Annotated in this window: 51 protein-coding genes and 1 pseudogene; 30 read left to right on the forward strand and 22 right to left on the reverse strand. The window is 63.5% G+C overall.

Translation table 11 applies throughout. The annotated features are described in order from the left end of the window. The 3 genes and pseudogenes from EOA13_RS14520 to EOA13_RS14530 form a co-directional block, all read left to right on the forward strand. Positions 1-193, forward strand: a 193-nt coding sequence (locus EOA13_RS14520) for an IS3 family transposase (protein ID WP_164780078.1), incomplete at its 5' end; no start/stop codon positions are given. Between the two features lie 271 nt (positions 194-464). Next, positions 465-1,435, forward strand: a pseudogene (locus EOA13_RS14525) (AraC family transcriptional regulator). 171 nt (positions 1,436-1,606) lie between these two features. Next, complete coding sequence (locus EOA13_RS14530) at positions 1,607-2,038, forward strand: DUF4437 domain-containing protein (RefSeq protein WP_127293503.1); 432 nt, start codon at positions 1,607-1,609, stop codon at positions 2,036-2,038. Between the two features lie 13 nt (positions 2,039-2,051). Here EOA13_RS14530 and EOA13_RS14535 read toward each other — a convergent pair whose 3' ends face one another. From EOA13_RS14535 to EOA13_RS14565, 7 genes are all read right to left on the reverse strand, one after another. Beyond that, positions 2,052-3,155 carry an ABC transporter ATP-binding protein gene (locus EOA13_RS14535; protein WP_023812450.1) on the reverse strand — a complete coding sequence of 368 codons (1,104 nt, stop codon included), beginning with the start codon at positions 3,153-3,155 and terminating at the stop codon, positions 2,052-2,054. Continuing rightward, positions 3,155-4,258 (reverse strand): ABC transporter ATP-binding protein, encoded by a 1,104-nt coding sequence (locus tag EOA13_RS14540; RefSeq protein ID WP_023812449.1) that lies wholly within the window; start codon positions 4,256-4,258, stop codon positions 3,155-3,157. Before EOA13_RS14540 ends, EOA13_RS14535 begins: the two co-directional genes overlap by 1 nt. Continuing rightward, entirely contained in the window at positions 4,255-4,476 is a 222-nt protein-coding gene (locus EOA13_RS14545) for a hypothetical protein (RefSeq protein WP_127293505.1), read from the reverse strand. The genes EOA13_RS14540 and EOA13_RS14545 overlap by 4 nt, the downstream gene beginning before the upstream one ends. Beyond that, entirely contained in the window at positions 4,473-5,432 is a 960-nt protein-coding gene (locus tag EOA13_RS14550; RefSeq protein ID WP_013529496.1) for a carbohydrate ABC transporter permease, read from the reverse strand. Before EOA13_RS14550 ends, EOA13_RS14545 begins: the two co-directional genes overlap by 4 nt. A 1-nt stretch (position 5,433) precedes the next feature. Next, complete coding sequence (locus tag EOA13_RS14555; RefSeq protein ID WP_013529495.1) at positions 5,434-6,339, reverse strand: sugar ABC transporter permease; 906 nt, start codon at positions 6,337-6,339, stop codon at positions 5,434-5,436. 65 nt (positions 6,340-6,404) lie between these two features. Next, complete coding sequence (locus EOA13_RS14560) at positions 6,405-7,721, reverse strand: extracellular solute-binding protein (RefSeq protein WP_127293507.1); 1,317 nt, start codon at positions 7,719-7,721, stop codon at positions 6,405-6,407. Positions 7,722-8,073: 352 nt separating this feature from the next. Next, a complete protein-coding gene (locus tag EOA13_RS14565) occupies positions 8,074-8,775 on the reverse strand; it encodes a TetR/AcrR family transcriptional regulator (RefSeq protein WP_127293509.1) in 702 nt (233 codons plus the stop codon). Positions 8,776-8,886: 111 nt separating this feature from the next. Here EOA13_RS14565 and EOA13_RS14570 point away from each other — a divergent pair, with 111 nt between their 5' ends. The 3 genes from EOA13_RS14570 to EOA13_RS14580 are packed head-to-tail and all read left to right on the forward strand — an operon-like array spanning position 8,887 to position 11,381. Then, complete coding sequence (locus EOA13_RS14570; RefSeq protein ID WP_127293511.1) at positions 8,887-10,083, forward strand: Tm-1-like ATP-binding domain-containing protein; 1,197 nt, start codon at positions 8,887-8,889, stop codon at positions 10,081-10,083. A 12-nt stretch (positions 10,084-10,095) separates the two neighbouring features. Then, on the forward strand, positions 10,096-10,959 hold the full coding sequence (locus tag EOA13_RS14575; protein ID WP_127293513.1) for a phosphoenolpyruvate hydrolase family protein: 864 nt from the start codon (positions 10,096-10,098) through the stop codon (positions 10,957-10,959). A gap of 5 nt (positions 10,960-10,964) precedes the next feature. Then, positions 10,965-11,381, forward strand: a complete 417-nt coding sequence (locus tag EOA13_RS14580; RefSeq protein ID WP_127293515.1) for a cupin domain-containing protein — start codon at positions 10,965-10,967, stop codon at positions 11,379-11,381. Positions 11,382-11,590: 209 nt separating this feature from the next. On the opposite strand, the gene EOA13_RS14585 is transcribed toward EOA13_RS14580, so the two are convergent. Continuing rightward, entirely contained in the window at positions 11,591-12,781 is a 1,191-nt protein-coding gene (locus tag EOA13_RS14585) for a Xaa-Pro peptidase family protein (RefSeq protein WP_127293517.1), read from the reverse strand. A 369-nt stretch (positions 12,782-13,150) separates the two neighbouring features. On the opposite strand from EOA13_RS14585, the gene EOA13_RS14590 reads away from it, so the two are divergent. From EOA13_RS14590 to EOA13_RS14615, 5 genes are all read left to right on the forward strand, one after another. Next, positions 13,151-14,761 (forward strand): ABC transporter substrate-binding protein, encoded by a 1,611-nt coding sequence (locus tag EOA13_RS14590; protein ID WP_127293519.1) that lies wholly within the window; start codon positions 13,151-13,153, stop codon positions 14,759-14,761. A 255-nt stretch (positions 14,762-15,016) separates the two neighbouring features. Beyond that, positions 15,017-16,003: an ABC transporter permease gene (locus EOA13_RS14600; RefSeq protein ID WP_127293521.1), complete on the forward strand. Its 987-nt coding sequence runs from the start codon at positions 15,017-15,019 to the stop codon at positions 16,001-16,003. After that, positions 16,000-16,830 (forward strand): ABC transporter permease, encoded by an 831-nt coding sequence (locus EOA13_RS14605; protein ID WP_127293523.1) that lies wholly within the window; start codon positions 16,000-16,002, stop codon positions 16,828-16,830. Before EOA13_RS14600 ends, EOA13_RS14605 begins: the two co-directional genes overlap by 4 nt. Then, positions 16,827-17,831, forward strand: a complete 1,005-nt coding sequence (locus EOA13_RS14610; protein ID WP_164780079.1) for an ABC transporter ATP-binding protein — start codon at positions 16,827-16,829, stop codon at positions 17,829-17,831. The genes EOA13_RS14605 and EOA13_RS14610 overlap by 4 nt, the downstream gene beginning before the upstream one ends. After that, positions 17,828-18,604 carry an ATP-binding cassette domain-containing protein gene (locus EOA13_RS14615; protein WP_127293525.1) on the forward strand — a complete coding sequence of 259 codons (777 nt, stop codon included), beginning with the start codon at positions 17,828-17,830 and terminating at the stop codon, positions 18,602-18,604. Before EOA13_RS14610 ends, EOA13_RS14615 begins: the two co-directional genes overlap by 4 nt. A gap of 171 nt (positions 18,605-18,775) precedes the next feature. Here EOA13_RS14615 and EOA13_RS14620 read toward each other — a convergent pair whose 3' ends face one another. Next, positions 18,776-19,387 carry an NAD(P)-dependent oxidoreductase gene (locus tag EOA13_RS14620; RefSeq protein ID WP_127293527.1) on the reverse strand — a complete coding sequence of 204 codons (612 nt, stop codon included), beginning with the start codon at positions 19,385-19,387 and terminating at the stop codon, positions 18,776-18,778. Between the two features lie 44 nt (positions 19,388-19,431). Beyond that, positions 19,432-20,070 (reverse strand): DsbA family protein, encoded by a 639-nt coding sequence (locus EOA13_RS14625; RefSeq protein WP_127293529.1) that lies wholly within the window; start codon positions 20,068-20,070, stop codon positions 19,432-19,434. Positions 20,071-20,200: 130 nt separating this feature from the next. Between EOA13_RS14625 and EOA13_RS14630 the strand changes: the two genes are divergently transcribed. Further along, complete coding sequence (locus EOA13_RS14630) at positions 20,201-21,118, forward strand: LysR family transcriptional regulator (protein WP_127293531.1); 918 nt, start codon at positions 20,201-20,203, stop codon at positions 21,116-21,118. Between the two features lie 12 nt (positions 21,119-21,130). Here the strand turns inward: EOA13_RS14630 and EOA13_RS14635 are convergent, their stop codons facing one another. The 10 genes from EOA13_RS14635 to EOA13_RS14680 all read right to left on the reverse strand — a co-directional run bounded on the left by EOA13_RS14635 (position 21,131) and on the right by EOA13_RS14680 (position 34,397). Further along, a complete protein-coding gene (locus tag EOA13_RS14635; protein WP_127293533.1) occupies positions 21,131-22,747 on the reverse strand; it encodes a GMC family oxidoreductase in 1,617 nt (538 codons plus the stop codon). Next, positions 22,744-24,258 carry an FGGY-family carbohydrate kinase gene (locus EOA13_RS14640; protein ID WP_127293535.1) on the reverse strand — a complete coding sequence of 505 codons (1,515 nt, stop codon included), beginning with the start codon at positions 24,256-24,258 and terminating at the stop codon, positions 22,744-22,746. Before EOA13_RS14640 ends, EOA13_RS14635 begins: the two co-directional genes overlap by 4 nt. 22 nt (positions 24,259-24,280) lie before the next feature. Beyond that, positions 24,281-25,099 (reverse strand): aldolase, encoded by an 819-nt coding sequence (locus EOA13_RS14645; protein WP_206535283.1) that lies wholly within the window; start codon positions 25,097-25,099, stop codon positions 24,281-24,283. A gap of 14 nt (positions 25,100-25,113) precedes the next feature. Further along, positions 25,114-26,811, reverse strand: a complete 1,698-nt coding sequence (locus tag EOA13_RS14650) for a glycerol-3-phosphate dehydrogenase/oxidase (protein ID WP_127293539.1) — start codon at positions 26,809-26,811, stop codon at positions 25,114-25,116. A gap of 19 nt (positions 26,812-26,830) precedes the next feature. Then, positions 26,831-27,826: an aldo/keto reductase gene (locus EOA13_RS14655; RefSeq protein WP_127293541.1), complete on the reverse strand. Its 996-nt coding sequence runs from the start codon at positions 27,824-27,826 to the stop codon at positions 26,831-26,833. Further along, positions 27,823-28,803, reverse strand: a complete 981-nt coding sequence (locus tag EOA13_RS14660; RefSeq protein ID WP_127293543.1) for a sugar-binding transcriptional regulator — start codon at positions 28,801-28,803, stop codon at positions 27,823-27,825. The genes EOA13_RS14655 and EOA13_RS14660 overlap by 4 nt, the downstream gene beginning before the upstream one ends. Positions 28,804-28,828: 25 nt before the next feature. Next, positions 28,829-29,752 (reverse strand): ABC transporter permease, encoded by a 924-nt coding sequence (locus EOA13_RS14665; protein ID WP_236383556.1) that lies wholly within the window; start codon positions 29,750-29,752, stop codon positions 28,829-28,831. A 76-nt stretch (positions 29,753-29,828) separates the two neighbouring features. Then, positions 29,829-31,364 carry a sugar ABC transporter ATP-binding protein gene (locus tag EOA13_RS14670; RefSeq protein WP_127293545.1) on the reverse strand — a complete coding sequence of 512 codons (1,536 nt, stop codon included), beginning with the start codon at positions 31,362-31,364 and terminating at the stop codon, positions 29,829-29,831. A 96-nt stretch (positions 31,365-31,460) separates the two neighbouring features. Continuing rightward, entirely contained in the window at positions 31,461-32,492 is a 1,032-nt protein-coding gene (locus EOA13_RS14675) for a substrate-binding domain-containing protein (RefSeq protein WP_127293547.1), read from the reverse strand. A gap of 303 nt (positions 32,493-32,795) precedes the next feature. After that, the gene (locus tag EOA13_RS14680) at positions 32,796-34,397 is read right to left on the reverse strand and encodes an FAD-dependent oxidoreductase (protein WP_206535281.1); all 1,602 of its coding nucleotides are present in this window, start codon (positions 34,395-34,397) and stop codon (positions 32,796-32,798) included. A 150-nt stretch (positions 34,398-34,547) separates the two neighbouring features. Between EOA13_RS14680 and EOA13_RS14685 the strand changes: the two genes are divergently transcribed. From EOA13_RS14685 to EOA13_RS14700, 4 genes are read left to right on the forward strand one after another with little or no spacing between them, the layout of a single operon-like run. After that, a complete protein-coding gene (locus EOA13_RS14685; protein WP_127293551.1) occupies positions 34,548-35,084 on the forward strand; it encodes a cupin domain-containing protein in 537 nt (178 codons plus the stop codon). Positions 35,085-35,094: 10 nt separating this feature from the next. After that, a complete protein-coding gene (locus EOA13_RS14690) occupies positions 35,095-35,871 on the forward strand; it encodes an aspartate dehydrogenase (RefSeq protein WP_127293553.1) in 777 nt (258 codons plus the stop codon). Then, positions 35,871-36,683, forward strand: coding sequence for an alpha/beta fold hydrolase (locus EOA13_RS14695; RefSeq protein WP_127293555.1), 813 nt, complete (start codon positions 35,871-35,873; stop codon positions 36,681-36,683). Before EOA13_RS14690 ends, EOA13_RS14695 begins: the two co-directional genes overlap by 1 nt. Further along, a complete protein-coding gene (locus EOA13_RS14700) occupies positions 36,680-38,419 on the forward strand; it encodes a cobalamin-dependent protein (protein ID WP_127293557.1) in 1,740 nt (579 codons plus the stop codon). Before EOA13_RS14695 ends, EOA13_RS14700 begins: the two co-directional genes overlap by 4 nt. 38 nt (positions 38,420-38,457) lie before the next feature. Here EOA13_RS14700 and EOA13_RS14705 read toward each other — a convergent pair whose 3' ends face one another. After that, the gene (locus EOA13_RS14705; RefSeq protein WP_127293559.1) at positions 38,458-39,204 is read right to left on the reverse strand and encodes an SDR family oxidoreductase; all 747 of its coding nucleotides are present in this window, start codon (positions 39,202-39,204) and stop codon (positions 38,458-38,460) included. A 103-nt stretch (positions 39,205-39,307) separates the two neighbouring features. On the opposite strand from EOA13_RS14705, the gene EOA13_RS14710 reads away from it, so the two are divergent. The 7 genes from EOA13_RS14710 (at position 39,308) to EOA13_RS14740 (ending at position 45,602) form a co-directional block, all read left to right on the forward strand. Further along, entirely contained in the window at positions 39,308-40,279 is a 972-nt protein-coding gene (locus EOA13_RS14710) for a thiamine pyrophosphate-dependent dehydrogenase E1 component subunit alpha (protein WP_164780080.1), read from the forward strand. Between the two features lies 1 nt (position 40,280). Beyond that, entirely contained in the window at positions 40,281-41,255 is a 975-nt protein-coding gene (locus EOA13_RS14715; RefSeq protein WP_127293563.1) for an alpha-ketoacid dehydrogenase subunit beta, read from the forward strand. 11 nt (positions 41,256-41,266) lie between these two features. After that, a complete protein-coding gene (locus tag EOA13_RS14720; protein WP_127293565.1) occupies positions 41,267-42,583 on the forward strand; it encodes an acetoin dehydrogenase dihydrolipoyllysine-residue acetyltransferase subunit in 1,317 nt (438 codons plus the stop codon). 65 nt (positions 42,584-42,648) lie between these two features. Further along, a complete protein-coding gene (locus tag EOA13_RS14725; RefSeq protein ID WP_127293567.1) occupies positions 42,649-42,972 on the forward strand; it encodes an NIPSNAP family protein in 324 nt (107 codons plus the stop codon). Position 42,973: 1 nt separating this feature from the next. Next, entirely contained in the window at positions 42,974-43,843 is an 870-nt protein-coding gene (locus EOA13_RS14730) for a hypothetical protein (RefSeq protein WP_127293569.1), read from the forward strand. Then, positions 43,843-44,766, forward strand: coding sequence for a 3-hydroxyacyl-CoA dehydrogenase NAD-binding domain-containing protein (locus tag EOA13_RS14735; protein ID WP_127293571.1), 924 nt, complete (start codon positions 43,843-43,845; stop codon positions 44,764-44,766). Before EOA13_RS14730 ends, EOA13_RS14735 begins: the two co-directional genes overlap by 1 nt. Before the next feature lie 86 nt (positions 44,767-44,852). Beyond that, entirely contained in the window at positions 44,853-45,602 is a 750-nt protein-coding gene (locus tag EOA13_RS14740) for an SDR family oxidoreductase (RefSeq protein ID WP_127293573.1), read from the forward strand. Between the two features lie 17 nt (positions 45,603-45,619). Here EOA13_RS14740 and EOA13_RS14745 read toward each other — a convergent pair whose 3' ends face one another. Beyond that, on the reverse strand, positions 45,620-46,372 hold the full coding sequence (locus EOA13_RS14745; protein ID WP_127293575.1) for an NAD(P)-binding domain-containing protein: 753 nt from the start codon (positions 46,370-46,372) through the stop codon (positions 45,620-45,622). 109 nt (positions 46,373-46,481) lie between these two features. Between EOA13_RS14745 and EOA13_RS14750 the strand changes: the two genes are divergently transcribed. From EOA13_RS14750 to EOA13_RS14780, 7 genes are all read left to right on the forward strand, one after another. Beyond that, positions 46,482-47,255 carry a GntR family transcriptional regulator gene (locus EOA13_RS14750; protein ID WP_164780081.1) on the forward strand — a complete coding sequence of 258 codons (774 nt, stop codon included), beginning with the start codon at positions 46,482-46,484 and terminating at the stop codon, positions 47,253-47,255. A gap of 140 nt (positions 47,256-47,395) precedes the next feature. Beyond that, a complete protein-coding gene (locus EOA13_RS14755) occupies positions 47,396-48,508 on the forward strand; it encodes a branched-chain amino acid ABC transporter substrate-binding protein (protein WP_127293579.1) in 1,113 nt (370 codons plus the stop codon). A gap of 120 nt (positions 48,509-48,628) precedes the next feature. After that, the gene (locus EOA13_RS14760; protein WP_245490377.1) at positions 48,629-49,579 is read left to right on the forward strand and encodes a branched-chain amino acid ABC transporter permease; all 951 of its coding nucleotides are present in this window, start codon (positions 48,629-48,631) and stop codon (positions 49,577-49,579) included. After that, positions 49,579-50,574, forward strand: a complete 996-nt coding sequence (locus tag EOA13_RS14765) for a branched-chain amino acid ABC transporter permease (RefSeq protein WP_127293581.1) — start codon at positions 49,579-49,581, stop codon at positions 50,572-50,574. Before EOA13_RS14760 ends, EOA13_RS14765 begins: the two co-directional genes overlap by 1 nt. Then, positions 50,571-51,401 (forward strand): ABC transporter ATP-binding protein, encoded by an 831-nt coding sequence (locus EOA13_RS14770; RefSeq protein ID WP_127293583.1) that lies wholly within the window; start codon positions 50,571-50,573, stop codon positions 51,399-51,401. Before EOA13_RS14765 ends, EOA13_RS14770 begins: the two co-directional genes overlap by 4 nt. Beyond that, entirely contained in the window at positions 51,325-52,074 is a 750-nt protein-coding gene (locus EOA13_RS14775) for an ABC transporter ATP-binding protein (RefSeq protein WP_127293585.1), read from the forward strand. Before EOA13_RS14770 ends, EOA13_RS14775 begins: the two co-directional genes overlap by 77 nt. Next, positions 52,067-53,356 carry an FAD-dependent oxidoreductase gene (locus EOA13_RS14780; protein WP_127293587.1) on the forward strand — a complete coding sequence of 430 codons (1,290 nt, stop codon included), beginning with the start codon at positions 52,067-52,069 and terminating at the stop codon, positions 53,354-53,356. The genes EOA13_RS14775 and EOA13_RS14780 overlap by 8 nt, the downstream gene beginning before the upstream one ends. The last annotated feature ends 193 nt before the right edge of the window (positions 53,357-53,549 follow it).

A 53,549-nucleotide genomic window follows, 5' to 3' on the forward strand; every position in this document is an offset into this window, starting at 1 on the left:
ACCTATCGAGAGCTTCTTCGCAACACTCAAATCCGAGCTCTTCTACCCCAATACCTTCGAGAACGTTCAGAGCCTCAAGGCCAGCATCGAGGATTACATCCACTACTACAATCATGATCGCATCAAACTGAAACTGAAAGGGCTGAGCCCTGTGCAATACAGAACCCAGCCCTTAAATCTGCCGGCACCTTAAACTGTCCAACTTTAAGGGGTCAGTTCACACAGGCGGGTTTTTCGTTTGATGCTCCGTCAGCCTACGCCCCGGAGAAAGCACCGAAGAACCCGTTGACCCGAGTTCGTTGCCCTGAGCCGACGCATGGAGGCCGTGACGGACTGGCGATTCCAGGCTAAAGCAATTCCAAGAAAAGTGTGAAGCGGTTTTTCCGGCGGGAATTGCGTCAAAACAAAGACATAGAGCGGTTCAACGTTTCCGTTAAGCGATGAACTGCTCTAGAAAAATCCGCATGGTTTTCACCTCGCCCAAGACTGCCTTGCCGGCCTCGGACGGTCCGCTAGCCGACATCTTGCGCGGATTGCGGCTTGATGGCGTCGACTATGGCCGCTGCGAACTTTCAGACCCATGGGCCGTGTTGTTTCCTGCCCAGAAGGCAGCAAGGTTTCACTTTATCGGCCGCCGCCAATGCTGGCTGTTTTCGCCAGCCGGGGAATGGATTGAGCTGACACCCGGCGAGGCATTGCTCTTGCCGCGCGGTGCCGAGCATGTCGTTGCCAGCGCGCCTGGCATTCCGGCCGTGCCGATCGAAAGCTACACTGTCGAGCCTTTGCAGGACAATGTCTTCAATGTCTCCAACGGCGGCCACGGCCCGAAAACCTTGCTGTTTTGCGGCAGCATGCACTTCAACCTGGACGGGTCGCACCCCTTGCTGGGCATGATGCCGGACATGATGCGCGCCAAGGAATTGATGGCTGGCGAGCCAGGTATTCCGCATCTGCTGGAAGCCATGGCCGCCGAAATCACCATGAACCGGGCCGGCTCTGGCGGCATGCTGGCGCGACTGGCCGACGTGCTGGCTGCAAGCATCATCCGTTCCTGGGTAGAAAACAGTGGCGGCGACACCAAAGGCTGGATCGCGGCGATCAAGGATCCCGACATCGGCCGCGTACTTGCCGCCATTCATCTGCAACCCGACAGGAACTGGACCGTCGAAGCGCTCGCGCGCGAAGTGGGCGCCTCGCGATCGCCTTCGCCGAACGCTTCACGGCCATCGTTGGCGAAACACCGGCGAGATATGTCGCCCGGATACGCATGCACCAGGCGCGGCAATGGCTGATCGACGATCGGATGCGGGTATCAGTGGTCGCCGCCAGACTGGGTTACGATTCCGAAGCGTCGTTCAGCCGGGCGTTCAAGCGCATCATAGGCATCGCGCCCAGCCACCTGCGCACTGTCGACGGCACCTCCGGAAACCGCTGAGGCGATCCCGGATCCGCGGCCGTGGATTGCCGGGTCTGGATGAATTGCCCGGTCTGGATGAATTGCCAAGCCTTCCGGACGCAATGCCATTGCCGGGCCACCCGCATGCAATAGCTTGCCAGAACCAAGCAGCCAGAGGCCGGCGTCCAGTCGGTCCGAAGAGGAGAACCAATGCCAAATCATCCGAAGGTCATCGCACTCGCCGTCATGCTTGCGGTTCCCGGGCGCGCCTTTGCCCTCGAGGACAGCTACCTGCCGGCCGACAAGATCCCCTATGTGGCGGAAGTACCCGACCAGCCGCATCGTCTTGGCCCATTGTGGGGCGAGCGGGCCAAGGGCCCGGCAGGCACGTTGCTGAAGGTTCCCGGCAACTGGCGTGCACCGGTCCATGCGCACACCGCGGATTATCGCGCGGTGGTCATAAAGGGGCTGTGGGCGCACTGGCAGATGGATGGCGGCGAGGCGACCAAGGTCGAACTGCCTCCTGGATCCTATTGGACCCAGAAGGCCGATGAGATGCATGACGACGCCTGCGTCTCCGACACGGAATGCGTGATCCTGCTGATCAACGACACGCCCTACGAAACCTACTTCCAGAAATAGGCTGGGATGCAGCCTATGAGGCGTGTCGCAAGCTGACGCCGCTGCCCTTGTCGAACAGCACCACCTTGTCGGGGTTCCAGGCAAAGCGCACCGCCTGCTCGATGGCGACGTCAGTCCTGGCCGGCACGGTGGCACGCAGTGTCGCGTCGCCGACGCGCAGCGTCAGGATCTTTTCGACGCCGTGGTTCTCGACGTCGTGGACACGCGCCTCGACCGGCGCGCCGCTCTCGAGATAGACGTCCTCGGGACGAATGCCGAAGACGAGTGGGCGACCGTCGGTCGCCGCACCCGCCTTTAGCCCCCCAAAAGTCTTGGCTCCCCCTGAAAATGGCAGTTCGAAATTCAACGGAGCCATCACCGCGCGGCCGTTCACAAGCTTGCCGTCGATGAGGTTCATCGGCGGCGAGCCGACGAAGCTCGCCACATAGGTGTCGCGCGGGTTGTTGTAGATCTCGTGCGGCGTACCGGTCTGGACGATGCGGCCATGGTTGAGCACGCCCACCTTGTCGCCCATCGACATCGCCTCGATCTGGTCGTGGGTGACGAACAGGAAGGTGGCGCCGAGCTGCATCTGCAGGTTCTTCAGTTCAGTCCGCAGCGCCTCGCGCAGCTTAGCGTCGAGCGCCGACAGCGGCTCGTCCATCAGGAACACACGCGGCTTGCGCACGATGGCGCGACCGATCGAGACGCGCTGCATCTCGCCACCGGACAGCCGATCCGTCTTGCGGTCGAGCAGATGCTCGATCCGCAGCGTACGGGCGGCACGGTCGACGCGATCCTTGATCTCGGCGTCGGGCAGCCGGCGAATTTTCGGCTTCAGCGGGAATTCGAGATTTTCGCGCACCGTGTAACGCGGATAGAGCGAATACTGCTGCAGCACCAGCGCCACGTCACGCTCGGCCGCACCCCAGTCGGCGACATCGACGCCGTCGATGAAGACCTGGCCTTCGCTGGGCTTTTCCAGACCGGCGATAAGCCGCAGCGTCGTCGTCTTGCCGGCGCCCGTCTCGCCCAGCAGCACGAAGAACTCGCCATCGGCAATATCGAGATCGAGCCCGGTGAGCGCAGTGTGGTTGCCGAAGGTCTTCGAGATGTTCTTGAGCTGGATATGGGCCATCAGAGTCTCACCTCAAGCGACTTGCCGCTTGCCTTGTCGAAGAAATGCGCCTGGGTCGGGTCGATCCTGGCGAAGACCCTTTCACCGGGTCCGGCAACGAAGCCGCTCTTGGTGCGGGCCCGCAGCAACTCGGTTCCGACCTTGAGATCGACGATGTCGAAGGAGCCGAGCGGCTCGACGATATGCGTGTCGACAGGCACGAAGCCCTCGGTCGCCTCGCGCCGAATGAGCACGCCCTCCGGTCGGATGCCCAGCGCGAGCTGCCGCCCGGCATGGCCGTTGAGCTTCGACAGCAATGCCTGCGGAAATTCGAAGCCGGAAGCCGCGCCGCCGACCGTTACCGAGACCGCGGATCCGGTCTCGGCGACCGCGGCATCGGTGACATTCATCACCGGGCTGCCGACGAATTGCGCCACGAACAGATTTGCCGGCTGCGAATACACCTCGTCCGGCGTGCCGACCTGCTGCAAGACGCCTGCGTGCATGATGACGATGCGGTCGGCCAGGCTCATGGCCTCGATCTGGTCGTGCGTGACATAGATGGTGGTCGAGCCCTGCTTGATGTGCAGCCGCTTGATTTCCGCGCGCATCTCCTCGCGCAGCTTGGCGTCGAGCGCGCCGATCGGCTCGTCCATCAGCATGGCCTTCGGCCGCCGCACCAGCGCCCGGCCGATGGCAACGCGCTGCATGTCGCCACCCGAGAGCGCCGACGGCTTCTTGTCCAGCAGATCGGTGATCTGCAGCGTCTTGGCGACGGAGCGAACCTCGCTATCGATCTCCGTCTTGCTCTTGCGCGTGGCACGCAAGGGAAAGGCGATGTTCTCGTAGACGCTCATATGCGGATAGAGCGAGAACGACTGGAACACCATGGCGATGTCGCGGTCGGCGGCCTTCAAATGCTGTACCGGCTTGCCGTCGATGAAGATGTCGCCCTCGTCGATGGTTTCCAGCCCGGCGATGGCGCGCAGCGTTGTCGTCTTGCCGCAGCCCGACTGGCCGAGCAGCACGATGAACTCGTTGTCGGCGATCTTGAGGTTCAGGTCCTTGATGACCTGAACGGCGCCGAAGAATTTCTGGACGCCGCGAAGCTCGATCTGGGTCAATGCTGTGCTCCCGGATTGCGCACCTGGCCGGTGCCGGCCTTTTCCTCGGGCGCGATCTTGGAGGTTACGTTGAAGCCGACGAGTCCGATCAGGATGATGGTCAGGCCATAGGTATGCAGCAGCATGCTCCAGGGCTGGCAGAGCGCGATGATGCCGAGCACCATCAGGATCTGCGATCCGGGCTCGAGGTATTTCTGGTTGATGGCGCGAAAACTCATTTGCGGATCGCTCCGAAGGACATGCCGCGCAACAGATGGTTGCGAAGCAGGAAGGTGAAGATTGCGACCGGCAGCAGGAACAGGAAGGTTCCGGAGGCGATCACCGTCCAGTCCGGCAGGCCCGAACCGACCTGGCTCGGGATGAAGGGAGGCGCGGTCTGGGCGCGGCGGTTGGTCATGATCAACGCAAAGGCGTATTCGTTCCACGCGGTGATGAAACAGAACACGGCGGTGGCGGCGATGCCCGTGGCGGCCTCCGGCAGCACGATCTTGAAGAACGCCTCCATGCGCGTGTAGCCGTCGACAAGCGCTGCCTCCTCATACTCCTTCGGGATCTCGTCCATGAAACCCTTCATCAGCCACACGGAGAAAGACAGGTTGAAGGCGGTGTAGAGAATGATCAGGCCCAGATGCGTGTCGTTGAGCCCGACTGCCCGGTACATCAGGAACATCGGAATGGCGACCACCACCGCCGGCAACATGCGCGTCGACAGGATGAAGAAGAGCAGGTCCGCCTCCCCTTTCACCTTGAAGCGCGAGAAGCCATAGGCGGTGAATGTCCCCATGCCGACCGCCAACACCGTCGAGGTGATGGCGATGATAAGCGAGTTCAGGAAGCGGCTCGGATATCCCGACCATTGCACCTGGCCCTTGCCGTCGCGCACGATCTTCTCGCCGCCGTCGAACACGACGCGCTCCCACCACGGGGCGGCGGCATATTCTTCGGCCGACGGCGGGCTGCGCAACTGTGAGCGCTTTGTGAAAAGTTTGACGAAAGGCGAGATGGTCGGCTCGAACATCACGGTCGGCGGGATCGTCGTGGCCAGGTTGCGTGGCTTGAACGAGGTCGCCACGATCCAGTAGATCGGCGCCAGGAAGATGATCGTCACCAAAAGGACGGCGACAATAGCGACCTTGTTGAGCGCCCGTTCACCCGAAGTCTGGACGGCCGCCATCTCAGCGCTCCTTAACTTTGTTGAGGTATTTCACATAGATGTTGGTGATCGCCAGCACCATGATCAGCACGATATAGGCAAGCGCGCAGGAGCGCCCTGTCTGCCATTCCTGGAAAGCCATCTTGTAGAGACGGATGGAAATCACCTCGGTGCTCGGCTGCGTCGACAGCACATAGGCAAGATCGAAAGTCTTGAAGGCTTCCATGGTGCGGAAGATGACCGCGATCATCAGGATCGGCGCGACCAGCGGCAGCGTGATGCGGAAGAAGGTATAGAACGGCCCGGCGCGGTCGATCGCGGCAGCTTCATAAAGATGCTTCGGCACCGCCGAAAGCCCGGCGAGCGACAACAGCATGACGAAGGGCGACCACATCCAGATGTCTGTGAACGCGACCGCGTAGAGCGCCATCTTCGGATCGCCGAGCCATTGGAATTTGCCGAGGTCGAGCACGTAGTTGATGACACCCCAGGACGGATCGTAGAGCAGTTTCCAGAACAGGCCGACCACCGCCATCGAAAGCATCATCGGCAAGAGCAGCAATGTCGTGATCAGGCCCTTGAGCGGAATGGTACGATTGAGCAGCATCGCCGTTCCGAAGCCGACGACAACCTGACCGACAACCGAGACGATGACGTATTTCGCGGTCACCGCGAAATTGTTCCAGATATAAGGGTCGCTGAGGAGCTCGCGATAGTTCTTCAGTCCGACGAAATTGGCCGGCGCATTGGTCGATGCGCGGAAGTCGGTGAAGGAATAGCCGAGCGAGTAGATCAACGGAAAGATGTTGAAGACGATCAGGAACACGATCGTCGGGATGATGAAAAGGTTGCGTATCGAAATGTCGCTGAGGCCGCGAGAGGCGGCTCTGGAGGAGGTATTCAGCGGTGTGATCATTGTGGTCGCCAAGACCTGCTCCCATTCCTGAAAAAGAAAACGGAGGAGGCACAGGCCTCCTCCGCACTACATGTCGGTTATTGGCCGCGGCCGTATTTCTTGAACGTGGCGTCCCAATCCTTCGCCAGCGCATCCAGCATTTCCTTGGCCGTACCATCGCCATTTACGATGTACGGATAAACACGCTGGTTGAGCTGCTGCAGCAGTTCCGCATATTCCGGCACCGCCCAGAAGTCCTTGACCTTGAACATCGTGTCGTAGAAGGCCTTGTTGTAGGGCGTGGCGTTCTGGAACTCGGCCGATTCCAGCACGGCCTTGTTGCAGGTGTAGCCGCCGAGGGCTGCCCACTTCTTCTGCGTATCGTCCTGGATGAACCACTTCAGGAATTTCATCGCCTCTTCCTTGTTGTTGGAATAGGAGACGACGGAAATGCCCTGGCCGCCGAGCGCGGCGAACTGCTCACCACCTGGACCTGCCGGGTTGGCGAAGAAGCCGGTGTTCTTGGCATGCGGGTTCGACGCCTCGTTGATCAACGAGGGGAAGAAGGCGAAGTAGTTCATGCTCATCGCCGCCAGGCCTTCGGTGATGGCCTGGTTGTTCTCGACGAAAAAGGCGTTGGTCCAGCCCGGCGGCGTGAAGCCGAACAGCTTGCGGTAGTTTTCTGCCGCGGCTACCGCCTTGTCCGAGTTGATGATGCCGTCGACCTTGTAAGTGCCGAAGTCGCCGAGCTCACCGCCATACGAGAACAGCGCGTTCTCGAAGCCCATCGCCAGGCCGTCATACTGGTTCTGGGTGTAGATGGCGATGCCGTAGCGGTTCTGGTCGGGCCTATTGAAGAACTCCGCGATGTCGGTCATTTCCTTGAAGGTCTTGGGAACGGCAAGTTCGTAGCCATACTTGGCCTTGAACGCTTCCATTTCCTTCGGGTCCTCGAACCAGTCCTTGCGGTAGGCCCAGCCCACGGCGTCGCCCTCGGCGGGGATAGACCAGTATTTGCCGCTGTTGCCGGGATATTCGGAGTAGAACTTGACCGTCGCCGGAGCCATCTTGTCGAGAACCTGGTTCTCTTTGACGAAGTCGGTGAGGTCGACATAGTGACCGCCCTCGGAGGCGGCACCAAGCCATTGCGAGTCGCCGACGACCAAGTCATAGGCGCTGCCCTTGGCGTTGAACTCGGTGAAGGCCTTGGTCTGGAAATCGGCCCACGGGGTGGTTTCCACCGTGATCTTGACGCCGGTTTGCTTCTCGTACTCGTTGCCGAGCTCCTGCAGATAGTTTGCGGGATCCCATTCAGCCCAGAAGATGGTGAGTGATTTTTCCTGCGCGTAAACGGACGTTCCGCAGGCAAGCGTTAAGCCGATACCAGCAAGTACGCTGGTCACTAACTTGCGCATAATGATTTCCTCCCTTGTGCGCGTTCTACCTTATCGTGCGAGCCGGCGACGTGGCCGGCCCTGGTAGTCCCTCCCGTGATCGCACCTTTCCGGTTTGGAGCCTCCTCGCCCCGCCGGAAAATGGATCGCAGCCCTCACTTTCGATCCGCATTTCTGATCCAATCTGGTATTACCAATTTTGCATGCACGTCAAGCCCTTTCTTGGCAGCTTGACATGGCCATTGCCATCGGATTCCCGCTTTATCTGCCTGTTTTACCAAGATTTTCCTACTCAGTGATATGATTGGGTATTGTCCGATACCCCACCCAACGGCTAAGATCGGTAGTGTGCATGCCAATCTGGTCGAACCAGTTAGGCTCTATTCATGACTGCCTTCGGATTGAGGCTGCCTCCTTCATCGACCGATTCCGCGACTGCCGCACGCACCAGCGCCCCAGCCGCCCACTGTGCGACCGCCCTCGTCCGGCGGCTGTCCAGCCCCCAGATATCCTTGAGCACGATCAGCACCTCGACGCCGAAGATAAGCGACAGCGCCTGCGCCAGCCGCTTGAAGTCGCGCGGCGGCAAACGGCCCTTGAGCGGCGCGATCGCATCTTTCAGCAAGTCGATGCGATGGCCGCGCGTAAAGGCGGGCTCACCGCCCAGCGTGCCGGCCTGACGCCGCGCCCATTGATCGAGCGACAGCTTCAGTGCTGCCTTGAACGTGGCTTCGAAGGCCTCGATGCGCGGCATGGCCGTATCGAACAGCTCGGCGACCCGGCGCTCGGCATCGGCGGAGGTCGATTGCCAGGTGAGGATTGGCCCCAGCCCCTCGTCGACGACGGCCTGCACCAGTGCCGACTGGCTCGGGAAGTAACGATAGGCGGTGGCGCGGGAAACCTCGGCCGCCTCGGCGACCTCGCTGACCGAGGGCGTGACGCCCGCCTGCATCAGCCTTGTTGCCGTCTCCAGCATCAGCCGTTTGGTCCGCGCGCGCGGCCCACGTTCGGGCACTGGACCGGTTGCCCGTTCAGCGTCGTCGATCGCAGCGGATTGTTGACGTGAGACATTCATGCCAATACGATACGCGCGTCTCAAAATTTTGCAATGGCGTCCGCATCGTCGAGTGGCCCGGGCAATGAGCGATGGAGGCGGCATCGCGCCTGCCAGGATTGGGGGAGCGCAATGAAGCGTATCTATGTGGTGGGTACCGCGGACACCAAGGGCGAGGAACTCGCCTTCCTGGCCGATGCGATCGCTGCTGCGGGCGCTGTCGTCTGTCGTGTCGATGTCGGAACGCGCGATGCAACCATCCCCGTCGATATCAGCGCGAGGGAAATCGCCGACCGTCATCCCGGCGGCCGTGACGCCGTGCTCGGCGGCAATGATCGTGGCGCCGCGGTCGCCGCGATGGGCATCGCCTTCGCCCGCTTTGCCCAATCGCGCAACGACATCGCAGCCATGATCGGCATCGGCGGCGGTGGCGGCACATCGATCGTCACGTCGGGCATGCGCGCCCTGCCGCTCGGCCTGCCCAAGATCATGGTCTCGACGCTCGCCTCCGGCGATACCGCACCCTATGTCGATGTCTCCGACATCATCATGATGCCCGCGGTGACCGACATGGCGGGATTGAACCGGCTCTCCCGTGTCGTGCTGCACAATGCCGCCCAGGCGATATCGGGCATGGCGGCGAGGCCGGCGCGACCGCCCGATGGCCGGCCGTCGATCGGCCTCACCATGTTCGGCGTCACCACGCCTTGCGTGACGGCCATCGCCGATCAGCTTCGTTCGACCTATGACTGCATGGTATTCCACGCCACCGGCACTGGCGGCCGCAGCATGGAAAAGCTGGCCGACAGCGGCTTGCTGTCCGGCGTCGTCGACATCACCACGACCGAAGTCTGCGACCTGCTGTTCGGCGGTGTGCTGCCGGCGACTGATGATCGTTTCGGCGCCATCGCTCGCACGGGGCTGCCCTATGTCGGCTCCGTCGGCGCGCTCGACATGGTGAACTTCTGGGCGCCTTCGACCATCCCGGAGCACTATCGCGATCGGCTGTTCTACGAACACAATCCCAATGTCACGCTGATGCGCACCACGGCAGACGAATGCCGTGCGATCGGCGAGTGGATCGGCACCAGGCTCGCCCGCTGCGGGGGGCCGGTGCGTTTTCTCATCCCGGAAAAAGGCGTCTCGGCGCTCGACATCGAAGGCGGCGCCTTCTTCGACCCGGAAGCCGACGCCGTTCTGTTCGATGCCATCGAGCGCACCATCAAGCCCAACAGCAAGCGCCGCGTGACGCGCCTGCCGCTGCACATCAACGATCCCGAATTCGCAAAGGCTGCAACATCAGCCTTCCTCGACATCGCCAGACAGTGAGAGATCTCAAAGATGCCCGCCATACCGCGCAAGGACATATTGAAGAAATTCAGGGGAATGATCGACAAGGGCGTGCCGATCGTCGGTGGCGGCGCCGGCACCGGCCTGTCGGCGAAGGCCGAGGAGGCTGGCGGCATCGACCTCATCATCATCTACAATTCCGGCCGCTACCGCATGGCCGGGCGCGGCTCGGCCGCCGGCCTGCTCGCCTATGGCAATGCCAACGAGATCGTCAAGGAAATGGCCTATGAGGTGCTGCCGGTGGTCAGACACACGCCGGTGCTTGCCGGCGTCAACGGCACCGACCCGTTCGTCATCATGCCGCTGCTATTGGCCGAGTTGAAGACCATGGGCTTTTCCGGCGTGCAGAACTTTCCCACCATCGGTCTGTTCGACGGAAGCATGCGGCAAAGCTTCGAGGAAACCGGCATGGGCTTTGGCCTCGAGGTCGACATGATCGCCGAGGCGCACAAGCTCGATCTCTTGACCACGCCCTATGTCTTCAACCCCGACGAGGCCCGCGCCATGATAAAAGCCGGCGCCGACATCGTCGTCGCCCATATGGGTGTGACGACAGGCGGCTCGATCGGCGCCACGTCAGCCAAGTCGCTCGACGACTGCGTTCAGGAGATCGACGCCATCGCCAATGCCGCGCGCTCGGTGCGCAAGGATGTCATCCTGCTTTGCCATGGCGGCCCGATTTCGATGCCCGACGACGCCCGTTACATCCTCTCCCATGCCAAGGGCCTGCACGGCTTCTATGGCGCCAGCTCGATGGAACGGCTGCCGGCGGAAGCTGCGATCGCCAGACAGACCGCTGATTTCAAATCGGTGACACTTGGTGGCCAGAAGACCACGAAGAAAAAGAAGGGATGAGAGAGATGACCGACAAGAGCAAAATGTTTGTCTACCCGAAGGACGTCAGCGCCTTCGGCTTCGACTGGGGAAAATTGGCGCTGACGGTGGCGCCCGAAGTGAATGGCGCAACCCGCTTTTCCGGCGGCGTCGTCGACCTGCCTTCCGGCAAGGGCCACACGCGCCACAACCATCCGGGCGCGGAAGAAATCATCTTCGTCATCTCCGGTCATGGCGAGCAGATGGTCGAGGACGAAAAGGGCAATCCGGTGGTGGCAAAAGTCGGCCCCGGCTGCACCATCTATGTGCCGGAAAGCCGCTTTCATTCGACGCTCAACACCGGCGATGGGCCGATGCAGCTGTTCGTCGTCTATTCGCCGGCCGGGCCTGAACTGGTTTTGCGCGAGCTGCCGGATTTCAGGCTGATTCCGGCGGGGCAGTGATGAACTCGTTCTAGGGTAGCGCTGCCCCTCATTGTCCTGCCGGACATTTCTCCCCGTATAGTGACGGGGAGAAAGACGCAGTCATCGGCGCTTTCGCTAGTTTTCAACGCCGCAAATAGGTGCCGAGGGCGCGGCTGCCCTCTTCTCCCCGTCACTATACGGGGAGAAGGTGCCGGCAGGCGGATGAGGGGCAGCGCCAGCCTTGGGTTCTATAAAATCCCGCCCCTGTTCCATCCCCTGCCACGATCACCGAACATCACATAGCCGGTGTCGGTGACCGCCAGCGTGTCCTCCAGCTTGATGAAGCCGCGCGTCGGGTGGAGCATGGTTGTCTCCACCGAAAGCACCATGTTCTTCTCCAGCGGCTTGGCCGCATAGGTGCCTTCATAGGTCACCGGGTGGTTGGTCATCAGGAACGGCGCCTCATGCGTGATCAACCCCATGCCATGGGCGAAGAAATCCGTGTAGGCCGCGACCTTCGAAGCCTTCAGCACGCCCTCGGCATGCGAAATCATGTCGCCGCCCAGCGTGCCCGCTTTGACCTTGGAGAAGGCCGCCTGCTGCACCGTCTCGACCTCGGCCAGCAAATCTCTAAGTTCGGCATCCGGTTCGCCGAGGATGCCCATCCGGCAAAGGTCGCCGATATAGCCGTGATAATTGCCGCCGGAATCGATCGACAGCACCTCGCCTTGCTTCCACGCCTGCGGTGAAGCGGCGCGGTTGTGGCTGGAGCCCAGCGTCAGCAGGCAATATTCGAAATGAATGCCGCGATTGGTTTCCTCGCGCCGCAGCTGTTCGATGATCTCGCCCTTGGTCGTGCCTTCGCGCGCCCAGGCAATGGTCGCCAGCATGGAATCGGTGATCAGTTCGGAGGCCGTGCGCAGCTTCTCCAGTTCGGCATCGGTCTTGATGGCGCGCATGCGCTCCAGCATATCGGTAGCATCGATCAGTCTGGCGTCCGGCAACGCCTTGCGGATCAGCGTATAGGCGTCCGACGGCAGGAAGCTGGGCTCGATGCCGATGCGGGCGCCGGCCTTGCCGATCTTCTGCAGATGTTCGACGGCGAGATTGGCAGCATCGAGCGTGCCCCAGCAGGCGGCGTGCAGCGTCGGCGTCCAGAACGGGTTGTTCTGATGCTCGCCGCCCTCCATGCGGTTGCCGATATAGGCGGCATGGTCCGGCCCGCCCTTTTCGTACACGACGATCGGCAGATACCGGCTGTGGCCGATCGCATCCATGGCGGCGAAGAAGATGAACTTGTAACCGCCCAGAAGATATTGCGTGTTGTGCTTGGAGGTGGCGAGCAGCACATCGATGCCGGCCTCCTCCATCAGCCGGTCGACCCTTGCCTGGTCGAACGGGATGTTGCCGACCGCATTCTTGCCCGGAGCAATGTTCATTTCTCTCTCCCTGAATAGCCGGATCGCCGCTGTTCCACTCCGATCCCTTGGCAGTGGTCAAATTTGCACCATTTTGCCCATTCTGGTCCAGCCAGAAAGAGATAAAATGTCGCCTCTCTACGTCTCTGTGTTGTCATTCGTCACACATTCAATCAATCTGGTCCTACCAGAATGATCAAATTGAGCCACGCCCTCCAAACTGGTCCAGCGGACGAAAATTTCAAAGCCAAGCGAGGATGCGCCAATTCCGTCTCTGGCGAAACCCTCGGCAAGGCTCATAATCGCCGCCGCAAGGGATGCTGGCGGGCTTGCCGGCGTCCGAGGGGTATTGGCGCACCCGACGGGTCGCGGAGAGGACGGAGTTCGATCATGTCAGGTTTCACGATTTCCAGACGCACGATGCTTGCCGGTTCGGCAATGCTGCTGGCCTCTACCGCAATGCCGACATCAGGCTGGGCTCAGACACCGAAGAAGGGCGGGCGGCTGGTGCTTGCCGCCGATTCCGAACCACGCAACCTCAACCCGGCGATCGTCGCCTCCAACGGCGTCTTCTTCATCTCCAGCAAGATCGTCGAAACGCTGGCCGAAGCCTCCTTCGAGGGCAAGGACGGGCTCGCACCACGGCTGGCGCTGAGCTGGGAAGGTGCCGCCGACGGGCTCTCAGTGACGTTCAAACTGCGCGACGGCGTCAAATGGCATGACGGCAAGCCGTTCACCTCGGCCGACGTCGCCTTTTCGGCGCTGCAGATCTGGAAGCCGCTGCAGAATCTCGGCCGCACCGTGTTCAAGGATCTGGCCAGCGTCGACACCCCGGACGATCTCACCGCCGTCTTCAAATTCGCCAAGCCGACGCCGTTCCAGCTGATCCGCAACGCGCTGCCGGCGCTGAGCAGCGTGGTGCCGAAGCACATCTATGAGGTCGGGAAGATCGAGGACAACCCGGCCAACAACGCGCCCGTCGGCACCGGGCCGTTCAAATTCGGCGAGTACAAGGCCGGCCAATATTACCGGCTGACCAGGAACACCGACTACTGGGGCAAGGACGAGCCCTATCTCGACGAGATCATCTATCAGGTGCTGCCGGATCGCACGTCGGCTGCAAGCGCGCTGGAGGCCGAAGAGATCCAGCTGGCGGCCTTTTCCGCCGTGCCGTTGGCCGACCTCGACCGCATCTCGAAAGTGCCGGGCCTGAAGGTGATCTCCAAGGGCTATGAGGGATTGACCTATCAGCTCGTCGTCGAGATCAACCATCGCCGCAAGGAGCTGGCCGATGTGAAAGTGCGGCAGGCGATCGCGCATGCCATCGACAAGGATTTCGTCGTCAAGACGGTGTTCCTCGGCTATGCCGCGACAGCCACCGGTCCGGTGCCGAAGAACGATGCACAATTCTACACCGCCGATGTGCCGACCTATGCCTTCGACGTTGCCAAGGCCAACGCGCTGCTCGACGAGGCTGGCTACAAGAAAGGCGCCGACGGCGACCGCTTTTCGCTGAAGCTTTTGCCGGCGCCCTATTTCAATGAGACCAAGCAGTTCGGCGACTATCTGCGCCAGGCGCTCGCCGCCATCGGCATCGACGCAGAGCTCGTCAACAACGACTCGGCCGCGCACATCAAGGCGGTCTACACCGACCACGCCTTCGACCTCGCGGTCGGCCCGCCGGTGTTCCGCGGCGACCCGGCGATCTCGACCACCATCCTGGTGCAGAGCGGCATTCCGGACGGCGTGCCGTTCTCCAACCAGGGCGGCTACAAGAACGACGTGCTCGATGCGCTCATCGCCAAGGCATCGGAGACGCTCGACACCACTGCCCGCACCGACCTCTACAAGGAATTCCAGAAGGAGGTGGCCACCGACCTGCCACTGATCAACGTCGCCGAATGGAGTTTTATCAGCGTCGCGCGCGACACTGTCGGCAACATCGCCAACAACCCGCGCTGGGCAGTGTCGAACTGGGCGGACACGTATTTGGAATCGTGACAGAATTGCGCGGATGAAAGTTCGCGGAATGATCTTGGAGGCTGCGTTCTACGAGGCCCCCCTCTGTCCTGCCGGACATCTCCCCCTCAAGGGGGGAGATTGGCTGGCCGCAACGTCGGCTGATTTGCCGGCAACGTCGAAGATTGGCGGCTCCGAAAATGACAGCCAATCTCCCCCCTTGAGGGGGAGATGTCCGGCAGGACAGAGGGGGGCGCCTAGGCGCAATCCTGGCCAGCGTATCGCTCCGACGCCCCCATGACCCGCGCCCTCGCCCTGCTTCGCCATCGCCTGGTCGGCAGTATCTTCGTGCTGCTGATCGTCGTCATCGGCACCTTCCTGCTGCTCGAAGCAGCTCCCGGCGACGCGGTCGACGCCTATATCGTCTCGACCGGCGGCGACGCCGGCATGATTGAGCTGTTGCGCCATCGCTGGGGTCTCGACCAGTCGGAGCTGACGCGGCTCGCCAACTATCTCTGGGCGCTGTTGCATCTCGATCTCGGGCAGTCGGTGACCTTCTCCCGGCCGATCCGCGATGTGATCCTCGAACGCCTGCCCAACACGCTGCTTTTGATGGTCAGCGCCACCGCGCTTTCCTTCGGGCTCGGCTCGGCACTCGGTATCTATGCCGGTGCGCGGCCAGGCAGTTTCCGCGATCGCTTCCTGTCGATCGGCTCACTGGCGCTCTATGCCGTGCCGGGTTTCTGGCTCGGACTGGTGCTGATCGTCGTCTTTGCCGTCGACCTGCGCTGGCTGCCGATCGGCGGCATCGAAACCCTGGCCTCGGACAAGACCGGCCTTGATCGCGCCGCCGACATCGCTGTCCATCTTATCCTGCCCGTTTCCGCCCTCGGCTTCATCTATCTGGCGCTCTATCTGCGCATGATGCGCGCCGGCATGGCCGAGGTCTGGCGGCAGGATTTCGTCCTGGCCGCACGCGCCAAAGGGTTGTCACGCCGTCGCATCGTGCTCGCCCACGTCGCCCGCAATGCGCTGCTGCCGCTGGTCACCATGCTCGGCCTGCAGTCGGCGCAGATGCTCGGCGGCAGCGTCGTCATCGAGAGCGTCTTTTCCGTACCCGGCCTCGGCCGGCTGGCGCAGGAGGCAGTCGCCTCCCGCGATACGCCGCTTCTGCTCGGCATTATCCTCACCAGCGCCCTCCTGGTCATCGTCATCAATTTGCTCGTCGACATCGCCTACGCCTTCCTCGATCCGCGCGTAGGCGCTAGCGAGGCCGGTGCGTGAGCCCGCTCCGCCGCTTTCTGCGCACGCCCGAGGCGGTCGCCGGCGCCATCCTCCTGGCGGCGCTGATCGCCATGGCGCTGTTGGCGTCGCTGCTGTTCCCCGGCGACCCGCAAGCGATTGCCGGGCCGGCGCTGCTGCCGCCGTTCCAGGACTGGTCGCTGCCGCTCGGCACCGACCGGCTTGGCCGCGACGTGCTGGCCGAGCTTTTTCATGGCGCCCGAACATCGCTGACTGTCGGGCTCGCGGCCGCGGCCGCCGCCCTCGTCGTCGGCGCGGTGATCGGCACATTGGCCGGCTTTGCCGGCGGCCTCGTTGACGAGGTGCTGATGCGCATCACCGACGCCTTTCAGATCGTGCCGAGCTTCCTGCTGGCGCTGGCCTTCGTCAGCGTCGTTGGACCGTCGCTCGGTGTCGTCGTGATTGCCATCGCGCTCGGCACCTGGACGGGGCCTGCCAGAGTGGCCCGCGCGGAAGTCCTCTCCATTCGCGAACGCGATTATGTCGCTGGTGCCAGGGTCATCGGCATGCACCCGCTGGCGATCGCCTTTCGCGAGGTGCTGCCCAATGCCTTGCCTCCGGTGCTGGCGATGTCGTCGGTGATCGTCGCCGCCGCGATCCTCACCGAAGCGGCCTTGTCCTTCCTCGGCCTCGGCGATCCCAACCGGGTCACCTGGGGCGGCATGATCGCCGAAGGCCGCGCTGTCCTGCGCACCGCACCCTTCCTGTCGATCGTCCCGGGCATAGCGCTGGTGCTGACCGTGCTCGGCGTCTACCTCGCCGGTGAAGGCATCGTCGAGACGACGGCGGTCAGGAGAGGCCTGTCGTGACCACCTTGGCAACAATCCGCGACCTGACGGTGATCTACCGCCGCGACGGCAGCGAGGTGACGGCGTTGAAGGGTATCAACCTCGACATCGCTACTGGCGAGCGCCTCGCCATCATCGGCGAAAGCGGTTCGGGCAAAAGCACGCTGGCACTGGCGCTCGCGGGGCTACTGCCGGCTTCTGCCAAGGTTGGAGGTCGCATCGATTGGTTTTTGTCCTCATCGGGCGCCAAGGCACCCCCCTCTGTCCTGCCGGACATCTCCCCCGCAAGGGGGGAGATTACGCTCTCACCTCTGCCTTCGCCAATCACCAATGTCGCGGAAGGGGAGCGGTCGGCGAAGCTGCTGATCTCCCCCCTTGCGGGGGAGATGTCCGGCAGGACAGAGGGGGGTGTGACGGAATGCCAACCTTTCAAATCCGAACTCAACAAAATCCCCCGCCTCGGCCGCGACATCGGCTTCGTCTTCCAGGACCCCTCCGCCAGCCTCGATCCTGTCATGACCATCGGCAAGCAAATCGCCGAAGTTGCCCACACGCATCTCGGCCTCGATTGGTCACAAGCATACGCGAAAGCCAAAAGCCTGCTGGAGCGCGTCCGCTTGCCCGACCCGGACTCGGCCTTGCGCGCCTTCCCACATCAGCTTTCCGGCGGCCAGAAGCAGCGTGTGGCGATCGCCGCCGCCATTGCGGCCGGTCCGAAGTTGCTGATCGCCGACGAAGCGACCAGCGCGCTCGATACCATCGTGCAGGCCGAGATCGTCGCCTTGATCAGACGACTGGTGAACGAGGACGGCATGACGCTGCTGTTCATCAGCCATGACATCGCGCTGGCGGCCGAACTTGCCGAGCGCATCGCCGTTTTCCGTCATGGCCAGTTGGTCGAGCTTGGCATGACGGCGCAGATTGTCGGCGCCCCGGCCCAGCCCTATACGCGTGCATTGCTCGACGCCCATATAGGCCTCGACACCAAGCCGTTGCTGAACCGAGCCAGGCTCCACGCATGAGCCTGCTGGCGGTGTCCAACCTCACCAAGCGCTACCGTCGCGGCGGCAAGACCATCGCTGCCGTCGACGATGTCTCCTTTCACATCGACCCCGGTGAGACACTTGCGGTGGCCGGACCTTCCGGCAGCGGCAAGTCGACGATCGCGCGGTTGGTGCTGCGATTGATCGAGCCGGACGACGGACGCATCGAATTCGAAAGCGACGATTTCCTGGCCTTGAGCGGCGCCGCGCTGCGCGCACGCCGCGCACGCCTGCAAATGGTGTTCCAAGACCCATTGGCCGCCTTCAATCCGCGCGCCACGGTGGCGCGTGTGCTCGACGATCCCTTGCGCATCCATGGCATCGCCTCCCGCGCCGAGCGCCCGCGCCGCACCGCCGCCTTGCTGGAGCGCGTCGGGCTGACGGCTAATCTCGCCCCACGCGCCATCCACGAGATCTCCGGCGGCCAGCGGCAGCGCGTCGCCATTGCCCGCGCCATCGCCACGAAGCCGTCGCTGATCGTGCTCGACGAGGCGGTGTCGGCTCTCGACGTCTCCGTGCGCGGGGAGATCCTCGAGCTTTTGCTCGACCTGCAACGCCAGGAAAAGATCGCCTATCTCTTCATTTCACATGATCTCGGCGTCATCAGGTCGGTCGCCCACCGCGTCATCCTTCTCGATGCCGGCCGAATTGCCGAGAACGGCGATGCCCAAACCGTCATCGACGCGCCGCAATCAGCCATCGGCAAGGCGCTGGTGGCGGCCGCGCCAAGATTGAACCGGGCCGGACCATGATCCCGAAAAGTGGGATCGCAGGCATGACAGCCCAGCATTTGCTTTGCCCAAGGCACCGAGACGGGACGGCGTCGTCACCGATGACCTACCGGGGCGTCGCCGTCCGCGAAATCTTGATGCGGCTGGCGTCGGCCGGCCTCGATTGAGTTCCGGCCGCCACCACCCGTTCGCTCAGTAGCCGACGGTGAAGCGCTGCCTGATGTGGGCCGGCTTCTCGATCTCGTCGACCATGACGATCGCGTAGTCCTCGAAGGAAATGCTGCTCCCCTTGTCGGAGGCGAGAAGCGCGTCCTTGCCGAGGCGGAATTTGCCGGTGCGCTCGCCAGGCACGAACATGGCGGATGGCGACAGGAACGTCCAATCGAGGTCGCTGACCGTCTTCAATCTGTCCAGGAAGTCGGCGCCCTTCTGCGCTTCTGCCTTGTAGATCGCCGGGAAGTCGGGGCTATCGACCAGCCGCTTGCCCGGTGCGACTTCGAGACTGCCGGCGCCGCCGACGACGAGATAGCGCTTCACGCCGGAGGCACGCACCGCCTCGATCAGCGTATCGGCATCGCTGTCCAGGAAATGCACGGAGCTGATCACCGCGTCATGGCCGCGGATCAGGTCTGCGAGACCTTGTCTGTCGAAGACATCGCCTTTCCTGGCCGTCACGCCCGGAAGCGCGGCGATCTTTTCCGGGTTGCGCGCAATGCCGGTGACGGTATGGCCGCGATCGGAGAGTTCCCTGAGAAGGCGCGAACCGAAAGCACCCGATGCACCAATGAGAGCGACTTTTGCCATGTTTGTTTCCTTACTTCTTGTTGCAGGTTTTCTGGAGGATGGGATCACGCCGCCGCGATATGGGCGACGAGATTGTCGAAGCTGCCGAACAGTGCGTTCGAACCGATGAGCCGGGGCGCATCGTTGCGGATGACCGCCAGCGAAGGCACGCCATCGGCATGCAGGCGCTGGAACAGCGCGCGGCCGCGGCCGACCATCTCGCGGTGAGCCGTCAGCAATGTTTCGGTCGGCGCCTTGAGCATTTCGGCGGCGTCCGCCATGCCGGCGGCGGCGAGCACCTCGGCCACACCGCCGATCGTCACGACATCGCGTCCTTCTACATAGCGCGCATGCTGCACCGTCTTCAGCGCGGCAAGCCGGCGGCTGGGATCTTCCAGGCCGGCGGCAGTGATACCGAGTGTGGCGGCATGTGAGTCGAGCAGGGTCCCACGGACATTGAGGACATTGTGCCGATAGGCCGGCGTGAACGATTGTCCGGTCAGGCGCTCGATGCGCTGGTCGTTCGCCCAGGCATGCGCTGCAAAACCTTCATCCATCGGCCGCGCGCCGGCGCCGGAAAACAGGCCGGTCGGCAGCAGTTCGACGCGCACGCCGGTGGCCGACAACCGGTCGAGCATAGGGGTGGCGCCATAGCACCAGCCGCAGAGCGGATCGAAAAGATAGGTCACTTCTGAATTGCTCATGGTCGCTGCCATTCCTGCCCGGCCACCGGACTCGTCAAGGCCGTCGTTGATATGTGGCAGACGGCGGCCTTGCGATAAATGGCGCCCAATTATACAAACTGTCTGATCTGATCATACAAAGGCAGCCAGCTTGGCCGAACTTCTGAACCTCAATCGGCTGGCTTATTTCACCACGGTGATGGAAACCGGATCGTTCACTGCCGCGGCCGACCGGCTTGGCGTCGCCAAGGCCGTGGTCAGCCATCAGATCGGCAAGCTCGAAGAGGAGCTGGGCGCAACGCTGCTGCAGCGCACGACCCGGCGTGTCACGCCGACCGAAGAGGGTCGCCTCTTTTATGACCGCGCGATGATCATCCTGCGCGAAGCGGAGGCGGCCTATGGCGAAATCTCGCGCGGAGCCGTCGAACCGAGCGGAACGCTGAGGCTGACGGCGCCACTCGACTACGGCACCAAGATGGTGGCTCCGGTCATGGCGGCCTATCTCAGAACCTACCCGCATATGCGCGTCGAGGCGATCTTCGACGACGCCGTCAGCAATCTGGTGGACGAGCAGATCGATCTCGGCATCCGCGTCGGCTGGCTCACCGATTCCTCGAACCAGGCGCGGCGCCTGGGGACGATCCGGCAGATCGTGGTGGCGAGCCCTGGCTTCGCGGCGAGCCTGCCGCCCGACGTGACGCCGCGCCAGGCAAGATCGCTGGCCTGGGTCGGCAACACCCAGTTGCGCGGCATCGGCCAATGGCTGTTTTCCAGGGACGGCGAAACGGTGCTGACCGAACTCAATCCGGTCGTCATGTGCGACAAGAGCCCGGCCGCCCTGGCTTGCGTGCTCGCCGGCATCGGGCTCGGCATCTTTCCGGACTACAGCGTCAGCGACGATATCGCCGAGGGCCGGCTGGTGCCGGTGTTTGCCGACTGGAGCCTGCCGTCAGGCGGCATCCACGCGGTCTTTCCGCCGGCCCGGTTCCGGCCCGCCAAGGTGCGCACCTTCGTCGATCTGCTCGCGGCGGCCGAGAGACGGCGATCGCGCAGTGTTGCCGCGGCTTGAAGCCGATGGCGGTCAGCGGGCCTCTTGCAGGATCATCTCGGCTGCCTTTTCCGCGATCATGACGACCGGCGAGTTGGTGTTGCCCGAGACGATTGTCGGCATGATCGAGGCATCGACCACGCGCAGCCCGCCAAGCCCGTGAACACGCAGGGCCTCGTCGACCACCGCCATCGTATCCGAACCCATCTTGCAGGTGCCGACGGGGTGGAAAATCGTCGTGCCGATATCGCCGGCCTTGCGGATGAGCTCTTCGTCGCTGTCATACTGCGTGCCGGGCAGCATCTCTTCCGGCGCAAAGCGCGCCACCGCCTGTGCCTTCATCAGACTGCGGACATGGCGCAACGACGCGACGGCCACGCTGCGGTCCCCCTCGGTGGAAAGATAGTTCGGGCGGATCTTCGCCGCCTCCCGCGCATCGGCTGAACCCATGTGCACGCTGCCCCGACTTTCGGGGCGCAGATTGCAGACCGAGACGGTGACCGCGGGAAAGCGATGCAGCGGCTCGCCCAGACGGTCGGTGCTCAGCGGCTGCACATGGTATTCGAGATCGGGCGTTGCGAGGCGCGGATCGCTCCTGGCGAATATGCCGAGCTGGCTTGGCGCCATCGACAGCGGCCCGCTGCGCTTGAGCGCGTATTCCAGCCCCATCGACGCGCGACTGACCAGATTGTGGTAGCGCTGGTTGAGCGTCGCAGTGTTGGCGACCTTGAAGACGGTGCGGATCTGCAAATGGTCCTGCAGGTTTTCTCCGACGCCTGGCAAGGCATGACGAACATCCACGCCGATGCCCGAGAGCAGGTCGGGGTCGCCCACCCCCGACAGTTCGAGCAGCTTCGGCGAGTTGATGGCGCCGGCTGCAAGGATCGTCTGTCCGGCGCGGACCTGATGCAGGCGGCCGCCTTGGCGGAAAACCAGTCCGGTGACGCGCCGGCCGTCGAATTCGAGCCGTTCGGTCTCCGCGCCGAGCACCACGCGCAGGTTCTTGCGCGCCGCGATGCCACGCAGGAAGGCCTTCGATGTGTTCCAGCGGACGCCCTTCTTCTGGTTGACCTCGAAATAGCCCGAGCCTTCATTGGTGCCGGTGTTGAAGTCTTCGGTGCGCGGAATGCCGAGTTCCTCGGCAGCGTCCCGAAAGGCGTCGAGGATCGGCCACGACAGCCGCTGCCGTTCGCCCCGCCACTCGCCGCCGCTGCCGTGCATGGCGCCTTTACCGCCGTGATAGTCTTCCGATTTGAGGAAATAGGGCAGCACGTCGTCCCAGCCCCAGCCGGCATTGCCGGCCTGACGCCAACCATCATAGTCGGTAGCCTGGCCGCGCATGTAGATCATGCCGTTGATCGATGAACAGCCGCCGAGCACCTTGCCGCGCGGATAGTTGAGGCTGCGTCCATTGAGACCGGCTTCCGGCTCGGTCTTCATCATCCAGTCGGTGCGCGGATTGCCCATGCAGAAGAGGTAGCCGATCGGGATATCGACCCAGTGATAACGGTCACTGCCGCCAGCCTCGAGCAGCAGCACATTGTTGCTCGGATCGGCCGAAAGCCGGTTGGCGAGCACGCAGCCGGCGGAGCCGGCACCGACGATGACGTAATCGTAACTGCCGAACGGGGACGGTGGAGCTTCGGTCACGTGCGCGCCTGCTGTCCGGCGATGCGCTCCCACATCGGGGTCATCGCCTGGTTGATCTCGCCGTACAGTCGATACCGCCGTGCATACGCGTCGGCAACCGCCTCGTTGGGTACAAAATGTCGAGCGGCCGCAGTCATGGCGGCGGCACCTGCGCTGTAGTCCGCGAAGATGCCGACGCCGGTGCCCGCCGCGATCGCCGCTCCCAGGGCGCCGGTTTCGCGGCTGCGCGCCACGGTGACGGGCACGCCGAGCACATCGGCGAATATCTGCGGCCAGACGCTGCTGCGCGAGCCCCCGCCGGACAGCACCACCTGGTCGAAATCAGCGCCCGCTTTGTGCAAGGTCTCGACATGGCGCTTGTGCTCGAAGGCGACGCCCTCGAACAGCGCACGCAGCAGATGGGCCCGGCTGTGCCAGCCGGCGATGCCGTAGAACCCGGCGCGCGCATGGCCATTCTGCTGCGAGCCGTAGAGGAAGGGATGATAGATCGGGATGTCGCTGTTGGGATCGACTGACGCCACCAGTTCGCTGCACAATTCGAACGGCGACTTGCCGGCTTCGCCGCCATGTTCGAGGAATTCGCGAACGATCCATTCGAGATTGGCGGCCGAGGTCGCACTGGATTCGATCGCCAGATAGCGCTGGCGATCGAAAGTCGACAGCATGAAGATCGAAGGGTCGCGGATCGGTTCGTCGGTGATGACCTGGTTGATGCTCCAGGTTCCGGCGATGACCGAGGCCGCACCGGTTCTGGTCACGCCCGAACCGACCGCACTGGCGACGACGTCGAACAGCCCGGCGACGACCGGCGTGCCGGCGCGAAGTCCCGTCAGGGCCGCTACGTCCTCGCTGACATGACCGGCAATGTCGGCCGATTCCAGCGCTGGCGGCAGCAGGTCCAGGCAATCGCCGAGCCCATAGGCGGCAAGCAGGTCCGGCTCGTAGCGGCGGTCCTGCATCTGCAGCAGGCCGCAGCCCGACATATCTGAAGTATCGCTGCTGCGCGCGCCGGTCAGGCGGTTGACGACGAAATCCTTGCACAGGAACACAGTTCCGATGCTGGCAAACAAAGCCGGCGAAAAGCGCTTGAGCCAGGCAAGCAGGGTCGGCGTCTGCGCCGCCCACGGCCGTTGCAGGCAATGTGCATAGGTGCGGTCGCCGACATTCTCTTTTGCCCATTCGGCGACGATGCCGACCGCGCGTGTGTCGAGCGACTGGATGCCGATCAATGGCGCACCATCGCGATCGAGCGCGTAGAGCCCGTTGCCATGGCCGGCGCAGCCGATGGCAACAATCTCGCCGGTGTCGATACCGGCTTCAGCGATGCATTGGCCGATGACCGAAACCGCGTTGCGCCAGAGTTCGTCGAGGTCGCGTTCGACATGTCCGGGCTTTGGCATGGACGAGCGGCCGTCACGGGCGGCGAATGCCAGCTCGCGGCCGGACAAGTCGAAGAGGATGGCCTTGATGACGGTGTTGCCGGCATCGAGGCCGAGGATGTAGCTTGCCATTGGCGCCTCCCGAGGCCGCAGCCTATGCCTGGTTGTACAGATCCCAGGCCACGCCGCCATCGGCATCGTCATGAATGATCGCCATCAGCCCGCGCACGACGGCGCTCGGGTTGGCATGCTGGTAGATGTTGCGGCCATAGACCATGCCAAGCGCACCCTGCGCCATCAAGGCAGCCGACTTGTCGAACACGGCACGCAGATCCTCCTTGCCGCCGCCGCGCACCAGCACCGGGCAGCGCGCCGCCTCGACGACGCGGTGGAAGTCGTTGGCATCGGTGGTCGGATCGGCCTTGACGATATCGGCACCCATCTCGCGGGCAAGCCGGGTCAAGGTGACGATCTTTTCGGCATCGCCGTCGACCATGTAGCCGCCATGCTCTGCGACCGGCAGCATGGCCAGCGGCTCGATCATCAGCGGCAGGCCGTATTTCTCGCAATCCGCGCGCACGCGGGCGATGTTCTGCACGCATTGCCGGAACAGGTCCGGCTCGTCGGGCAGCATGAACAGATTGACCACGACGCAAGCCGCATCCATCTCGATGGCGCCAAGCAAGGGCTCGGCTTCGTTCTGCAGCACCGCCCACATCGCTCGGTGGCGTATCCTGTTATAGGGATTGCCCATGTCGATGCGCATCACCAGCGCCGGCTTGTCCTTGCCAGGCACGGCCTGCAGCAGGTCGGCCTGGCCGTAGTTCATCTGGATGGCGTCGGGGCCGGCCTTGACCAGTTGGTTGACGACGCTGGCCATGTCTTCCAGCCCGGCAAGGAAACTCGGCTCGTTGCAGACGCCGTGATCGATGGCGACGTCGAGACAGCGGCCGCCGCCGAACAGACGGTTCATGCGGACTTTCTTGTTTACGCGCATAGGGCGCTCCTTTGATGCGTCTGGAGATCGATGCCGTGCCGGTAGGCCAGCAAGGTGAGGAAGGTCGAGCGCTCGGTGGCGGCCTCGCTGGCGCTCCAGCCCTTGTGCGCCGCCAGCATGTCGAGAACGGCATTGACGAGGTCGAAGCTGAGACCGCCCGAAATGGCGATGGTGGTGCGGCGCAGGAACAGGTCGGCGAGGCACTCGACTTGCTCGCGCTCGATGATGCGCCCTATCTCGCTTGCCGAATAGTCCGATTGGGGCAGCATCTGTTCGCCCGCCGGGTGCGAAACGAAATCCCTGGCCGACGTGCCATAGCGTTGCAGAAGTGTGTGCGCGCGCTCGACCGGCAGGCCATGCTCGCCAGCGAATGATGCGCACCAGACCTGCGGGTCGGCCGGAAAACCACGGCCGCCACCGATGGCCATGTCCTGCGTGCCCTTGCTGCGCGCGAGGCCGAGCCGCTTCAGCGCCATGTCGGCGGCCAGCGCTCCAAACGAACGGAAGGTGGTCCACTTGCCGCCGATCATGCACAACGTCGCCGGCAGATGCCCGCTTGCTTCCACGAACTCGCAAAAGTGATCTCGCGGTATGCGGCTCGTAAAACTGTCCTCGCTGGCCGGCAAAGGACGCACGCCGGCGAAGCGGAACACAATCTGGTCGTCGGCAACCTTGATCGAGGGAAAGACGAAGGCGAGAGACTGTAGGATGTAGCGCATTTCGTCCGCCTCGCAACGGACCTTGTCCGGATCATCGACCCGGATGTCGGTCGAGCCGATCAGCACCTTGCCTAGATAGGGAAACAGGATGCAGATGCGTCCGTCCTCGTTCTCGTAATAGACCATGTGGCCGCCGAGCGCGTCGAACAGTTCGCTGTTGTCGACGATCAGATGCGAGCCCTTGGTGCCACCCATCATAGTCTGCACCGTTGCCCCGATGGCCTTGTTGGTCAGGTCGATCCAGCCGCCGCTGGCGTTGATGACCAGTTGCGGCCGCACCGGCAACTTTTCGCCGGTCAGCGTGTCGGTGATGACAAGGCCGTCGCCGGTCGACGACGCCTGAGCGTAGTTCAGGGCGCGGGCGTTCGCCGCGCTCGCCGTGGCGTCCAGCAGCATCTCCAGGCCGAGGCGCTCGGGTCGGCTCACCCAGGCGTCGTAATAGGTCGCCGAATTGCGGATCGCCGGATTGATCGCCGGCCATGTCTTCAAGGTTTCCGCGCGGCCCCTGAACCTGTGCGTCGGCATCAAACGCCGTGCGGCTGTGAAAAGGTCATACATGGCCAGCCCGGCCTTGATAACCAGCGCCCCGCGCCGGCTGGGCCGCCGCGTCAGCCCCAGGAAACGCACCGCACCGTTGGCGAGACCGGAGAAAATGTCGAAGATCGGCACCGTGGTCGGCAGCGGAGCCACATAGTGCGGCGCATTCCTCAGCAGCCGGTCGCGTTCGAGCAGCGATTCGCGCACCAGTTTGAATTCGCCGTTTTCGAGGTAGCGCAGGCCGCCATGCACCATGCGCGACAGGGCGGCGCTGGCGCCGCTGCAATAGTCGCCCTTCTCCGCCAGCACGACATCGACGCCTTGCAGGGCCAGTTCGCGAAAGACGCTGATGCCGTTGATGCCGCCGCCGATGACGAGCACGGCAATGTCCGGCCGGTCGCGCAGAGCGGCTGTTGTTTGGCTACGGTTCATTGGACAGTTGCCTTTTTGCTCAGGCAACCATCGCCGTGAGGTGCGCGGCTGCCGCCGCATCGATCGCGGCAAGCTCGCTCGCTGCAAGCGTGATCGCGCCGGCCCGCGCATTGTCGAGCGCCTGCTCGGGATTGCGCGCGCCGCACAGGGCGAAAGTGATGCCCGGCTGGGCGAGCGTCCACGCGATGACGATCTGCGCCATCGACGCTTGATGGCCAGTGGCAATGGGGGCGATTGCCTCTTTCAGCCTTGCCACCTTTTGCCGGTTGGCTGTGGAGAAGCGTGGGTTGTCCTTGCGCTGGTCGTCGCCGCCGAATGTGCGGCCGGGGTCGACCGTGCCGGTGAGCAGCCCCAGCGCCAGCGACGAATAGCTGAGGGTGGCGATGTCGTGCGCGCGAGCAATCGGCAGCAGGCTGCCTTCGATCTCGCGATCGATCATCGAATAGCGCTCCTGGATCGCATCGAGCTGGCCGGCTTCGATATAGTGGCCGAGATCCTCGGCGCTGATGTTGCTGGCGCCGATGGCGCGGATCTTGCCGGCCGCCTTCAATCTTTCCAGCACCGCCATCGTCTCGGCGATCGGCGTCGTCGGATCCTGCCAATGGGTGATGTAGAGGTCGATATGATCGGTGCCGAGACGCCGCAGGCTCTGCTCGACCTCATAGGCAATGCCGTCGGCGCCGAGATAGCGATGCACCGGCTTGCCGTCCTGGTCGAAGAAATAGCCGCCCTTGCCCGAATGCCAGTTCAGCCCGCATTTGGTCGCGATCACCACTTTGTCGCGCTTGCCCTTGATGGCGGTACCGACGATCGCCTCGCTGCGGCCCAGACCGTAGGCCGGCGCTGTGTCGATCAGGCTGAGGCCGGCATCGATCGAGGCTTCGATCGCCTTGACCGACTCCTTCTCGTCGGTGCCGCCCCACATCCATCCGCCAATCGCCCAGGTGCCCAGGCCCACGGCCGACGCCGATATGCCGGACTTGCCGATCTGCCGCTGGATTTGTCGAGAATTCATGCTGCCTCCTGTTCGGCCAGATCGAGGATCTGGAGCCCCGTGGCCTCGTCCGTGACGATGGTGTCGAGATGGTTGCCGCGCAGGGCGGCGAGGATCGGCGCGACCTTGCTGGCGCCGCTTGCAATGCCGATCGAGCGCGGGATGGTCGCGAACTCGTCCAGCGTCAGCGAGACCAGCGAACGGTTGAGCGAGTAGTTGCAGAGCTTGCCCTGACGGTCGATGAGATGGGCGAGCAGCTCGCCTGTCGCCCCGGACTTCTCGATCGCCTGGCGATCGGCATTCGAGGACGGATGCAGGTCGTAGTAGCTGGAATCGTCGGTCAGGATGGAGCCGACACCCACCACCGCGACATCGGCCTCGCGCGCCTTGCGAAACACGTCTGCGACGGAACTGATGCCCATCAGCATCTCGCGCTGCTGCGCGGTGTCGGCAAACAACGGCGCATGGATCTGGTAAGCGCGGCCGCCGAGCTTGTCGGCCATCAGCGACGCGACGTGATTGACGTCGGTGTAGTGCTTGCCCTGGACCAGGCCGGTGGCGGGAATGATTTCGACGTCGTAGCGGCGCCCCGGCTTGAGACCGGCGACCAGCGCGCTGACGCCCTTGCCGCCGGTGATCGAAATCGTGTCGCCATCCTTGATGGTGTCGAGCAGCAGCCCAGCCGCCGCCTCGCCGACGCGCTGCAGGGCCGTGTGCGGATTTTCGGAGACCGACGGAACCACCATCGCCCGCTCGATGCCGCCCAGCGCCACCAGCCGCGCTTCCAGGTCGACCAGATGGTCGATCGGTGACTTGATCTTGATCTCGACGAGGCCGAGCTGGTGGCCGCGCTTGATGAGCCGGTTGACGGTGGCGTGCGAGAGGCCGAGTTCCCCGGCGATCTCGGCCTGGGTCTTGCCTTCGACATAATGCAGGACCAGCGCCTGATGCATCTGGCGGACAGCGGCGATGTCGTCGCGGGTGTTGGGAGGGGCCATGGTCTTGCTTCGCCGCCTTTGAGGTTCAGGACTTTTTGCGGTGCAGGAAGTGATCGATCGACACCGCCGCCAGCAGGATGCATCCCTTGATCATGTCCTGCCAATAGACCGAGACATCGAGCAGGATAAGCGAGCTCGTCACCACCGAGAGCAGCGCCATGCCGAGGATTGCCCCGAAGATGGTGCCCGAGCCGCCATTCAGCGAGGCGCCGCCGATGACGGCCGCGGCGATGATGTTGAGCTCCATGCCGGCGCCGAAGGTCGGCGTCGCCGCGCCAAAGCGCGCCATGTAGATGACGCCGGCCAGTCCAGCGAGGGTCGAGCACAGCACCGTGACCCAGAACTTCACCTGATTGGTCCTGATGCCGGAGAACTGCGCGGCCTTCTCGTTGGAGCCGGTGTAGAAAACCTTGCGGAAGGCCGTGGCGCGACGCAGCAGGAAGTCGAAGATGGCCACCACGACGATGAAGATCAGGATGACATAGGGAATGTTGTTGAAACTGCCCTGGCCGATGGCCTTGAAAGCCGGCGGCAGTGTGAACAGCGACAGCGGCGTGCCCTTGGTGACCACCAGGCACATGCCGCGCACGATGACCATGGCCGCCAGCGACGTGATGAAATGATTGAGGCCTATCACGGTCACGAAGAAGCCCATCGCCGCGCCGATCAGCGCGCTGACGCCGATGCCGATCAGGCTTGCCGTCCAGGGATCGAGGCCGGCGAGGAACAGCGCACCCGAGACCACCATCGAGAAACACACGACCGAGCCGACGGAAAGGTCGATGCCGCCGACGATGAGCAGGATCGTCATGCCGACGACGACGATGCCTTCGATGGAAAAGCTCATCAGCATGGCGCGGAAATTGCCCCATGTCAGGAAGTGCGGCGAGGCGAAGCTCATGGCGATACACAGCGCCAGGATGATAACGATCAGCCCGGCCTCGCGCATCGAGGCGAGCTGAGCGAAATTGATGCGCCGCCCGGCGGCCTTGATCTCGGCGTGCACGAGCGCTTCTCCTGATTCCCTAGGCGACATTCTGGGCCTGCCTTTGATTTGAACTGTCCTGAACGCCCGAGGCGAGCATGATGATGGCTTCCTCGCCGAGCTCGCCGGCGGTGAGTTCGCCGGCGATCCTGCCTTCGCGAACCACCAGGACGCGGTCGCACAAACCGATCAGCTCCGGCAGTTCCGACGAGATAACGATGACGCCGACACCGCTGCCCGCTAGCTGGCGCAGCAGCCGGTGGATCTCGACCTTGGCGCCGACATCGATCCCGCGCGTCGGCTCGTCCATGATGATGACCTTGGGACTGACGGACAACTGCCTGGCGATGGCGACCTTCTGCTGGTTGCCACCGCTCAGCGTCGAGACGGTAGCCTCGATGCCGGCCATGCGCACGCCGAGCCTGCCGGTCAGTTCCCGCGCCTGACGATCCTCGGCCTTGCGGTCGAGCAGGCCGAGTGGCCCGGTCAGCCTGCCGAGGTCGAGCGCGGAGATGTTCGCCGCGATCGGCAGATCGAGGAATACGCCGGAGCCTTTGCGATCCTCAGAGAGATAGACCAGCCCCGCCTTGACCGCATCGCCATAGCTGCGCAGCCGGAGCTGCTTTCCCTCAAGCGCGACGGTTCCAGAGGTCATTGGCCTGAGGCCGCAGACCGTCTGTGCGATCTCGCTGCGACCGGCCCCGATCAGGCCGCCAATGCCCAGGATTTCGCCGGCGCGAAGCTGCAGATCGACGTCGGCGAAGCGGCGGCCATCGGAAAGCCTGTCGACCGAGAGAAGCAGGCGCCCAGGCGCCTGCGGCGCCAGCTTGTCGGGATAGAGCTGCGTGATTTCGCGGCCCACCATCTTGCGCACGACATCGTCAGGTGAAACGGCGGCGACCTGATCGGTCGCCACGTAGCGGCCGTCGCGGAAGACGGTGACGCGGTCGCACAGCGAGAAGATCTCGGCCATGCGGTGGCTGATATAGACCACCGAAATGCCCCGCTCCTTGAGCCCGCGCACGATCGAGAACAGGCGCTGCGCTTCGCTTTCGGTCAGCGCCGCGGTCGGCTCATCAAGCATCAGCACCTTGCAGTCGAGCGTCAGCGCCTTGGCGATCTCGACAAGCTGCTGGTTAGAAATGGAGAGATCCGCGACCCTGGTGCGCACCGGAATGGGTGCGAGAAGATCCATCACTTTCTGGGCGTCGGCGTAGAGCTTCTGGAAATTCATCAGCGGCGCGCGCCGGCTGTTGATCGCGGCCATGTAGATGTTTTCGGCAACGGTGGCGTCCTGACACAGCGCGATTTCCTGGTGAACAAGCGCAATGCCGAGGCGTTGGGCGGCCGCGGGCGAGTGGATCGAAACACGCTCGCCATCGATCAGGATGTCGCCCTCGTCGGGCTGCAATACACCGGCGATCATGTTCATCAGCGTCGACTTGCCGGCGCCGTTCTCTCCGCACAGTGCATGGATTTCGCCGCGCCGCAGCTCGAACCGTACGTCGCTCAGCGCCTTCACCGGGCCGAACGCCTTGGACAGGCCACGGATTTCAAGAATGGGCGCCTGGGTCACGCCGTGCTCCTGCGATGAACCTGCGGGGGAGGAAGGAGGCCGAAGCCTCCTTCCCGGTTAATCCGGCCATGCCGAGGCCGGGCGGCGAGATCGAGCCTATTCCTCGATGCCCTTGGTGCCGCGACGCTTGAGGTACTTGTCCCAGTAGAAGTCGTCCGCATTGTCCTTGGAGACGATGGAGAAGCCATTGTCGACGAAGGGCACGCTCATCGGGTTGAAATCCGAACGTTTGGCGTCGTTCATCGGGTCGATCAGGCCGGGATGCTTGGCCATCCACAACAGCATGAAGCCCATATAGCCCTGCATACCCTGGTTTGGATTGACCGAGCCGAAGATCTCGCCGGCCTTGATCATGTCGAGGATCTTGGCATTAACGTCGGCGAGCATGACGCGTATCTTGCCACCGCCTTCCTTGGCGGCCTGGGCAGCGCCGATGGCCGAGTTGGCCTCCGGCATGAACACGGCGCCAAGATCAGGATGCGCCTGCGCCAGGCTCAGAACCGCCTGATAGGCCTTGGTCGGATCCTGGTTCGAAGCGGCGCGGCCGACGAGCTTCATGTCAGGCCATTTGGCTTCCATGCGGGCAACGAAGGCGTTGACGCGCTTGTCGTGGTTGTCCTGGCCGGGATTCTCCAGCACCGCATATTCGCCCTTGCCGTCCATCGCCTTGGCAACGGCGTCGGCGGCATAGGTGCCTTCGGCATTGTTGTCGGAAGTGATGTAGGAGACGCGCTTGGAATTCGGCGAGTCGGCGGCGAAGGTCACCACCGCGGTGCCCTGTTCGATGGCGCGGTTGATCGGCTCGATGAACGGATCGGAATTCATCGGGTGTACCAGTATGCCGGCAGGCTTCTGCGCCAGCGCCTGGTCGAAGGTCGCGATCTGCTTATTGACGTCGTATTCCGGCGTACCCGTATAGGCGGTCTCGCAGCCGAACTGCTGGCCGGCCTGCTTGAACATTTCATAGACCGGGAACCAGTATTCGACGCCCGAGACCATGACGTTCATGACGTATTTTTCACCCGGCTCGCATTTGAACGGGTTGGGGGTTTCGGCGCGTACCTGCATCGACCCAAAGCAGGTCGATGCAGCCGCCGCGATTACGAGCGTGCTCAGAAATTTGCGCAAGTTTCCTCCCTTGGCCGAAGCCATCCTCAATGACCGTCGCAGGCGCTCAGCGAGCGCTGCCGTATGGATTTGATGATGCCGACCTTCCTCCGAAAGCCGACGATCGGGACATTACAGCCTCGGCGCATGCTGTCAATATAATTCACATATTGAAATATATTTCACGACCTACTTCCGAGTGTCGGGAAGCGCGAGCGGCATCGAGCCATGCCGCGGGGGCTGGAGACTTCCCGCAGTTTTGGCTACGAACAGTAGCGGATCGTGGCAATGGTGAGCGCGCGCCTTACATCGCTCAGTTCCCGATCACCTGTTTTGATGCAGGATCGTCTCGGCGGCGATGAAGCCCCATGTCAGATTGGGACCCAGCGTCGTGCCGGCTCCCACGGCGCGCGTGCCGATGGGGTTGGCCATGGCAAGCCCTGCCGCATAGAGGCCGGGGATGATGGAACCGTCCGGCCTCAACACCTGCGCGCGCTCATTGGTGCGGGCGCCGCCCTTGGTGCCAAGGATCGAGCGATTGATCGTCATGCCGATATAAGGCCCCTTGTCGATCGGCTTCAGCCGATCGGGGCCATGCGCCTTGTATGCCTCCCAGCCGTTCTCACCGCGGTGGAAATCCGTATCGTGTCCTTTTGCGCAAAAGCTGTTCCAGCGCGCGATCGTCTCCTCGAGCGCGGCTGCTGGCAATCCGAGCTTGGCGGCAAGGCCAGCGATCGTGTCGGCCTTCTTGACCCATTCGCGCTCGTAGGAGGCATACCAGCGGAAAGGCAGCGACGTTTTGAGGAAACGATGATCGCCGACGAGATAGCAAGGCAGATGGATGGGGGCGCCATCCGGCCCGCGCGCATCGATCGCCTCGCCGATGTTGAAGGCGTTTTCGCTGACAAATCGCTTTCCGTGGCGATCGACCACGATCGAATGCGGTTCGGCCTGGAAGGTCATCGGCAAACCGTGTGATTTTCCCTGGTAGCGCGTCGGCAGGCAGGGATAGACGTTCGCCTGGTCCATGCGGTCCAGCTGCGCGCCGACGGAAGCCGCAAGCTTCTGGCCGTCGCCCTCATTGCCGCGCGGACTGCCAATCCGGTCGAACGCGCCGGGGAAGTGGCGTTCGCGCATCTCGGCGTCCCATTCGAAACCGCCGGTGGCGATCACAACGCCGCGGCGCGCGACGATCTTCGTGCGTCGGCCTTTGCTCTCCACTTCCGCGCCGGCGATGCGCGAGTCCGGGTCCTGAAGCAGCGTGACGGCGCGCATTCCCGGTTGAAATGTGACGCCCGCATCGAGGCAGCCCTTGATGAGCCCGGTCATCAGGGCCGTGCCCTGGCCGCCGGAATTCGTCAGCCACCGCCATAGAAGCTTCGGCCAGACCTTGAACCCGGCGCGGATGGGATGGTGATAGAGATCGAGGTCGACGATCTCCTGATACGTGAAGCTGTGCGGCAGTGTGGAGCGGCGCAAGCTCCGTGCGAACTTGCCAAGGATGCGGCGGCTGAGCGGCCTCGGCGAGAGCATGCGGCCGTAAAGCTTGCCGCCTGGCGCTTCGGCAAAGGGGTCCGGCTCGTTGATCAGGCGAAAATCGAGCGGCGTGTTGACGGACAGGAAGCGCAGCATGTCCGGCGCTGCCTTGGCGAACGCGCCCCAGAGCGCATCTTCCTTCTGCTCCCACCCTTCGGGCGCGACCGCACGCAGATAGGCAAGCGCGTCCTCGCGGCTGTCGGCGATGCCGGCTTCGGCCGCGACATGGTTGGCGGGTATCCAGACCCCGGCCCCGGACATGGCCGAGGTACCACCCAGCCATTCGCTCTTTTCGATGACGAGCACCTTGAGACCACCCTTGGCGGCCCGCAGCGCCGCCGAGCAGGCCGCGGATCCCGAACCGATCACCAGAACGTCATACTCGCCCATCGGCATTCCCCTGCCACCGCCACCGCAGCACTATAGAGGCAGGAAATTTGATCTGTCTACTATTGTGTCGACACTTTTTGCGCTGTAATCTCTCCTGGTCAGTAACGCGCGCCCGAACGACCTTCGCAGCTCCATTCGACAGGCAGAGCCATGGACGACACCCACCTTCAACCCGCACCCTCTGGCATCCATGTTTCCGGAACCGAAACGCGCGAAAGCTACTGGCAGCCGGTTCCGGCAAACGGCCATATCGACGTCGCGCTCGCGCCGCATATCGTCGGCATGGAGCACCCCTTCGCACTGGGCACGCAATCAGTGGCGCCTGGCGGCTATGTGCGCGAACACACGCATGACCGCAACGAAGAGACGATCTACGTCCTCGAAGGCCATGGCCGAGCCGTCATCGACGGCAAGGAATATCCGTTGGAACCGGACAGCGTAGTGTTCCTGCCGAAGAATGTCCGGCACATGTTCATCAACGACGGCGAGACACGCCTACGCTGGATCTGGTTGATCGTGCCGAATGGGCTCGAGGACTTCTTTCGCCTGATCGGCAAGCCGCGCAAGCCAGGTGACCGCGTTCCGTCCAATTTCCCGCGCCCGGAAAACGTCCTGGAGATCGAGCGCAAGACGGTGTTCGGGGCAGACCTTGCCGACAAGTTCGATCCCCTGAAACAGAACCCCTGAAGACCCCCCGATGGTGACGCTCGGCCTCATCGGCTACGGCACGATCGCACGCGAGATCGTCTCTGCTTTCCCACAGGACTCATATCGCTGGGTGGCGCTGACGCGCGAAGGCACCCGCCCCGCACTGCCGGCAAATGTCAGCACTGTTACGCGGCTGGATGCGCTGATCGACGCGCGCCCCAGGGCGGTGGTGGAGGCGGCAAGTCAGCAGGCAGTGGCCGCCTATGTGCCCGCGCTTCTCGACGCCGGCATGCCGACCGTCATCGCTTCGATCGGTGCCTTCTCCGATCCGATCCTTGCCGCCCGGCTGACCTCTGCCGGCCGAAATAGCGGCGCACGCTTCGTCCTGCCATCAGGCGCGTTGGGTGGCCTTGACTACCTCAGGGCGATAGCCGCACTTCCCGAAGCGCGGGTGCGCTACACCTCGCGCAAGCCACCGGCAGCCTGGAGAGCCGAGCTTGCCACCCTTGGCCTGTCAGCCGAGCACGACGCGGTATCCCTCTTCGAAGGCACGCCCGCGCAAGCGGCAAAGCTCTATCCGAAAAACCTCAACGCCGCCTTCGCCGTGGCGCTCGCGGCAGGCGTCGACAAGGTCACAGTGAGCGTGGTTGCCGATCCGAACGCTGCCGGCAACACACATGAGATTGAAGTTGAGAGCACCGCCGGCACCGCCTCCTTCCGGTTCGTCAACGCGCCCTCGCCCAGCAATCCGAAAACCTCGATGCTCACGGCGCTCAGTCTCGTCGCGGCGCTTGGCGAGTTGCTCGACAGGGAGGGCCGCAGCTGATGCCCTTCTTCACCGCCGCCGATGGCTGCCATATCCACTACGAGACATCGGGAATCGCCGGCCCGCGCCTCATCCTCATCCCCGGACTTGGCGGTGACGGAAGGTTCTGGGCCGGCGTGGTACGCCTTCTCGAAGCCGACCATCGCATCATCGTCACCGACCATCGCGGCGCCGGTCGCAGCGATCGCCCGGAAAGCCCCTGCTCCATTCCCCTGATTGCCAGCGACATAGCCGGCCTGCTGGCGCAGACGGGCGGACCGGCGCACATTGTCGGGCATTCCACCGGCGGCGCGATCGCGCAGGTGCTGGCGCTCGATCATGCGGATCTCGGCCTGAGCTACACGATCAGCAGCTCCTGGGCGCGCGCAGACGCCCGTTTCCGCATGCTCTTCACCGCCCGCGTCGAACTGCTGGAGGCCGGCATGGCCGAAACCTACCAGCGCCTCGGCCACGTGCTCTGCCACGAACCGTCCTACCTCGAAACGCATGCCGGGGAGCTCGACGCAGCCGTCGCCGCCGCCCCTGGCACCCTGGCGCCGCTGACAGTCATTGCCGCACGCGTGCGCATGCTGCTCGACCATGATCGCCTTGCCGATCTGCCGCGTATCGACGCCCCGGTTCAGGTGATTGCCGCCACCGGCGACATCCTGACACCGCCAGCCCTTTCGGAGGCGATCGCTGCGGCAATACCGGATGCCCGGTTTGTTTCAGTTCCCGGTGCGCATTTTCATCCCCTCGCCGACCCCGAAGGGTTTGCCGCCATCATTGGCCGTTTCATTGTCGAAGCTCACCTCGATCGCAAAGCATCATGATCGCTGACCTCAGCCCCGCCCTCATCGACCCGCGTCTCAAGCCGGGTGCCGACCTCCTCGCCGAAGGGCGCGCCATGGCTCGCGACTGGCGCCTCGGCGGCTGCCGCTTCCTTAGTGAAACCGGAATGCCGTCCGAAGCCGCATGGAAGCGCAAGGCAGCGGCCGAAAAGCGCGTCATGCAGCACGCCCATATCGGCTTCAGAAGCGTCGACCGCACCGTGGCGGCGATCGGCGAAGTGCATGAGCAATGCCGAAAGGCAGGAGTGACGGTCGATCGTTTCGGCATCACCCTCGACTGGTCGATGGGATATCCCCAAGCCATGCGTGCAAGGGCTGCGCGCGGCACCGGCATCGTGCTCACCGGCCCCGAAGATTTCGCCCGCATCACCAACGCCGCGCCCGCTGCTGCGCATTTCGGCGACTTCATGCTCGGCCTGCCCGGCGCGGTGGAAAACACCCGCGCCGCGATCGCCGCCGGGGCAACGGCCATTGGTAACCTGGGGCAGTATTTCACCTTCCGGCTGCCCTACTGGGACGATGAAGTGGCGACCACCGAAGCGACCGTCACCGCGCTCGGCCTGATTGCCGCGCAGGATGCCGAAATCCTCGTCCATTCCAACCTCGACGACGGCTTCGCGGGGCTGTTCATCGACATGGCTTGCGCGCTCGGCATGGTGCTGGTCGAAAAGTACATCGTCGAGGATCTGATCGGCGCGCGGCTTGGCCATTGCTATGGCCACCACTTCAGCGATCCGCTGTCGCGCGCTGCCTTCCACGCTGCGCTGGTGCGGGTCAGCGACACGCCGGGAACCATGATCTTCGGCAACACCGTCTCCTACCAGTCGACCACAGCGGGCAATTACGCAAGCTTGGCGAGCTATCTCCTGGCCGACATACTCGCAGTGGGACGATGGCCCTCTGGCCATGCGATCAATCCGGTGCCGGTGACCGAAAACCAGCGCATTCCCGATATCGACGAGATCATCGATGCGCAGACCTTCGCACACCGGCTCGCGCTGCACGCACCGTTCTATGACCCGGTCTTCGACTGGGCCAGGGTAGAGGCTATGGCCGATGTGCTGGTCGAAGGCGGGCGCCGCTTTGCCGGTACCGTCATGAAGGGGCTGGCCGAGCGCGGGGTGGATACCAAGGACCCGGCCATGCTGATGCTCGCCATCCGTCGCATGGGGCCGAGGCGCATGGAGGCGCTGTTCGGCCCGGGTGCGGACGGCGTACGCGGGCGCACGCCGCTGATCCATGCCGAATGGGCACGCGAACTCAACCACAAGGCCGGCGCCTGGGTCTCGGCACAGAAGCCGCTGGAAAGCCCTAAACCCCTGACCGTCTGCATCGGTACGACCGATGTGCATGAGCACGGAAAATATCTCGTCGAACAGGCGCTCGAGGGTCTGGGCATCGTCATCGCCGATGCGGGTGTAGCCGTCGACCCGGAAACACTCGTCATCCGCGCCGCCGAAGCCGGGGCTGATGCCATCGCGGTCAGCACTTACAATGGCGTGGCGCTGCGCTATGCACAGGCGGTGAAAACGGCGATGGCGGCACGCGGACTTACCTTGCCGATCCTCATCGGCGGACGATTGAACGAAGTGCCCAAGGAGTCCAATTCGGGGCTGCCCGTCGATGTTACCAAGGATATCGCGGACCTCGGCTGCCTGCCCTGCGCCGACCTCGACGAGATGCTGATCGCCCTGCGTTCCATCCGCCCCGTTGCCTGAAGCGGCAGGCTTCTTTTCCGCCGCCGGCAAGCCACGCCTCACCAGGCGGTCATGCCGCCGTCCACTGTCAGGATCGAGCCGGTGGCGAAAGAGGATTCATCACTGGCGAGCCACAGGATTGCATTTGCGATTTCAACCGGCTGCGCGACGCGATTCATCGGCGAGCGCGCGTTCAATGCCGCGACAAACCCCTGAGGATCGGGATGGGTTTCCAGCATGGTTTCGAAATAGCTCGACCAGGTCACACCCGGCGCCACGGCGTTGACCCGGATCTTGTCCGCAACATGGTCAAGCGCCATGGCACGCGTCAGCGCCGCGACGCCGCCCTTGGAGGCGACATAGGCCGCCCGATCGGCAAGTCCGACCTGGGCCACGTTGGAAGCGGTGTTCACGATCACCCCGCCACCACCCGCGGCCATGACGGGAATGACATATTTGGAACAGAGAAAGACACCCTTGAGGTTCACGGCCATGAGCGCGTCCCAATCCTCCGCCGCGGTGGTGACAACCGAACCGCGTATGCCGTAACCGGCATTGTTGACCAGGATGTCCACCCGGCCGAAGGCCTCTTGCGCTTGGCGCACCATCGTCGCCACGGAGGCTTCGTCCGAGACGTTTGCCTCCCAGGCCAGCACTCCGGTCCTGCCGGCCACCTCGCTCGCCCGCGCGCCGTCGCGGTCGACGGCCAGGACACGCGCGCCCTCCTTCACAAAGAGTTCCACGGCCGCGGCGCCGATACCGGCTCCGGCTCCGGTGACGATGGCCGCTTTGCCCTTCAAACGCATGATCGATCCCCTTTTCAAAAACTTGTTTTGCCCTATCTTGCAGAAGCGCTTGCAAAGTGTCGACACTTTTGTATTTAATTTCGGCACGAACTCGGGGATCTCGGTGAAAAACACTCCTTCCGTCGAACAACATCTGGAAATCTATCGCCGGATGCTGCTGGTGCGGCATCTGGAAGAGGGCCTTGGGGCGCTGCACAAGGAAGGACGCACGCGCGGTCCGATCCATCGCTGCGATGGCCAGGAAGCCGTCGGTGTCGCCGCGACCGCAGTGCTGGAGGCCGGTGACAAGGTCGCCACCACCCATCGCGGCCACGCGGTCTATATCGGCAAGGGCATGGCCGTGCACCCCGTCGTAGCCGAGATCTTCGGGCGGGCCACCGGTGCCTGCGGCGGGCGCGCCGGCCACATGCTGGTGGCCGATGCCGAAAAGGGCGTGATCGGCGGCAATGCCATTGTCGGCGCCGGCATTCCAGCCGCCACCGGCATGGCGCTGTCGATGCAGATCCTCGGCACCGGCAATGTCGCCATGTGCGTTTTCGGCGACGGCGCCGCGCAAACCGGCATCTGCCACGAGGCCATGAATATGGCCGGGCTGTGGAAATTGCCGGTCGTCTTCGTGCTCGAACACAACCAGTTCGGCTTGACCGTTCCCTCCGAAGTCCAGTCACCGGTCGAGGATCTGTCGATCCGCGCCGCCGGCTACGCGATGCCGGCCGAGATCGTCGACGGCAATGACGCGGTGGCCGTCTATCGCGCCGTGTCGGTGATGGTCGAGCGTGCCCGGCGTGGCGAGGGTCCCGGCATGGTCGAATGCAAGACCTATCGCATCGAAGGTTTTTCCACCTCCGACATGGGCGGCTACCAGAAGCTGGAGGACATTGCGGCCTGGAAAGAGCGTGACCCGCTGCTCGTCTCGCGCAAGGCGCTTTTGGGCGACGTCGGCGAGGCGAAACTCGCCGAGATAGAGGCGGCAGCCAAGGCCGAGGTGGCCGAGGCTTTCGAGACCGCTCTCTCCGACCCGATGCCCGAATTCTCGCTGGACGAAGCCTGCAACCCCTACAGCGAGACACACTGACATGGCCATGATGCGGTATGCCGAAGCGCTCAATGCGGCACTGCGCGAAGAGATGCAGGCCGACCCTTCCGTTTTCGTCTTCGGCGAGGACATCGGCCGCTATGGCGGCGTCTTCAAAGTGACGAAAGCGCTGATGGAGGAATTCGGCGAAACGCGGGTGCGCGACACGCCGATCTCCGAACAGGCGCTGACCGCCATGGCGGTGACCGCCGCGATGACCGGCACGCGGCCGGTGCTTGAAATCATGTATGCGGATTTCGTGCCGCTGACACTCGATGCGCTGGTCAACCAGGCATCGATCTACAATTACATCTGGAACGGCCAGGTGAAGATGCCGTTCGTGCTGCGCACGCAGGGCGGCGGCGGCGCCGGCGCCGGCGCACAGCACTCCAAGTCGCTCGATTCCATGCTTGCTCACATACCCGGCATCAAGGTCGTTGCCCCTTCGACACCGGCCGACGCCAAGGGCATGCTGAAGGCCGCGATCCGCGACGACCAGCCGGTCGTGTTCCTCGAACACAAGCTGCTCTACAACACCCGCGGCGAGGTGCCGGAAGGCGATGTCACCGTGCCGCTCGGCAAGGCGGCAACCCTGCGCGAAGGCAGCGATCTCTCGATATTCGCCACCTCCAAGATGGTGGTCGAAGCACTGAAAGCCGCGGATCTTCTCGCAGCCGACGGTGTTTCGGCCGAAATCGTCGATCTCCGGTCGCTGCGCCCACTCGACGTCAACGCCATAGTCGCCTCGATCGCGAAAACGCACCATGCCGTGGTGGTCAACGAGGGCTGGCGTTTCTGCGGCTACGCCGCCGAGCTTTCGGCAACGATCATGGACCACGCCTTCGACGAGCTCGACGCGCCGGTCGCGCGCGTCACGCTTCCCGACATGCCGATCCCCTATTCCGAACCGCTGGAAACGGCGATGCTGCCAAGTGCCGAGAAGATCCGCACGGCCGCGCTGAAGACGCTGAAGTGACGGCGGCGGCGATGGCGACCCATCCGATCATCATCGACAGCGCCGGCGGCGAATATATGGAAGCCGTACTGGTGATCGCCTGGGCGGTGAAATCAGGCGATCCGGTCAAGACCGGCGAGCTTCTCGTCACCGTAGAGACAGCCAAGGCAGCAACCGAGATCGAAGCCGACCGCGACGGCTGGCTGGCCGAAATCTTCTTCGCCGAGGGACAGGAAGCGCCGGTGGGCGCCGTGCTCGGCACGATCGCGGACGAGAAACCGATAGGTGGCGAGAAGCCGATCGCTGCCCAATCCGCTTCGATCGCGCCGGCCACGGCAACGGCTGCCGAAACCATTCCGCGCGATCCTGTGACCAGCCAAGCGCCTTCCTCCACCCGGCCGCCCGGCAACCGTGCAGTCGCAAGCCCGCTGGCCCGGCGGCTTGCCGCTGCGGCCGGGCTCAACCTTGCCACCATTTCGGGAAGCGGCCCGCACGGGCGCATCAAGAAGCGCGACATCGATGCCACCCTCGCCGCCCGCGCGCACGAACATGACGGTGCAGGTCAGCGGCCGCCGACGGCAGTCCAGACATCCCCTGTTGCCGCGCCGGCGCTGGCCCGACAGACTGCGCCCGTGGTTCTCATCCATGGCTTCGGGGCGGATCGTTCCGTGTGGCGGCAGGTCGTCCCCTTGCTCCAGTCGGGGATCGAGACGATCAGCCTCGACCTGCCCGGCCATGGTGCGGAAGCGGCAAGACCCGCAAGCAGCATTGAGGAGATCGCCTTCCTGCTCTCCGACCGGCTGGAAGATATGGGCGTGGGCAATGCCCATCTCGTTGGCCATTCCCTCGGCGGTGCGGCGGTTCTCGCCCTCGCCCGGCTTGGCCGTCTCGCGGTGCGGTCTGTCACGCTTCTTGCACCAGGCGGGCTTGGCCCCGAGATCAATGCCGGCTTCATTGCCGGTCTTGCCCGCGCGACCACGGTGCAGGCTCTGCAGCAGTGGCTGACTGTCATGGTCGGCGACCCCGCGGCCTTGCCGAGCGGCTATGCGCAGGCAGCACTCAGACAGATGGAAAAGGCCGGCAATCGCGACGCAATCGCGGCGATGGCCGAAAGCCTGTTCCCGGACGGCACGCAAGGTTTCGATCTGGTGAGCGCGCTTGGCGAGCTTGCCGTGCCCGCGCGGCTCATCTGGGGCAGGCTCGACCGCGTCATTCCGGTCGCCCATGCGGCCCGGGCGCCGGGCTTCACCGCTGTTCATCTTCTCGATGGCGTCGGCCATGTACCGCAGATTGAAGCGCCGGCACTCACCGCCCGGCTGATCACCGAGACGGTGCGAAGCGCCGGCTGAGCCGACAAGACCATCACGCCGGCGCCGAAGGCACCGGATACAGAACACCAGAAGGAGTGCCCGATATGATTTTCGACCATCGCACCTATACCGCCCGCCCGAACAAGCTGTCGCATTTCCTGAAACTCTATGAGGACGTAGGCCTGCCGATGCAGCGGCATTACCTAGGCGAGCCCTTCGGCTTCTTCCAGACGCATATTGGCGACCTCTCGCGCACCGTGCATCTGTGGAAATATGAGAGCCTGGCCGACCGGGAGGAGCGGCGCGACCGCATGGAGGCCGATCCCGAGTGGCAGGCCTATCGGCGCAAGGTGATCGAGACCGATTATCTTCTCGACATGCGCAACCAGATCCTCAAACCCGTCTCCTTCTTCAATCCCGGAAAGTAAGATGGACCTGATTTTCTCGGCCGAGGGGCGCAGCTGGCCGCTGCGCCTGACCGGCGATGCCGAGCGCACGCGCCGGGCGCTGCTTTCGGCCCTGCCTATGCGTCTGCAGCTCCACACGCCGAAGATCGCCGGCAGCCATATCTATTGGCATGCTCCCTTCGTGGAGGATATCGAGGGTGCTACGCATGTGCTTTCCGCGACCGCCGGCGCCTTCATCTACTGGCCGGTGCGGCAGTTCCTCGAAATCACTTTCGCGCCGCTCCAGGCGGAAAATGCCGAGATCACCGTTCTCGGCCATCTCGACGCGCCGGTGGAAGGCATCGCCGAGCTTGCTGCGACACTGAAGCGGGACCAGGGCCGCCGCATTCTGGAAGGCGCGCTTGTCCGGTCGGATGGCGGAGGGTTCGAGCCTTCGCCGCCATCGCCGCTGCCGCAGGATATCATCGCCGCGCGCAAGGCGCTGTGGGCGTCCTGTCCCGCCGACATCAGCCGGGTTACCGCGTCGCGCGCCATCATGCACCCGGCAGGTCCCGTCTTCACCGCGGAGTCGGAAGCGCGGGTGCTGCACGAATTCCTATGGTGGATCCGCGCCGAGCGCGGCAGGAAGGACGAATTGGTGCTGCGCCAGGCGGCAGCAATCGCACTCGACAAGACCGCGACCCGGCTGCGTGACTTCTGCCACATGGAGGAAACTCCGGCCCTGCTTTTCCGGCTCAAGGCGGCGATGGACGGCAACTATCCGTTCGGTGCGCTGATCGACGAGGCGATCCTGGTTGCCGGGCGGGTCGGCGCCTGGCTCGATCTTCTCATTCCGTGGAACGACCTCAACGAGGCCTTTCGCGCAGCGCTTGACGGCAGGAGGGCGGGGTAGTGGAAAAACTGACCATCGGCATTGTCGGTTTCGGCGTCATCGGGCAGCGCTGGACTGCTTGCTTTGCCCATGCCGGCCACGCGGTGCGCGTGTTCGACCCGACGGAGCGGCGCGAAGCGGCTTTCAACGAGGTGCTGCCCGCACTCATGGCCGACCTCGATGCGTTGAGGGGATTCTCACCCGCGCCCGGCGCGATCGATCTTTTCCCGACGCTCGCCGAAACGCTCGAAGGTGTCGATTTCGTACAGGAGAACGGTCCGGAAGACCTGTCCCTCAAGCGCCGGCTGCTGGCCGAGATCGAAGACCACATCGGTGATGCCGTTGTCATCGCTTCCTCCTCCTCGGCCCTGCTCGTGTCCGACATGCAGAGTGAGTGCCGCCTGCCCGGCCGCGTCGTGCTCGGTCATCCCTTCAATCCGGCACATCTGATGCCGCTGGTCGAGATCGTCGGCGGCGAGACATCGGATCCACAAGCGATCGCCCGCGCACGCGCCATCTATGAAGCCATCGGCAAGAAGCCGGTAACGCTCAACCGGGAAGTGACCGGCCATATCGCCTTGCGCCTGATGGGCGCCATGTGGCGCGAGGCGATCGCACTGGTGCGCGACGGCGTCGCCTCGGTCGAGGACGTGGATCGTGCCTTCATGTACGGGCCGGGTGCGAAATGGACCCTGCAAGGTTCGTTCATTTCCAACAGCCTCAACGCCGATGGCATCGAGGACTTCCTGCGCAAATATGGCCCGACCTATCAGGCGATCTGGGACACGCTGCTCGACGCAAGGCTCGACAACGAGACCATCCGCGCGATCACGGCTTCGACAGGCGCGGCGGTGGGCGGGCGCAGCCACGAGGACCTGAAGGCCGCGCGCGAAGCTGGCCTGGTCGGCATTTTGAAAACGGTGGCCGCACACGGCGCGCTCTAACTGTTTGTTTTAAGCAATTTCGGGCGGAAAACCGTTTCACACTTTTCCTGGAATTGCTCTGATCGTCACGGTTCAGGAGTACGGCTATGACCTATCGCACCGCCCTCGTCACCGGCGCCTCGAAAGGCATCGGCGCGGCAATCGTCGAGAGCCTGATCGCGGAAGGATTGATCGTCCATGCGCTGGCGCGCAACCACGATGCGCTGCAGGTCCTGCAGGAGAGGCTCGGGCCGCGCGTAAAACCGCTTGTCGCCGATGTGCGCGACCACGAAGCGATCGCCGCTGCGCTCGGTGGGGCCGAAGTTGATGTGCTGATCAACAATGCCGGCGGTCTGGCGACCGTGCGCCCCCTGCATGAGCAGAGCGCGGAGGAAACAGCCGAGGTGGTGGCGCTGAACCTCACCGCGCCCTTGCAGCTCATCCGCATGTTGCTGCCGGGCATGATAGCGCGCAAGCGTGGCCACATCTTCAACCTGACCAGCACAGCGGCCAGTGGCGTCTTTCCCGGCACGACGACCTATGGTGCAGCCAAGGCCGGCCTTTCCCAGGCAGGCCGCATCCTTCGCTATGATCTCGCGGGCACCGGCGTGCGGCTGACCGAGATCGCCCCCGGCCGCGTGGAAACGGATTTCTACCTGAAGGCCTTCGACGGCGATCGCGAGGGTCTGCACAAGCGCATGTACTCGCAACAGCGGCCGCTCGGCCCGGCCGATATTGCCGCCGTGCTCGTTGCCGCGCTGCGGATGCCGGACCATGTCGACATCGCCGAACTGATCGTCGCGCCGAGCGAACAGGCACCAGGCGGCCATACCTATCCACCCGCGCCGCAACGATGAGTGCGCGGCGCCTCCCCTCAACCTGACGCCGTCAATTTGTCGAGCACAGCCCTGCAAGCCTCCTCCCAGGCGGCTGGCACACCGCGCGCCGAAAGCACCTGCAGGCCCCGCTCGGTGATGCCGCCCGGTGTCACCAGCTCCTCGAGCATCTGGCCCATCGGCTGGTCCTTCTCCTCAATCAGCCGTCCGGCGGCCACGAACGTCATCGCCGTCAGCCGGCGGCCAATTGCCGGATCGAGACCTTGCGCGCACGACCATTCAGTCGTCCGGCGGATCAGATCCTGCACCCAGCCGTAGATGGCGGCATTGACCGTCGCCACCTCGAAGTCCGTTTCACTGGCCAGCGCGATCGAGGTACCGAGCCGATCGAGAACGGCCCGCGCTTGCTCAAGGTCGGGGAAATAGATTGTCGGGCTGGCACAGACTTCGGAAGCCGTGAACGGCATGGCGCGCACCGTACGCGCGGGCGCGACAGCAAATCGCGACAGCGGTACGCCGGCGCAAACCGAAATCACCACCTGGTCCTTGCGCCACGGCAAACCGGCGACCGCGTCCGGCGCATGCGCTGGCCGTACGGCGACAATGACGACATCGGATCGTTCGACCAGATCGCGATTGTCGGTCGCCAGCCGAAAACCGTGATGGCTGGAGAGTGCCGCGGCCTTGCCGCGCGGCGACAGCACGATTGCCGCGGGATCGAGCCCCGAACGCAGGAACCCGGCCAGCATGGCCGCCGCCAGATGCCCGACGCCAAGAATACCTACAATCATTGTTGTCCCCGGATTTGAACCTGCTGCTTGCCATTCACACGAAGTTGGGAAAGAAAGGCGCTCTACAAAGTGTAGACACAACCTGCATACAAATCAGATGAGAATCGTCGTGACCGAACGAGCCGAGATCAGTGCCGACAACGATCCGTCCCTTACCGCCGAGGCCGAAACGCGTCGCGCTGCAGACAGCAGCGAACGCGCCTACAACACCATCCGCAAGCTCTTGGTCGAGTTCAAGCTGAAGCCCGGGGAACGCATCAATGAGGTCCAGCTTTCGCGCAGCCTCGGCGTTTCGCGCACACCCATCCGCGAGGCGCTGAACCGGCTCGCCTCCGAGGGTTTCGTTTCGCTCACGCCCAACCGCGGCTTTTTCGTCAGAAGCCTCAGCACCGAGGGCCTGCTCGACCTCTATGAGTTCCGCTCGATCATCGAGTGCGCCGCTTTCAAGCTGATGTGTGAGCGCGCCGACGACAGCGAAATCGACCGGCTGCGAAGCTACTGGGAAGCGATCGTCGACGCCTACCCGGACCAGCCGCCGGATGTCATCCTGGCCGAGGATGAAGGCTTCCATCTGCTCATTGCCGAGCTGTCCGGAAATCCGGAACTTGTCGGCCAGCTCAGCTCCATCAATGCGCGCATCCGCTTCATCCGCCGCATACAGATCGAACATCCCTCGCATGACAAGGCGCAGATCACCTCCCATTCGGCCATCGTCGATGCCGCCGTCAGGCGGGATGCCGAAAACGGCATGAAACTGCTGCGCGAGCATATCGAAATGACCGTCTCCGCCACGCAACAGGCGCTCAAGGACGCCCTGCTCAAGGTGTTCGCACCCGGCAACGGCGCTGATCTGAAGCGCCGGCGAAGGGCACGCGACGCATAATCGATATCTGAGCACAAAATTGAACGCAATAGTGTCGACACTTTCTTGACGACAGTCTCTTTGTCTGCTTCGATGGGTTCCAAGGGAGAGAAGACCGGAATGGCCGCTCCCGGCGTGACCAGTAGCCAAGGGGAACCATCATGAAGAAATTTACTGCCGCGCTCCTTGTGGGAGCATCGCTGTTCGCAGGTCCGGCCATGGCCGAGCAGGTCACAATCGGCCTCTCCGCTCCGCTCTCCGGCCCGCAAGCCTATTTCGGCACCACATGGCACAACGGCTTCAAGCTCTATGTCGACAAGCTGAATGCCGCCGGCGGGGTCAATGGCGTGACCGTCGCTTATGAACAGGAAGACGACAAAGCCGATCCGCGCGAGGGAACGCTCGTGGCGCAGAAGTTCTGTGACAATGACGAGGTCGTGATTGGCCTCGTCAACTTCAATTCCGGCGTCGCTCAGTCCACTCTGCCGATCTACGAGGATTGCTCGCTGCCGACGATGACCTTCGGCTCCAACCCTTCGCTGACCAAGCAGGGCTACAAGCTCATGGTGCGTCCGGTCGCGAACGATCTGGCGGGCGCCCTGCTGCCGGCTGAATACGCGCTCGGCAAGCTCGGCGCCAAGACTGCGCTGGTCGTCAACGACAAGCAGGTTTTCGGCCAGGGAATCTCCGAAATCTTCGCCAAGAACTTCGAGAGTGGCGGCGGCAAGGTCATCGACACGATTTCGGTCGCGCCAAACGACGTGGACTTCGCCGCCGTGCTGGCGCAGATCAAGCCGAAGAAGCCCGACGTGATCTATCTCGGTGCCGTCATGCCGCAGTTGGCGCTCTTTGCCAAGCAGATGCATGAGCAAGGCATCGCCGCCACCCTGATCGTGCCCGACGGTGGCTATACGCCGGACCTGATCAAACAGGCTGGCGAGCCCAACGTCCAGGGCACGCTCGTCGCCATCCAGGTGCCGCCAATGGATGCCTCGCCGGAGATCGCCGAATTCGCCAAGCTCTACAAAGCCAAGTATGGCGAGGAGGCCGGCCCATACTCGATCTATGGCTATGTACAGGGCCAGATCCTCGAACAGGTGCTGAAGACGACCAAGGGCCTGACGCGCGAGGACATCAACGCGGCGCTGCACGCGGTCAAGGTCAAGACCGCCGTGGGTGAGCTGGAATTCGACGATACGGGCGAACTTAAAGTCGCCCCATCATACCTCTACAAGGTAGAGGGATCGAAGTTCCAGCTTGTCGGCTCGAAATAGCAGCCCGGCGCCGGAGCCGCCTGTCTTTTTGAAGGCGGCTCCTCTTGCCTGTCGACGGCCGCGCCTGACAAAAGTGCGACGGACTGTCGATCGGGAACCCATTGCACAGGACACCGGCCCATGCTGGGAAACCTCATTCAACAGACGGTCAACGCGTTGACCATCGGTTCGATCTACGCGCTGATCGCGCTCGGTTACACGATGGTTTATGGCGTGCTGCGCATGATCAATTTCGCCCATGGCGAGATGTTCATGCTCGGCGCCTACGTCGCCTTTCTGGTCCTCAGCATGCTCGTCGGCGATGTCGGCATGGCGGCTGCGATAGCGCTTACCGTGGCGTTTGTGATCGCTGTCTTCCTGGTGGGCTTCATCGGCGTCGGCATTGAACGCGTTGCCTACAAGCCGCTGCGAAACTCCACCCGGCTGGCGCCGATGCTGTCTTCGCTCGGCGTTTCGCTCTCACTGGTCACCGGCATGCAGATTCTTGCCGGCCCGCAGCCTGTCGCCTTTCCGAGCTTCTTCCCTGTCGTCCGCTATGAGGTGCTGGGTGGCACCATCACCTCGATGCAGATCGGCATCCTCGTCGCCGCCTTCGTGTTGATGTTCGGTCTGCATTTCCTCGTCAACCGCAGCCGCATCGGCATCATCGTGCGTGCAGTTTCGGAAAGCCGCCCCACTGCGCAGCTTCTGGGCATCAACGTCAACGGCGCGATCTCGATGGTGTTCTTCGTCGGCCCGCTGCTCGGCGCGGCCGGCGGCATCCTCTATGCCAGCTACTACGGCATCATGTCGCCGACCATGGGCGCCGTCATTGGCCTGAAGGCCTTCACCGCGGCGATCCTCGGCGGCATCGGCTCCATTCCCGGAGCCATGCTTGGCGCCTTCATCCTCGCCTTCGTCGAAGTGGGCGGAACCGCGCTGCTGCCCGTCATCACCCATGGCGTGCTGGGCACCGAATATCGCGATGTGCTCACCTTCGCGATCCTCATACTCGTGCTTCTGGTTCGTCCCGCCGGCATATTGGGCGAGGCCGTGTCCGAGGAAAGCATCGTGTACAAGAGGGAGTTCTGATGTCCGTCGCCGAGAGCCTCGCGGCTGCCAGGCCGCGTTCAAGCCGGGCCGTCGCGTTCCTTGTCTTTGCCATCGCAATCGCGCTGATCGCGGTGACGCCCTTTCTGCCCAACTACTACATCCGTGTCATCGACAGCCTGCTGATCTATATCCTGCTCGGCATCGGCCTGAACATCGTGATCGGCTATACCGGCCTGCTCGACCTCGGCTTCGTCGCCTTCTACGCGGTCGGTGCCTACAGCTATGCGCTGCTGGCCAGCCCCCAGCTCGACCTGCATCTGCCTTTCCTGCTCATCCTGCTCGTCGCCGCCTGCCTTGGTGCGATCACCGGCATATTGCTCGGCATCCCTGTGTTGAGATTGCGCGGCGACTATCTTGCCATCGTCACCCTCGGCTTCGGCGAGATCGTCCGCATCATCATCAACAATGTCGACTGGCTGACCGGTGGACCGAAAGGCATCGCCCGCCTCGACAAGGCTTCGATCCTTGGCATACAGATCGCCCGGCCCGTCGATTTCTTCTGGCTGCTGCTTGTCGTCGTGCTGCTGGCTGGCCTTGTCGCCTGGCGGCTGGAGCGGTCCATCCTCGGCAAGGCCTGGGCAGCGATCCGCGAAGACCAGGACGCCGCGCGCGGCATCGGCATCAACACGACCAACGCCAAGCTTGCCGCCTTCGCCACTTCAGCGACGATCGGTTCGATCGCGGGCGCGATCTTCGCCGCCTCGCAACGCTTTGTCAGCCCGGAGAGTTTCACGCTTCAGGAATCCGTGCTGATCGTGCTGATGATCGTGGTCGGCGGCATCGGCAACATTCTCGGCATCGTCGCAGGCGCGGCAATCCTGATCCTGCTGCCGGAAGTGCTGCGCGAATTCGCCGAATGGCGCATCCTCTTCCTCGGGTTGTTGATGATCTTCCTGATCATCGTGCGTCCGGCCGGCCTTGTTCCGCGCAGCTTCGGGCCGGACAAGCTGATCCGGAGGCTGTTCGGCAAATGACCCTGGTCTTCAACAGACTGCGAAAGGAATATGGTCAGGTCGTCGCCATCGACGACGTGACGGCCTCCTTCGCCCCCGGTCTGATCCACGGTGTGATCGGACCCAACGGCGCCGGCAAATCGACGCTCATCAACATGACCGCCGGCTCCTACACCGTCTCCTCGGGATCGATAGCGCTCGACGGAAAACGTCTCGACAAGCTCAAGAAATATCAGATCGCCAATTCGGGGATAGCCCGCACCTACCAGAACATCCGTCTCTTCGATCAGATGACGGCGCTCGAAAACCTCGAGGTCTGCTTCTATCCGAGCGATGTCGGCGGCATCTGGAAAGAAGTCCTGTGGCCGCCCTATGCCTCGGCCCGGCGCGACCGCCGGCGCGAAAAATGTATGGAGATCTTGCGTCTCTTCGATCTCCAAGGCCACGCCAACGCGGAAGCCGGCAGCCTGCCCTATGGCCGGCAGCGCATGCTGGAGATCGCCCGCGCGCTGGTTTGCAATCCGCGCGTGCTGCTGCTCGACGAACCCGCCGCCGGTCTGAACCATCACGAGACGGCCGAGTTGACCGCTAGGCTCGCCGCCCAGCGATCGCCCGACCGTGTCACGATCATCGTCGAGCACGACATGGATCTGGTCATGGCGCTCTGCGACAACATCATCGTCATGCATCACGGAAAGCTGCTTTTTCGGGGAACACCCGCCGAGGTGCAGGCAAGCACCGACGTCCAACTCGCCTATCTGGGAACCGCCAATGACATCGACGACATCCGAGCCGCTGCTCAGGATCGCCGGGCTCAGCTCGGGATACGGACGCGTCGGCGTTCTTGAAGACATAAACGTCGACGTAGATCCGCACGAGATCGTCGTCGTTCTCGGCCCGAACGGCGCAGGCAAAACGACGCTGCTCAACTCCATCTGCGGCGTTGCGCGCCCGACCGCCGGCAGCATCACCTTCGAAGGGCGCGACATCACCGGCCTGCGGCCGGAGCAAGTCGTGCGCCTGGGCATCACCCATTGCCCCGAAGGCCGCCAGATTTTCCAGCGCCTGACGGTGGAAGAAAACCTGGTCGCCGCCCATGTCGGCCGCGGCGGCAAGAGTTTCGAGTCGCTGCGCGCCGAAGCCTTCGATCTCTTTCCGGTGCTGAAGGAGCGGCGCAATGGCATGGCGAGCCGGATGTCCGGCGGCCAGCAACAGATGCTTGCGATCGGTCGCGCGCTGATGGCCGAGCCGAAACTCCTGATGCTCGACGAACCGTCCCTCGGCCTTGCCCCGAAGATCGTCCATCAGATCTTCCGCATCATCCTCGACCTGTCGCGCAACGGCATCGCCATCCTGCTCGTCGAGCAGAACGTCCAGCTCGCGCTCGAATGCGGCGACTACGCCTATCTGCTGAACACCGGCAAGGTGAAGCTGCACGCGCCCGCACAGGAAATGGCCAAGCATTCCGCGTTGAGCGAGCATTATCTCGGCGGTGCCTCCGAGGAAGTGCTTCATGTTTGAGGTCGACTGGAAGACGCCGCATCTGTGGCGCAAGACCGCGGATCTGCGCCGGACGGCGCCTGCGCTTCAGGGCGATTTGAAGACGGATGTGCTGGTCGTCGGCGGCGGCTTCACCGGCATGGCCGCGGCACTCGGCGCGCGCGACAGCGGCGTCGATGTCATCATGCTCGAAGGCAACGAGATCGGTTCGGCGGCTTCCGGTCGCAACAACGGCCTCGTCATCTCCCACCATTCCAAGGCATCGCCTTCGGAATTCGAAGCAGCATATGGAAAGACCGTCGGCACCCGCTACAACCGCATGGTCGCCGATGCCGCCGGCGTGGCCTTCGGCCTGATGCAGCGCTTCAACATCGATGCGCACCAGGTACAGGAAGGCTGGATTCAGCCCGCGCACACAGAGGCGACGCTTGCCCGCACCCGCCAGTTCTACGAGGAGTGGAAAGCCTTCGGCGCCAATGTCTCGATCCTTGACCGCGACGAAGCCACCGCGCGCATCGGCAGTCCCTATCTCGGCGGCTGGATGGTGCACAATTCAGGCCATATCAACCCGTTTGCCATGACCATCGGCCTTGCCGCCGCGCTCGAGCGCGAAGGCGTGACCATTCGCGAAAACTCCCGGGCAACGCGCATCGAGAAGGTGGAAGGCGGCTGGCGGGTCTTTACAGCGTCGGGAAGCGTCACCGCGCCGGAGGTGGTGCTGGCGACCAACGCGCTGACCGGGGACATCTGGCCGGGCCTCAAGAAGACGCTGATGCCGCTAAAAGTGTTCCAGGCGGCGACCAATCCTCTGCCGGAGGACCTGCGCGCCAAGATTCTGGTCGGCAATCCAGCCGTATCCGACATGCGCAACGACATCCGTTATTTCCATTACGACCGCGACAATCGGCTGGTCAGCGGCGGCACGCATACGTTCTGGTTCGGCGAGGCCGATCGCGGTCGCGCCAAGGTCTCGCGCATGCTGGGCAAGGCCTTTCCGGCCTTTGGCGGCGAACCGGAGACGGTGGAATATTGGCACGGGACATTCGCCGTGGTGCCCGACCGCCGCCCACGCCTTTATCGTCTCGCCCCCGGCCTGGTGTTTGGCGGCGTCTATTCCGGTCGCGGCGTTGCACTCTCCATGTCGCTCGGCCAGGAAATCGGCCGCTGGGCGGCAGGTCGGCGCACGGATGATCAGATGTCGCTTCCGGTCACCAATATGAAGCCGGTTCCGTTCCATCCGGTCGCGGTGCAGGTGGCCAACCGCATGCACGCCTGGAACCGCTTTCAGGATAAAGGCTCCTGAACCATCATGATCAATCACGATGGCGCCCAGTCGGCGTATTCTGTGAAATTATCGGGCTCTGAACGCAAACGGCCCGCGGGCTTTGTGCCAGGCGGGCCGTTTGCTTACCGAAGATTGGTTGCGGGGACAGGATTGAGTTTTCTGTCTGGCGGCGTCGGCTCCGCTTGCTTGCGGGCGCCTGATGACAGGTTAA

It is taken from the genome of Mesorhizobium sp. M7A.F.Ca.US.011.01.1.1 (assembly GCF_003998295.1).
In the GTDB taxonomy this organism is placed as follows: domain Bacteria; phylum Pseudomonadota; class Alphaproteobacteria; order Rhizobiales; family Rhizobiaceae; genus Mesorhizobium.

Bases quoted from the DNA above. Each gene is read 5' to 3' on its own strand.
- EOA13_RS14530 (WP_127293503.1), top strand. From the start codon at position 1,607: ATGCCAAATCATCCGAAGGTCATCGCACTCGCCGTCATGCTTGCGGTT.
- EOA13_RS14535 (WP_023812450.1), bottom strand. From the start codon at position 3,155: ATGGCCCATATCCAGCTCAAGAACATCTCGAAGACCTTCGGCAACCAC.
- EOA13_RS14545 (WP_127293505.1), bottom strand. From the start codon at position 4,476: ATGAGTTTTCGCGCCATCAACCAGAAATACCTCGAGCCCGGATCGCAG.
- EOA13_RS14550 (WP_013529496.1), bottom strand. From the start codon at position 5,432: ATGGCGGCCGTCCAGACTTCGGGTGAACGGGCGCTCAACAAGGTCGCT.
- EOA13_RS14560 (WP_127293507.1), bottom strand. From the start codon at position 7,721: ATGCGCAAGTTAGTGACCAGCGTACTTGCTGGTATCGGCTTAACGCTT.
- EOA13_RS14565 (WP_127293509.1), bottom strand. From the start codon at position 8,775: ATGAATGTCTCACGTCAACAATCCGCTGCGATCGACGACGCTGAACGG.
- EOA13_RS14570 (WP_127293511.1), top strand. From the start codon at position 8,887: ATGAAGCGTATCTATGTGGTGGGTACCGCGGACACCAAGGGCGAGGAA.
- EOA13_RS14575 (WP_127293513.1), top strand. From the start codon at position 10,096: ATGCCCGCCATACCGCGCAAGGACATATTGAAGAAATTCAGGGGAATG.
- EOA13_RS14580 (WP_127293515.1), top strand. From the start codon at position 10,965: ATGACCGACAAGAGCAAAATGTTTGTCTACCCGAAGGACGTCAGCGCC.
- EOA13_RS14585 (WP_127293517.1), bottom strand. From the start codon at position 12,781: ATGAACATTGCTCCGGGCAAGAATGCGGTCGGCAACATCCCGTTCGAC.
- EOA13_RS14590 (WP_127293519.1), top strand. From the start codon at position 13,151: ATGTCAGGTTTCACGATTTCCAGACGCACGATGCTTGCCGGTTCGGCA.
- EOA13_RS14600 (WP_127293521.1), top strand. From the start codon at position 15,017: ATGACCCGCGCCCTCGCCCTGCTTCGCCATCGCCTGGTCGGCAGTATC.
- EOA13_RS14615 (WP_127293525.1), top strand. From the start codon at position 17,828: ATGAGCCTGCTGGCGGTGTCCAACCTCACCAAGCGCTACCGTCGCGGC.
- EOA13_RS14620 (WP_127293527.1), bottom strand. From the start codon at position 19,387: ATGGCAAAAGTCGCTCTCATTGGTGCATCGGGTGCTTTCGGTTCGCGC.
- EOA13_RS14625 (WP_127293529.1), bottom strand. From the start codon at position 20,070: ATGAGCAATTCAGAAGTGACCTATCTTTTCGATCCGCTCTGCGGCTGG.
- EOA13_RS14640 (WP_127293535.1), bottom strand. From the start codon at position 24,258: ATGGCAAGCTACATCCTCGGCCTCGATGCCGGCAACACCGTCATCAAG.
- EOA13_RS14645 (WP_206535283.1), bottom strand. From the start codon at position 25,099: ATGAACCGTCTGTTCGGCGGCGGCCGCTGTCTCGACGTCGCCATCGAT.
- EOA13_RS14650 (WP_127293539.1), bottom strand. From the start codon at position 26,811: ATGAACCGTAGCCAAACAACAGCCGCTCTGCGCGACCGGCCGGACATT.
- EOA13_RS14655 (WP_127293541.1), bottom strand. From the start codon at position 27,826: ATGAATTCTCGACAAATCCAGCGGCAGATCGGCAAGTCCGGCATATCG.
- EOA13_RS14660 (WP_127293543.1), bottom strand. From the start codon at position 28,803: ATGGCCCCTCCCAACACCCGCGACGACATCGCCGCTGTCCGCCAGATG.
- EOA13_RS14665 (WP_236383556.1), bottom strand. From the start codon at position 29,752: ATGCGCGAGGCCGGGCTGATCGTTATCATCCTGGCGCTGTGTATCGCC.
- EOA13_RS14680 (WP_206535281.1), bottom strand. From the start codon at position 34,397: ATGGGCGAGTATGACGTTCTGGTGATCGGTTCGGGATCCGCGGCCTGC.
- EOA13_RS14685 (WP_127293551.1), top strand. From the start codon at position 34,548: ATGGACGACACCCACCTTCAACCCGCACCCTCTGGCATCCATGTTTCC.
- EOA13_RS14690 (WP_127293553.1), top strand. From the start codon at position 35,095: ATGGTGACGCTCGGCCTCATCGGCTACGGCACGATCGCACGCGAGATC.
- EOA13_RS14695 (WP_127293555.1), top strand. From the start codon at position 35,871: ATGCCCTTCTTCACCGCCGCCGATGGCTGCCATATCCACTACGAGACA.
- EOA13_RS14700 (WP_127293557.1), top strand. From the start codon at position 36,680: ATGATCGCTGACCTCAGCCCCGCCCTCATCGACCCGCGTCTCAAGCCG.
- EOA13_RS14705 (WP_127293559.1), bottom strand. From the start codon at position 39,204: ATGCGTTTGAAGGGCAAAGCGGCCATCGTCACCGGAGCCGGAGCCGGT.
- EOA13_RS14715 (WP_127293563.1), top strand. From the start codon at position 40,281: ATGGCCATGATGCGGTATGCCGAAGCGCTCAATGCGGCACTGCGCGAA.
- EOA13_RS14720 (WP_127293565.1), top strand. From the start codon at position 41,267: ATGGCGACCCATCCGATCATCATCGACAGCGCCGGCGGCGAATATATG.
- EOA13_RS14725 (WP_127293567.1), top strand. From the start codon at position 42,649: ATGATTTTCGACCATCGCACCTATACCGCCCGCCCGAACAAGCTGTCG.
- EOA13_RS14730 (WP_127293569.1), top strand. From the start codon at position 42,974: ATGGACCTGATTTTCTCGGCCGAGGGGCGCAGCTGGCCGCTGCGCCTG.
- EOA13_RS14740 (WP_127293573.1), top strand. From the start codon at position 44,853: ATGACCTATCGCACCGCCCTCGTCACCGGCGCCTCGAAAGGCATCGGC.
- EOA13_RS14745 (WP_127293575.1), bottom strand. From the start codon at position 46,372: ATGATTGTAGGTATTCTTGGCGTCGGGCATCTGGCGGCGGCCATGCTG.
- EOA13_RS14755 (WP_127293579.1), top strand. From the start codon at position 47,396: ATGAAGAAATTTACTGCCGCGCTCCTTGTGGGAGCATCGCTGTTCGCA.
- EOA13_RS14760 (WP_245490377.1), top strand. From the start codon at position 48,629: ATGCTGGGAAACCTCATTCAACAGACGGTCAACGCGTTGACCATCGGT.
- EOA13_RS14765 (WP_127293581.1), top strand. From the start codon at position 49,579: ATGTCCGTCGCCGAGAGCCTCGCGGCTGCCAGGCCGCGTTCAAGCCGG.
- EOA13_RS14770 (WP_127293583.1), top strand. From the start codon at position 50,571: ATGACCCTGGTCTTCAACAGACTGCGAAAGGAATATGGTCAGGTCGTC.
- EOA13_RS14775 (WP_127293585.1), top strand. From the start codon at position 51,325: ATGACATCGACGACATCCGAGCCGCTGCTCAGGATCGCCGGGCTCAGC.
- EOA13_RS14780 (WP_127293587.1), top strand. From the start codon at position 52,067: ATGTTTGAGGTCGACTGGAAGACGCCGCATCTGTGGCGCAAGACCGCG.